At 44.9% G+C, this 56,036-nt stretch carries 61 protein-coding genes and 1 pseudogene; 21 read left to right on the top strand and 41 right to left on the bottom strand.

The window, feature by feature from the left end; translation table 11 throughout:
* Positions 1 to 300: 300 nt before the first annotated feature.
* Positions 301 to 525: a hypothetical protein gene (locus QUA99_RS07385; RefSeq protein WP_333235152.1), complete on the bottom strand. Its 225-nt coding sequence runs from the start codon at positions 523 to 525 to the stop codon at positions 301 to 303.
* A 575-nt stretch (positions 526 to 1,100) separates the two neighbouring features.
* On the opposite strand from QUA99_RS07385, the gene QUA99_RS07380 reads away from it, so the two are divergent.
* From QUA99_RS07380 to QUA99_RS07360, 5 genes are all read left to right on the top strand, one after another.
* Positions 1,101 to 1,586, top strand: coding sequence for a GIY-YIG nuclease family protein (locus tag QUA99_RS07380; protein ID WP_333235151.1), 486 nt, complete (start codon positions 1,101 to 1,103; stop codon positions 1,584 to 1,586).
* 68 nt (positions 1,587 to 1,654) lie between these two features.
* A complete protein-coding gene (locus tag QUA99_RS07375; RefSeq protein WP_333235149.1) occupies positions 1,655 to 2,128 on the top strand; it encodes a hypothetical protein in 474 nt (157 codons plus the stop codon).
* A gap of 82 nt (positions 2,129 to 2,210) precedes the next feature.
* On the top strand, positions 2,211 to 2,573 hold the full coding sequence (locus QUA99_RS07370; RefSeq protein WP_333235148.1) for a hypothetical protein: 363 nt from the start codon (positions 2,211 to 2,213) through the stop codon (positions 2,571 to 2,573).
* A gap of 166 nt (positions 2,574 to 2,739) precedes the next feature.
* The gene (locus QUA99_RS07365; protein ID WP_333235146.1) at positions 2,740 to 3,135 is read left to right on the top strand and encodes a nuclease A inhibitor family protein; all 396 of its coding nucleotides are present in this window, start codon (positions 2,740 to 2,742) and stop codon (positions 3,133 to 3,135) included.
* A gap of 411 nt (positions 3,136 to 3,546) precedes the next feature.
* Positions 3,547 to 3,876 (top strand): hypothetical protein, encoded by a 330-nt coding sequence (locus QUA99_RS07360; RefSeq protein WP_333235145.1) that lies wholly within the window; start codon positions 3,547 to 3,549, stop codon positions 3,874 to 3,876.
* Between the two features lie 51 nt (positions 3,877 to 3,927).
* On the opposite strand, the gene QUA99_RS07355 is transcribed toward QUA99_RS07360, so the two are convergent.
* Positions 3,928 to 4,833 (bottom strand): DNA/RNA non-specific endonuclease, encoded by a 906-nt coding sequence (locus QUA99_RS07355; RefSeq protein ID WP_333235143.1) that lies wholly within the window; start codon positions 4,831 to 4,833, stop codon positions 3,928 to 3,930.
* On the opposite strand from QUA99_RS07355, the gene QUA99_RS33060 reads away from it, so the two are divergent.
* The 3 genes from QUA99_RS33060 to QUA99_RS07345 all read left to right on the top strand — a co-directional run bounded on the left by QUA99_RS33060 (position 4,824) and on the right by QUA99_RS07345 (position 7,094).
* The gene (locus QUA99_RS33060; RefSeq protein ID WP_445250989.1) at positions 4,824 to 5,021 is read left to right on the top strand and encodes a TnsD family Tn7-like transposition protein; all 198 of its coding nucleotides are present in this window, start codon (positions 4,824 to 4,826) and stop codon (positions 5,019 to 5,021) included. The two genes, QUA99_RS07355 and QUA99_RS33060, sit on opposite strands and share 10 nt — an antisense overlap.
* Before the next feature lie 163 nt (positions 5,022 to 5,184).
* Complete coding sequence (locus QUA99_RS07350) at positions 5,185 to 5,985, top strand: ParA family protein (RefSeq protein WP_333235142.1); 801 nt, start codon at positions 5,185 to 5,187, stop codon at positions 5,983 to 5,985.
* Positions 5,985 to 7,094 carry a ParB/RepB/Spo0J family partition protein gene (locus QUA99_RS07345; protein WP_333235141.1) on the top strand — a complete coding sequence of 370 codons (1,110 nt, stop codon included), beginning with the start codon at positions 5,985 to 5,987 and terminating at the stop codon, positions 7,092 to 7,094. The genes QUA99_RS07350 and QUA99_RS07345 overlap by 1 nt, the downstream gene beginning before the upstream one ends.
* A 276-nt stretch (positions 7,095 to 7,370) precedes the next feature.
* On the opposite strand, the gene QUA99_RS07340 is transcribed toward QUA99_RS07345, so the two are convergent.
* Complete coding sequence (locus tag QUA99_RS07340; RefSeq protein WP_333235140.1) at positions 7,371 to 8,300, bottom strand: hypothetical protein; 930 nt, start codon at positions 8,298 to 8,300, stop codon at positions 7,371 to 7,373.
* Positions 8,301 to 9,378: 1,078 nt separating this feature from the next.
* Between QUA99_RS07340 and QUA99_RS07335 the strand changes: the two genes are divergently transcribed.
* A complete protein-coding gene (locus tag QUA99_RS07335; RefSeq protein WP_333235139.1) occupies positions 9,379 to 9,630 on the top strand; it encodes a hypothetical protein in 252 nt (83 codons plus the stop codon).
* A 498-nt stretch (positions 9,631 to 10,128) separates the two neighbouring features.
* Positions 10,129 to 10,830 (top strand): thermonuclease family protein, encoded by a 702-nt coding sequence (locus QUA99_RS07330; RefSeq protein WP_333235138.1) that lies wholly within the window; start codon positions 10,129 to 10,131, stop codon positions 10,828 to 10,830.
* A gap of 94 nt (positions 10,831 to 10,924) precedes the next feature.
* Here the strand turns inward: QUA99_RS07330 and gvpU are convergent, their stop codons facing one another.
* Entirely contained in the window at positions 10,925 to 11,389 is a 465-nt protein-coding gene (gvpU, locus tag QUA99_RS07325; RefSeq protein ID WP_333235137.1) for a gas vesicle accessory protein GvpU, read from the bottom strand.
* Positions 11,390 to 11,538: 149 nt separating this feature from the next.
* Here gvpU and QUA99_RS07320 point away from each other — a divergent pair, with 149 nt between their 5' ends.
* Complete coding sequence (locus QUA99_RS07320) at positions 11,539 to 11,772, top strand: hypothetical protein (protein ID WP_333235136.1); 234 nt, start codon at positions 11,539 to 11,541, stop codon at positions 11,770 to 11,772.
* A gap of 169 nt (positions 11,773 to 11,941) precedes the next feature.
* Here the strand turns inward: QUA99_RS07320 and QUA99_RS07315 are convergent, their stop codons facing one another.
* Positions 11,942 to 12,577 (bottom strand): hypothetical protein, encoded by a 636-nt coding sequence (locus tag QUA99_RS07315; protein ID WP_333235135.1) that lies wholly within the window; start codon positions 12,575 to 12,577, stop codon positions 11,942 to 11,944.
* Positions 12,578 to 13,881: 1,304 nt separating this feature from the next.
* Here QUA99_RS07315 and QUA99_RS07310 point away from each other — a divergent pair.
* The 3 genes from QUA99_RS07310 to QUA99_RS07300 all read left to right on the top strand — a co-directional run bounded on the left by QUA99_RS07310 (position 13,882) and on the right by QUA99_RS07300 (position 18,813).
* Entirely contained in the window at positions 13,882 to 15,111 is a 1,230-nt protein-coding gene (locus QUA99_RS07310) for a DNA cytosine methyltransferase (protein ID WP_333235134.1), read from the top strand.
* 389 nt (positions 15,112 to 15,500) lie between these two features.
* Positions 15,501 to 17,639, top strand: a complete 2,139-nt coding sequence (locus QUA99_RS07305; RefSeq protein WP_333235133.1) for an ATP-binding protein — start codon at positions 15,501 to 15,503, stop codon at positions 17,637 to 17,639.
* A 1-nt stretch (position 17,640) separates the two neighbouring features.
* Positions 17,641 to 18,813 carry a response regulator gene (locus QUA99_RS07300; protein WP_333235132.1) on the top strand — a complete coding sequence of 391 codons (1,173 nt, stop codon included), beginning with the start codon at positions 17,641 to 17,643 and terminating at the stop codon, positions 18,811 to 18,813.
* Between the two features lie 476 nt (positions 18,814 to 19,289).
* Here the strand turns inward: QUA99_RS07300 and QUA99_RS07295 are convergent, their stop codons facing one another.
* The 3 genes from QUA99_RS07295 to QUA99_RS07285 all read right to left on the bottom strand — a co-directional run bounded on the left by QUA99_RS07295 (position 19,290) and on the right by QUA99_RS07285 (position 21,656).
* Positions 19,290 to 19,469, bottom strand: a complete 180-nt coding sequence (locus tag QUA99_RS07295; RefSeq protein ID WP_333343163.1) for a hypothetical protein — start codon at positions 19,467 to 19,469, stop codon at positions 19,290 to 19,292.
* Positions 19,470 to 19,942: 473 nt separating this feature from the next.
* Positions 19,943 to 20,563 (bottom strand): hypothetical protein, encoded by a 621-nt coding sequence (locus QUA99_RS07290; RefSeq protein ID WP_333235131.1) that lies wholly within the window; start codon positions 20,561 to 20,563, stop codon positions 19,943 to 19,945.
* Complete coding sequence (locus QUA99_RS07285; protein WP_333235130.1) at positions 20,529 to 21,656, bottom strand: competence protein CoiA family protein; 1,128 nt, start codon at positions 21,654 to 21,656, stop codon at positions 20,529 to 20,531. The genes QUA99_RS07290 and QUA99_RS07285 overlap by 35 nt, the downstream gene beginning before the upstream one ends.
* Positions 21,657 to 21,828: 172 nt before the next feature.
* On the opposite strand from QUA99_RS07285, the gene QUA99_RS07280 reads away from it, so the two are divergent.
* The 3 genes from QUA99_RS07280 (at position 21,829) to QUA99_RS07270 (ending at position 24,310) form a co-directional block, all read left to right on the top strand.
* A complete protein-coding gene (locus tag QUA99_RS07280) occupies positions 21,829 to 22,533 on the top strand; it encodes a site-specific integrase (RefSeq protein ID WP_333235129.1) in 705 nt (234 codons plus the stop codon).
* Positions 22,534 to 22,630: 97 nt separating this feature from the next.
* Positions 22,631 to 23,668, top strand: a complete 1,038-nt coding sequence (locus QUA99_RS07275; protein WP_333235128.1) for a GIY-YIG nuclease family protein — start codon at positions 22,631 to 22,633, stop codon at positions 23,666 to 23,668.
* Positions 23,669 to 24,079: 411 nt separating this feature from the next.
* Positions 24,080 to 24,310, top strand: a complete 231-nt coding sequence (locus QUA99_RS07270; protein ID WP_333132173.1) for a hypothetical protein — start codon at positions 24,080 to 24,082, stop codon at positions 24,308 to 24,310.
* 317 nt (positions 24,311 to 24,627) lie between these two features.
* On the opposite strand, the gene QUA99_RS07265 is transcribed toward QUA99_RS07270, so the two are convergent.
* The 5 genes from QUA99_RS07265 to QUA99_RS07245 form a co-directional block, all read right to left on the bottom strand.
* The gene (locus QUA99_RS07265; protein ID WP_333235127.1) at positions 24,628 to 26,223 is read right to left on the bottom strand and encodes a DUF2357 domain-containing protein; all 1,596 of its coding nucleotides are present in this window, start codon (positions 26,221 to 26,223) and stop codon (positions 24,628 to 24,630) included.
* Positions 26,195 to 27,985: an AAA family ATPase gene (locus QUA99_RS07260; RefSeq protein WP_333235126.1), complete on the bottom strand. Its 1,791-nt coding sequence runs from the start codon at positions 27,983 to 27,985 to the stop codon at positions 26,195 to 26,197. The genes QUA99_RS07265 and QUA99_RS07260 overlap by 29 nt, the downstream gene beginning before the upstream one ends.
* A 10-nt stretch (positions 27,986 to 27,995) precedes the next feature.
* Positions 27,996 to 28,334, bottom strand: a complete 339-nt coding sequence (locus QUA99_RS07255; protein WP_333235125.1) for a hypothetical protein — start codon at positions 28,332 to 28,334, stop codon at positions 27,996 to 27,998.
* Positions 28,335 to 28,771: 437 nt separating this feature from the next.
* Positions 28,772 to 29,113 carry a HepT-like ribonuclease domain-containing protein gene (locus tag QUA99_RS07250; RefSeq protein ID WP_333235124.1) on the bottom strand — a complete coding sequence of 114 codons (342 nt, stop codon included), beginning with the start codon at positions 29,111 to 29,113 and terminating at the stop codon, positions 28,772 to 28,774.
* On the bottom strand, positions 29,110 to 29,418 hold the full coding sequence (locus QUA99_RS07245; protein WP_333235123.1) for a nucleotidyltransferase domain-containing protein: 309 nt from the start codon (positions 29,416 to 29,418) through the stop codon (positions 29,110 to 29,112). The genes QUA99_RS07250 and QUA99_RS07245 overlap by 4 nt, the downstream gene beginning before the upstream one ends.
* A gap of 167 nt (positions 29,419 to 29,585) precedes the next feature.
* Between QUA99_RS07245 and QUA99_RS07240 the strand changes: the two genes are divergently transcribed.
* A complete protein-coding gene (locus tag QUA99_RS07240; protein ID WP_333235122.1) occupies positions 29,586 to 29,936 on the top strand; it encodes a hypothetical protein in 351 nt (116 codons plus the stop codon).
* A gap of 605 nt (positions 29,937 to 30,541) precedes the next feature.
* Positions 30,542 to 30,859, top strand: coding sequence for a PEP-CTERM sorting domain-containing protein (locus tag QUA99_RS07235; protein WP_333235121.1), 318 nt, complete (start codon positions 30,542 to 30,544; stop codon positions 30,857 to 30,859).
* Between the two features lie 76 nt (positions 30,860 to 30,935).
* Here the strand turns inward: QUA99_RS07235 and QUA99_RS07230 are convergent, their stop codons facing one another.
* The 4 genes from QUA99_RS07230 to QUA99_RS07215 form a co-directional block, all read right to left on the bottom strand.
* Positions 30,936 to 34,283, bottom strand: a complete 3,348-nt coding sequence (locus tag QUA99_RS07230) for a Swt1 family HEPN domain-containing protein (RefSeq protein ID WP_333235120.1) — start codon at positions 34,281 to 34,283, stop codon at positions 30,936 to 30,938.
* Between the two features lie 75 nt (positions 34,284 to 34,358).
* Complete coding sequence (locus tag QUA99_RS07225; RefSeq protein ID WP_333235119.1) at positions 34,359 to 37,229, bottom strand: DUF1156 domain-containing protein; 2,871 nt, start codon at positions 37,227 to 37,229, stop codon at positions 34,359 to 34,361.
* A 101-nt stretch (positions 37,230 to 37,330) separates the two neighbouring features.
* Complete coding sequence (locus QUA99_RS07220; protein ID WP_333235118.1) at positions 37,331 to 40,909, bottom strand: helicase-related protein; 3,579 nt, start codon at positions 40,907 to 40,909, stop codon at positions 37,331 to 37,333.
* 499 nt (positions 40,910 to 41,408) lie between these two features.
* Positions 41,409 to 42,131, bottom strand: a complete 723-nt coding sequence (locus QUA99_RS07215; protein ID WP_333235117.1) for a 3'-5' exonuclease — start codon at positions 42,129 to 42,131, stop codon at positions 41,409 to 41,411.
* A gap of 164 nt (positions 42,132 to 42,295) precedes the next feature.
* Here QUA99_RS07215 and tnpC point away from each other — a divergent pair, with 164 nt between their 5' ends.
* Positions 42,296 to 43,765: an IS66 family transposase gene (tnpC, locus tag QUA99_RS07210; RefSeq protein WP_333235116.1), complete on the top strand. Its 1,470-nt coding sequence runs from the start codon at positions 42,296 to 42,298 to the stop codon at positions 43,763 to 43,765.
* A 153-nt stretch (positions 43,766 to 43,918) separates the two neighbouring features.
* Here tnpC and QUA99_RS33055 read toward each other — a convergent pair.
* The 15 genes and pseudogenes from QUA99_RS33055 to QUA99_RS07150 all read right to left on the bottom strand — a co-directional run.
* Positions 43,919 to 44,032 (bottom strand): annotated as a pseudogene (locus QUA99_RS33055) (HNH endonuclease); the annotation flags it as partial.
* A 564-nt stretch (positions 44,033 to 44,596) separates the two neighbouring features.
* A complete protein-coding gene (locus QUA99_RS07205) occupies positions 44,597 to 44,836 on the bottom strand; it encodes a hypothetical protein (protein ID WP_333235115.1) in 240 nt (79 codons plus the stop codon).
* 44 nt (positions 44,837 to 44,880) lie between these two features.
* Entirely contained in the window at positions 44,881 to 45,087 is a 207-nt protein-coding gene (locus QUA99_RS07200; protein ID WP_333235114.1) for a hypothetical protein, read from the bottom strand.
* 87 nt (positions 45,088 to 45,174) lie between these two features.
* Complete coding sequence (locus QUA99_RS07195) at positions 45,175 to 45,375, bottom strand: hypothetical protein (protein WP_333235113.1); 201 nt, start codon at positions 45,373 to 45,375, stop codon at positions 45,175 to 45,177.
* A 100-nt stretch (positions 45,376 to 45,475) separates the two neighbouring features.
* Positions 45,476 to 45,709, bottom strand: a complete 234-nt coding sequence (locus tag QUA99_RS33050) for an HNH endonuclease signature motif containing protein (RefSeq protein ID WP_445250987.1) — start codon at positions 45,707 to 45,709, stop codon at positions 45,476 to 45,478.
* Positions 45,706 to 46,005 (bottom strand): helix-turn-helix transcriptional regulator, encoded by a 300-nt coding sequence (locus tag QUA99_RS07190; protein ID WP_333343161.1) that lies wholly within the window; start codon positions 46,003 to 46,005, stop codon positions 45,706 to 45,708. Before QUA99_RS07190 ends, QUA99_RS33050 begins: the two co-directional genes overlap by 4 nt.
* Before the next feature lie 341 nt (positions 46,006 to 46,346).
* Positions 46,347 to 46,715 (bottom strand): DUF7694 domain-containing protein, encoded by a 369-nt coding sequence (locus QUA99_RS07185; RefSeq protein WP_333235111.1) that lies wholly within the window; start codon positions 46,713 to 46,715, stop codon positions 46,347 to 46,349.
* 37 nt (positions 46,716 to 46,752) lie between these two features.
* Entirely contained in the window at positions 46,753 to 47,001 is a 249-nt protein-coding gene (locus QUA99_RS07180; RefSeq protein WP_333235110.1) for a hypothetical protein, read from the bottom strand.
* Positions 47,002 to 47,045: 44 nt separating this feature from the next.
* On the bottom strand, positions 47,046 to 47,288 hold the full coding sequence (locus tag QUA99_RS07175) for a hypothetical protein (protein ID WP_333235109.1): 243 nt from the start codon (positions 47,286 to 47,288) through the stop codon (positions 47,046 to 47,048).
* 32 nt (positions 47,289 to 47,320) lie between these two features.
* Positions 47,321 to 47,710 (bottom strand): hypothetical protein, encoded by a 390-nt coding sequence (locus QUA99_RS07170; RefSeq protein ID WP_333235108.1) that lies wholly within the window; start codon positions 47,708 to 47,710, stop codon positions 47,321 to 47,323.
* 16 nt (positions 47,711 to 47,726) lie between these two features.
* A complete protein-coding gene (locus QUA99_RS07165) occupies positions 47,727 to 47,951 on the bottom strand; it encodes a hypothetical protein (RefSeq protein WP_333235107.1) in 225 nt (74 codons plus the stop codon).
* A gap of 272 nt (positions 47,952 to 48,223) precedes the next feature.
* Positions 48,224 to 48,841 carry a polynucleotide kinase gene (locus QUA99_RS07160; protein ID WP_333235106.1) on the bottom strand — a complete coding sequence of 206 codons (618 nt, stop codon included), beginning with the start codon at positions 48,839 to 48,841 and terminating at the stop codon, positions 48,224 to 48,226.
* 139 nt (positions 48,842 to 48,980) lie between these two features.
* Entirely contained in the window at positions 48,981 to 49,172 is a 192-nt protein-coding gene (locus QUA99_RS33045; RefSeq protein ID WP_333343159.1) for an HNH endonuclease, read from the bottom strand.
* Positions 49,162 to 49,497, bottom strand: a complete 336-nt coding sequence (locus tag QUA99_RS07155) for a hypothetical protein (RefSeq protein WP_333235104.1) — start codon at positions 49,495 to 49,497, stop codon at positions 49,162 to 49,164. Before QUA99_RS07155 ends, QUA99_RS33045 begins: the two co-directional genes overlap by 11 nt.
* Before the next feature lie 35 nt (positions 49,498 to 49,532).
* Complete coding sequence (locus QUA99_RS07150) at positions 49,533 to 49,856, bottom strand: hypothetical protein (RefSeq protein ID WP_333235103.1); 324 nt, start codon at positions 49,854 to 49,856, stop codon at positions 49,533 to 49,535.
* 199 nt (positions 49,857 to 50,055) lie between these two features.
* Here QUA99_RS07150 and QUA99_RS07145 point away from each other — a divergent pair, with 199 nt between their 5' ends.
* Positions 50,056 to 50,793, top strand: coding sequence for a hypothetical protein (locus QUA99_RS07145; RefSeq protein ID WP_333235102.1), 738 nt, complete (start codon positions 50,056 to 50,058; stop codon positions 50,791 to 50,793).
* A 233-nt stretch (positions 50,794 to 51,026) separates the two neighbouring features.
* Here QUA99_RS07145 and QUA99_RS07140 read toward each other — a convergent pair whose 3' ends face one another.
* From QUA99_RS07140 to QUA99_RS07100, 9 genes are all read right to left on the bottom strand, one after another.
* A complete protein-coding gene (locus tag QUA99_RS07140; RefSeq protein ID WP_333235101.1) occupies positions 51,027 to 51,593 on the bottom strand; it encodes a hypothetical protein in 567 nt (188 codons plus the stop codon).
* Positions 51,594 to 51,619: 26 nt separating this feature from the next.
* Complete coding sequence (locus QUA99_RS07135; protein WP_333235100.1) at positions 51,620 to 52,102, bottom strand: DUF1822 family protein; 483 nt, start codon at positions 52,100 to 52,102, stop codon at positions 51,620 to 51,622.
* A 39-nt stretch (positions 52,103 to 52,141) separates the two neighbouring features.
* Positions 52,142 to 52,891, bottom strand: coding sequence for a hypothetical protein (locus QUA99_RS07130; RefSeq protein WP_333235099.1), 750 nt, complete (start codon positions 52,889 to 52,891; stop codon positions 52,142 to 52,144).
* 126 nt (positions 52,892 to 53,017) lie between these two features.
* Positions 53,018 to 53,365 (bottom strand): hypothetical protein, encoded by a 348-nt coding sequence (locus tag QUA99_RS07125; RefSeq protein ID WP_333235098.1) that lies wholly within the window; start codon positions 53,363 to 53,365, stop codon positions 53,018 to 53,020.
* Positions 53,366 to 53,460: 95 nt separating this feature from the next.
* Positions 53,461 to 54,120, bottom strand: coding sequence for an MT-A70 family methyltransferase (locus QUA99_RS07120; protein ID WP_333235097.1), 660 nt, complete (start codon positions 54,118 to 54,120; stop codon positions 53,461 to 53,463).
* Positions 54,107 to 54,448 carry a hypothetical protein gene (locus QUA99_RS07115; protein ID WP_333235096.1) on the bottom strand — a complete coding sequence of 114 codons (342 nt, stop codon included), beginning with the start codon at positions 54,446 to 54,448 and terminating at the stop codon, positions 54,107 to 54,109. The genes QUA99_RS07120 and QUA99_RS07115 overlap by 14 nt, the downstream gene beginning before the upstream one ends.
* Positions 54,449 to 54,534: 86 nt before the next feature.
* Positions 54,535 to 54,867, bottom strand: a complete 333-nt coding sequence (locus QUA99_RS07110) for a hypothetical protein (protein ID WP_333235095.1) — start codon at positions 54,865 to 54,867, stop codon at positions 54,535 to 54,537.
* Complete coding sequence (locus QUA99_RS07105) at positions 54,864 to 55,115, bottom strand: hypothetical protein (RefSeq protein ID WP_333235094.1); 252 nt, start codon at positions 55,113 to 55,115, stop codon at positions 54,864 to 54,866. Before QUA99_RS07105 ends, QUA99_RS07110 begins: the two co-directional genes overlap by 4 nt.
* 140 nt (positions 55,116 to 55,255) lie before the next feature.
* Positions 55,256 to 55,672, bottom strand: a complete 417-nt coding sequence (locus tag QUA99_RS07100; RefSeq protein WP_333235093.1) for a DUF1257 domain-containing protein — start codon at positions 55,670 to 55,672, stop codon at positions 55,256 to 55,258.
* Between the last annotated feature and the right edge of the window lie 364 nt (positions 55,673 to 56,036).

Genomic DNA, 56,036 nt, shown 5'->3' with positions numbered 1-56,036 from the left:
GGAGTTGGATAGTGCGCCCGCCTCGGCATATAGTTTTGTTGTTGCTATGGCATAAGTGCTGAGAGCCGCCATTCAGCAGTTGCTCATAGTAATAAGCTAGCCGATCAAGGGGTAGTTCGATCGGTTTTTTCCCACCAAACGGGCAGGAATAGCAGCAGTTTACTGGTACATTGTAAGCACTTAAATCTCTTGCCATGTGTTTTAGGGTTAGTATGAGTTCTTCGGGAAGTGTTCAGGAGATAAAAATTTAGGAGGGAAGAGTTCTTTCCTTCTCTCCTGACTCTTTTCTGAGGTGGTCAGTTAAACAGATTCTGCAATTTTATATGCTGCCAGATAGATTGCGTCGTTACTTTGCGGCCGCTTGCCTTCTATCTGGTCGCTTATTGCTAGAACTATTTTTATCCTTTGAGCTTCGGTTTGGGACGGAAGCACTTGGTTCTGAAAATAGTACCCAGCCGTTGAATCAAAGAACCTGTTGAGGTTAGTTTCATACTTCAGAAATTTTACTAATTCTTCTAGATTCATGAGTATTACGGAAGTCTGGGACAAGTCGAACGTCGCGACAGGGGCAGAAATGTCTTTGGGGAGTTGATGTCTGATTCAACTTTTTCTTGGAGGGAGAAAGAATGAGGATAGATTCTCATATTTGGGGAGCCAAAACATCGTCACCCCAAAGCGAAGCATGATGATTTTCCTTTTCCCTGGATTGTCATCAGCTCGTAAGAAGTGCAAAAGCTGACGTGGTAGCATTTCTTTATAAATTGCTATGATTTGGTTTGATTGTTATGAATAGCTAAGAATCGATCGAATAGAGAGCAAGGTGAATCCGAGAGTTTCCGAACCAGCAATAAATCTGTGACAGAATCTCAAGATTGTGCTGATGTTTTCAACAACCGCTGTCATTAGTTTGGTATAATGTGACAGTATTAGTTCCATATTTGGAGACATTACTACCGGGAGCCTGCTGTTTGACAGAATTCCATTGAGCTTACACTTTACAGCAGCGATCGTCCAATTAACCCTTTGAATCCGTGTCGCAACTCGAACTTTTCCCTGAATTTCAACCCAAACCCAGAGTCCTGAAATCTCCTCAGCTAATTATGAGTTCCCAGGCTCTCCAGTCCTGGAAACAGCGCATTTTTGAACACCAACAATCTGAAAGTGCTGACCAATCGCGGCGACAGGGAACGTTATTCGAGTTAGCACCAAATCCCTGTGACCTGGATAATATAGACCCATTTACTCTGCAACTGCACAACCTTTCATTCTCAGATCGCCCGGATTTGGGCGATCGCACTTGCCTTTACTTCGTTATAGACACGTTTCCATTGCTGCTGTATGTAGGAGAAACGCACCGCACTCCAAAACAGCGGTGGACGAGCCACTACTGCCATAACTACATTGCCAACTACATCGAACTGCACCGCCGCTATTCCTTGGATGTCGCTGTGGGTATCGCATTTTGGTACGGAGCGCCCAGCAACCGAAAACAACGGCTCCAGTTAGAATCCGAGCTTATCTACAAGTGGCGATCGCCCTTTAATAAAGAATGCTGGCAGTGGTGGGGGCAACCTTTTGGGAAGTGAAGCTGCTGGAATTTGGTATTTTAAAGTCATAAACCGTATAGGAACAATCAGCCATCCCCGAATCAAACATGGAGCGATTTGAATTTCAGCTAGCCATGCTGCAAAAAGGAGCAGAGGAACTAGAGAAAAAAATAGCTAATTTCACAACAATTCTGATGCAATTAAAAACTGCTGCAATTACCATTTGGGTAGCGTTAATCGGTTGGGTATTTGCTAGCAAAATAAATGCGTTAGTTCCGCTGGGATACGTTATTATTTTTGGTTTTTGGTTTTTAGAAGCTACCTATTGGAGGGTGCAATTTTATTATATGCAAAGAGCCGCTGCCGTTACGGAATTCTTGAATGATGAAAGGGCTTTAGATGAAAGTTTTAATACCTGTTCTATACCGAAAGGTCTAGTTCACCCGCTCGGTTCTTTGAAAATATTTAAAATGCCTTCTTTATGGAGAGCTATGTGCGCTCCATCAATCTATATTTTTTATACCTTTTTGTTTGTTGTTAATTCGATCGTTTGGTTGATAAGTCTTAAAACAGCTCTCTAACTGGGCACGATCCGAACGTGCGATCGATCGAACAATATCTTTCATCCCAACTAACTAGAAGTAGACGCATCTCCACCGACCAATGAAAAAGTACCTCAACCTCGTCACCGCCCTCATCGCATCACTCAAGCCCAAATCCAAAATACCCGTAATTGACACTTACGGTCAATCCACGCTTAACCAAGACGAGCAGCAAGCTCTCATGGAATGGCTCTTTGCTAGTTTGATGGGCGCTGGGTACTTCGGCAAAGCTCACCTTATTTGGGACGATGGTCACGACAGAGAACGAGAGATATTCACCGCATTGATGAGAAACGAGCCGATATTCCTGTACCGCCTAGGAGCGCGACCTTCACCAACGGTTGAAGGATATGGCTGGCGACTGATTGGCGAACATCCGAGTTTGAGGGTGTATGAGTTCCAGGTGGAGGTTGAAGGAGATTGAGGGTGATCGATGATTTTGAAGTGATCGATTAAGAATTACTGAGATTCGGGGTGGCAAACCCTTACCGCTCTTAACCTGCCGCGAAGCTCCGAATCGGTCAAAAAGTCCTTAGTTTCAGCCAACACCAACTGTACAATCACAGTAAAGCTGATGAACCACCGCAACCATGACCGACTCAATCGCCACCCAACTCCAACAAGCTTCCAAAGGCTTGCTCTTCCTCAGCGAATCCGACGCTCCCTTTGAGGTCATTCATTGGCCGGCACAGGGAGAACTCACCCCGCCGAAACTCTTGCAACTAACCGGACACCCACCCGATGCTCCCGTAGAACTGCGGACGGTTGACGACTTCTTTGCGATCGCCACCGTTGAAGAGGATTGGCACGACCAGGATGAACGGGAAACAGTGCAGCGGTTCCATAACTTGGTGAGCATCCTAAAGCAGAATTTATCCCAGTTGCAGGTTTACCGAGTGGGTAGCATCGACATCGATGCGTACATCGTCGGGGTGACGGACGGTGGCGAATGGGCGGGGTTGTCAACGAAACTGGTGGAGACTTAGGCTGTTTTCCTTACTTTTCAGTTAGTATGCAGGTAAAGACCTTGAGTTTCACTGGACAGCCGCTACTTAGAAGAACTGTGTTCTATCGAAAGTTATCGCAGACTGTATTTTCAGGTATTGTGTCCTATCGAAGAGATACTCAACAGCTACGTGAAGCGGGTTTTTAACTTCTGCAATTCATATTCTGGAACCTTGTCCTTGTAAGTTTTCTTAAGAGCAGTAGGTTTATGTTTCGACCATCAGAGACAATTTTACTCATTGTACATATAAGGTATAAGGTATAGGGATATGACTAAAAAGTGAAAATTGGAAAAGGAAAAGAAATTTTTTTTATTTTTTAGTCCTTTGGAAAAAACATACAGATACTTGAAAAGCACGCTCTGTCCTTAAAAAATAAGTAACCAACCAATCATGCACTCAGATCATCAAACATTTGTTACAGCAATTCACTCTAAGAAAAAGCTAAAACTTACATTTTTCAGCAAACAGGATAGAGGACAGTTAATTAGAATGTGCGCCCCGATGGACTTTGGACCAAGCCGTCGCGCTAAAAACAAATTAGACCGCTACCATTTTTGGGATTATGAAAGCGACACGCAGAACCATGTGCTCAGCTTACCTCCAGAGCAGATTGTCCAGATGCAATCTACCGAAGAGTCTTTCGACCCCATCGAATTTATTACCTGGGATTTAAAGGAAGCGCCCTGGTTTCTACAACGTAATTGGGGAGTGCTTAGCTGAGACACTTTGACGGCTAAAAAATTCAATAAGCATTCGCTTATCGAGCAATCCTTATTGACTGTCCACTTTGCTTTCAATGACTTGCTGAACCTGTGGCGGCACATTGGATAAGAAATTCAGCCCCGTCTCCCGTTCCACTCTTGCCACGGAAACTCGAAAACTTTTCCATCCCTTGCCCTTGACGCTGCCCGAGTTGGGCATTATCACGGCGATCGTCCTGGTATTTGCGTTAACTCCCTGCATCCCCAATCCTTGCCTATCCAGCACCACGATAACTTTCCAATTCATTGCGGGTACTGCAATTTTCTCCTTCCTGCCAATGCTGCCATTTCTTCCTACGGGCCCCGCAATGATGTAAAGTTCCTTGCCCTGCTGCACCAACTCGCGACAATACTCTTCCAAGTCACCCCAGACCCCTCTGTTAACTTCTGGCACTTGGGGCATCATATTGGACATCAAAAAGGTAGCGCTGTTATCCGCTTCGTTGCGGGTGCGATCGGCACTGGGTGCAATGTGTCCCCTGTCGTAACCGCTTCCAGTGTAATCGTTGGGGCGGACTTTGTACCAAGCAGCGGGGAGGGCATCGTCGGGTCGGAAGTTGTCTTGGCGATCGGCTGTTCCAATCCAAGAGCGGTTCAGTTGCCATGAAACCCAGTTGGCGGTCTTAGTTTTGCTGTTGTAGCTCATCACGTACTGCGGCTTTACCATCAGGTAGTTGTCGGTGCTGGCCATGCTAGAAACTGCATTACTTGGATTGCCCAGGAGTAAGTTGCGGTTATTGATGGCTGACCTGACTGGTTCTCTGGTTCCTGGTTTGAGCGTGGGTGGCTGCACCCTTGGCTTCTCACGACCAATTTGAGGAAGGCGAGACGGCGGTGATGGCGCAATCAGGTTGCAGCCGCTAACAATCCCTACCAAGATCAGAGCGATCGCCCCCGGTTGCCACAATTTCCTCACTCTTAGCCACTCCCATTCTCGTCGTCCATGCCAAGCTTATCAGCAACCTGCAACTTAACAGAAAGAATGCCGACCATTATCTCAAACCAGTTGTGACCAACTTGGCTATCAGTCGATGCTGTGATACCAAAAAACCTGTAGGTACTTTTCGGTGTTTGTGTGGAATGATTGCGAGTCAAGTGCTGTAACAAGCGGACTATCGTGTGAGTAACTTCTCTTTCCAACCGGCGAAAGGCATTGACCGCTCGTCGTATCTTAAAATACGACGAAGCAAACGTTCTGTCGTATCTTAAAATACGACGAGGCAAACTTTCTGTCGTATCTTAAAATACGACTTTTCAGAGTGGAGTTATGGCAAAGCACAAAATTATTATTGGGATTTTAGCCAATGCTGGTGGCGTTGGGAAAACAACGTTAGCAGTACATCTAGCCTACGAGATATGCAAGCGGGGACTCAAAGTAGCTTTAATCGACCTCGATCCTCAACGAGCTTTAGATGTATTCTGTGGCTTACCGAGCGCAGAAGTTGAAAACACAGTTGTCCGAGTGTTTGACAAAGACTTCGACGGGAATTGGCCCTTGGTTTCGGCTTGGAACAATCCCGAGATCGAAATCTGTCAAGGTCATCCCGCTACCGCACAGGTGGCAAGCGATTTGGTCATTCGGAGGCGCGGTGAGTACGTGCTGGCCGACCGCTTCAAGAGCCATCCCCTGCGCCACGATGTGGTCATCTTAGACTGTCCTGCCACCATTGGAATCATTTGCGAAAATGCAGTGGCGGCCGCCACCGGCATACTAATCCCCCTTCAGTTAGAGATGAAATCTGTCTCCGGCGTAGCTGACTTGACGCAGTGGTTGATTGGAATTTCCGACGACTTAATGCTAGAACCACGCCCTCCAGTCTTAGGCTTAGTTCCCAGCTTATATGACAGCAGTCGCGCCATTCACCGCCAGTACCTCCAGCAGTTACCTGAAGTTGCCGAACAACTGCGAGTAAAACTATACCCGCAGATTCGAGATTCCTCAGAATTCAAGAATGCGAGCGCCAACGGCCTGCCCTTACAAAAATACCGCCCAGCCCATCCCGCTTGCAAGGACTTCAAAGCGATCGCTGACGACCTCGTTACCTTAGTGAAGAAAGGAAAACTTTAATGGGTAAACTGCCTAAAATAAACGAACGCTTTGCGGGTGCTTATCAAGCGACTGACCAGGCCCAACGGATTGCCGAATTACAAGCTGAGGTAGAGAGACTGCGAGCCACACCATCTCCAGAGCTTGAGCAACAAATGGCAGCTTTGCGAGATCAACTGAAAGCGCAGTCGGGTGAATTAGAAGTAGCTGTAGATTTAATTGACCCCAATCACTACCAACCTCGCCAAACAATTACACCGGAAAGCATTCAAACTTTGGCTCGGAGTTTGGCTCACGACGGGCAAATTACTCCACTGATCGTCATTCCTCAAGGTGAAAGATACTTGTTGTGGGACGGACAGCGCCGTTGGGAAGCGGCTAAACGGTTGGGCTGGAAAACAATGCAGGCTGTCACTGCCCCCATGCCTCAAGATTTACATCGCAAAGCGCTGTTGACGTTTATCCATCATGAAGACCTAAACCCCTTGGATAAGGCTGAGGCGATTATTCAGGAAATAGCTACCACTACCGGTCTTGAGGCTGAAGAAATTTCTACTGTACTGTCAACGGTGTTGCGGCGTTTGGAGCGTTCTTCCCAGGCTCATCAACTGACTGCCCTTGTGACGGCTGCGACAGAGGAACAGCAGCAGGGAGTGAAATCTTTGGGAGTGAGCGAAACGGAGGAAAAGTTGCTGTTAGCTTTGTTGGATTTGGCTTTAAATCCAGCTTCGGTGAAGGCTAACTTGATTCCTATGTTGTCTCTGCCAAAGGATTTGAAGGCAGCAATTCGAGAGCAAGGGCTGAAAGGAGCGCACGCTTTAGCTTTGACGGTTTTATCTGCTAAGACTTTAAAGACTTCTGAGCGTCAGGCCGCGAAGGAGAGGATTGAAGCGACTAACCAAGTGATTGAGCTTGATTTGACGGTAGCGAAGACTCGCGAGTTGGTGGGACAGATCAAAGCTAAATACCTAAAATCAGTCACTTCTGAGTCGAAAGAAGTCACAACATTGGTGCGGGGGGTTAAGAAGTTATCGAAAGTAGTGATGGTTTCGACTAGCGCCGAACAACTTACGGAGTTGCGCGAAGTTTTACAACAGAAGCTTTCGGAAATTGATGAAATTTTGAGCTAAACATCATAAATTTAAAAATGGCTTAGGCTTTCTGGTTGACAGAAAAAATGGCGACACCCCCTGCTCGATTCATTCGGTGATATTTCTCAGTCGGGCAGTGAAGGGGACAAAACTCAAAACCGAGGCAATGGAGTTGTTGGTAAAACTTACACCTACCATCAAAGTCCTCAAATCGGTGATTCACCAAAAACAAGTCATCGCCGATTCTTCGGGGCAAGCAGCGACTGTGTGGGACTTAGGCGGTCAACCCGCGAAGGAAGCTGCACGGGAATATGATCAGTTGTACTTATCTCGTGCATTTTCTGCCGCCATTTGCTCCGCTTCTGATTTTGTCCACTGATTCACAGGCTGCAAGTCTGGCACGTCCGTGAAGCAACTCGGAATCTTTTCGCACGTTATTTCACTGATGATACTGGCTACTACCTTACAGCAACTTGACGGACATTTAACAACTTGCTCCTCAGCGAAGCGGATGATAACCCAGTACCGAGCAGCGAAAAATTTATTGCGCTTCTCATCTTTCCATGCTCCTCTATAGTGGGTCGGTTCTCCACTTTTGTAGCCATAAGGCTCGTCAATTTCGATGTCAATGTAAAGGTTAATAGTTGCGTCAATGTAAGCAAAATCGGCAGTGTAAGGATAATCAAAATTAGGAATGCTCAAGCTCAGGCCTGTGTTAATTTTACCGGGAAAATATTTTTTGAGATAGCGTTCAAACGATGCTTCAGACTGCCCTCGCTGTGCGCTGCTATTATTCCCGTCGTTAGGAACTGTTCTACTAAAAATTTGTTTGAGAAGTTGCTGCCGATATTCCGCCATCATCTCTGGCGTTCTGGTAGCTTGCACTGCTAACTCGTGCTGCTGTTGGAGCTTGTGATACAATCCTTTTTTGTATTCATAATCTCTGATTCGGACTTGCCATTTCTGGTGGCGTTGCGGGTATGACTTCCTTTCTTCAATAACTTGGAACGCAATTGCTCCAGCACCTAGAAGGAAAATGAAAAAAGCTAGTCCGGCATTAGCAACACCAAATACACAGGTAAAGACTACTAGCCCTAATACTTCCCAGCCAATTGATTCCACACTCAACGGCTGTGGTTCTGAAGTAGGAGCGAGAGGCTGGGCTTCATTAAACGGGGGAGCGGGCGGTATGGCAGATTGAGCTTGATCAACTTCCGAAGGGATAATAATGATAGGATATGTCATAACCTGTTTAAGTTAACTGTTATTGGTTATTGGTTATTGGTTGACTGTTATTAGTTTATTGGTTAATGGTTTATTGTCGGCGATCACTCTATTACTGCATTAATTCTTTCTACTGGATTGCGACTGAAGCTGCGTCGATGGTTTTAACTATTGGCAGCGATAAGCCGGAAGCTCCTCCAAAGTATTATGTACTATAGGGTTCAGGTATAGCGATAGTATTTTGTGTCAGAATCGTCGCATCTGGGGATTTGTTGACTGGCGATAACTGCCTATGGTGCGTCGATCACCCGTCAGTCAAATTCAGTTTCGCATCAAATCCATCAAAGCCTTGTCTTGTAAGGGTTTTTGATGAGAGATACAGTTTGGCTGGCTTTGTCGATGCACCTATTTATCCTTAATTAATCTGTTAGCGGTGAGGGTGCGTCGGTGGGGGAATAGATTGTGTCTTGGGTTTGATAAAAATATTGAAAGCCTTGTGATATATAGGTTTAAGGTGATGCAAGGAGTTGTCAATTTGCGATCGACACACCTCGGCCGATCTCCAAAAACCAGATTTTCTGGTTGAAATGTGTCGATGCTTTGTGGGGTATGGGTTTGACGCTGGTTATTTTACTGTTTTTGGTGTCGATCTGTGCTATATGTTAGCGGTGCGTCGATTTGATGGCTGAATCCCGCTCTGGGTATAGCCTCTGTGGCCAACTCTCCCCACTCGCTGGGGAAACTAATTGAATGGAAACTCGTGAACAGGTATCACTTTCTTTGGAGGAGGCTCCGGTTCCTATCTCCACAAGTGGGGGAAACTAATTGAATGGAAACTCATGATAACCATCTGTGTTCAGTTACTCTAGCTGTTGTGATCGCCACTCATGGGGAAACTAATTGAATGGAAAAGCCCGGATAGCCTATGGTGGGAGTCCGGGTTTTTCTGTCTTCACTCGTTGACGGCAGTTAAACAATGAGGCTAGAGAGTTTGCGATCCTTGTAACTAGGTTAGGAAAATCTGAAGAGTTGGGGTTGACAACTCCCCAGGAGCGCGACAGATTTATGAAGTAGATGAGGTGGCGGAGTCGGGGTCAGCTTGAACGTACAGCTTTTTAGATTGCACTACGGTGGCTCGGTGCGATCGCAATTACCGGCAACGAGCAAAGGACTATTTTCGTGGCGTTACGACAACACCCTAAAAGTCTGGGATTTAGAAGTGGAGAGGCGATCGCTACTTTCAGCCTTATTTTGCTGCACCGTTGCACCCAATGGAGTAACTGTGGTAGCAGGTGATGAATCCGGTCGCGTATATTTCCTACGGCTAGAAGGGATAGAGCCACTAACATAAATTTCTTACGTGGTTGTCGGCAAGGTGGAATTTGCAGAGTTTCAGCGGCTAAAAGTTGATGGGCGATCGCATAAAAAGACATAATTAGACATCCGAAGCTTATGAAAATTCATGAGAACTCATGAAAACTCATGAGGACTCATGAAACTCATGGAAACTCATGAGAACTCATGAGGACTCATGGAACTCATGGAAACTCATGAGAACTCATGAGAACTCATGGAAACTCATGAAAACTCATAGCAGCTCGTCCCTGATTAATCCCCGGTAGTCGGTAGGGAATCGCGCTTATTTTTACTTTTCAGTCCAATTGCCCGCAACTCCCCAGCAAATCTGGGACTGGGTTCGATCGAGATTATTCTCAATCCAAAATCTAAAATCTAAAATCTAAAATCTAAAATCCGTGACTTTGCCTGCAAAGCGGTCGAGCGAAGTCCCAAGCACCGCAGCAAATACACCAATTAATCACCTAGCAAACACTAACGGACTCTAACATTAATGTTTATCGTTCCGATCGTCCCAGCAATTACGGCTCAAGTTTCTCAATCGCCAAATCAAGTTATTAATGCCCAGGTGGTCAGCGTCGGAGACGGCGACACGCTCACGATCCGCAACACCAGCGGGCAAAACATAACCGTGAGGTTGGCTTGCATTGATACGCCTGAAAGAAATCAACAAGGAGGACAAGAGGCAGCCGATCGTCTTAGTGCGCTTCTTCCCAGAGGTACATCAGTTAAAGTTCTCCCTGTGGACAAAGACCAGTACGGGCGCACGGTTGGAGTGGTGTTCAGTGACAGAAATATTAATCTGCAATTGCTGAAAGAGGGGCAAGCGTGGGTCTATGAGCAGTACATCAGCAACTGCCGCACCAGCGCTAAACAATTGCGCCAAGCCCAGGCTGCTGCTCAACAGCAACGGCTTGGGCTATGGAGCCAGAATAGTCCTTGCCCTCCGTGGGATTATAGAAAAAATCAGTGTGCAGTAAAGCCCGCTGCTGCCCCCCAAAAATCTGCACCAACTCCACAAAGACCTGTACCAGCTCAACAAACTAATTGCGACCCAAGTTACCCCGACGTGTGTATCCCGCCAGCGCCACCGGATTTGAATTGTGGCGACATTTCTCACCGTCGCTTTCGCGTACTACAGCCAGACCCACATGGGTTTGATAGAGATAACGACGGCATAGGTTGCGAAAGGTAAAGGAAACTCGCCATTTCGAGTACAGTGAGGCTAAGTTAAAAAAGGGACATATCCTGATTCAAAGCATGAAACCTCTACAACGGCGTGTCTGTACCTAACTATCAGAGGATAAATTTCCTAGAAAAAATCCATCAATACGACTTAAAAGCCCTCTCCAATAAACTCCTTTGTTCTGCGGTGTTAAAGAACTGCCATTGCAAAACTTTGCATTTTTTAGATGTATGAATTCTATGTCTTTTAATTGACTTTGTTCTTCCTGATTGTCCGATGAATTTTTAGACAGGGTATGAAACGGAGCTAAAAATGCTTTAAAAGCTTCTTTACCCTCAGCAGACCCTGAAGTAGTAGCATTCAGCTCATCATTTAAAGCCTCTAAGTAGGGTTTCTCACCAATCAATAAACCAGTGATAATAGAACCTTGAACAAAAAGAGTAACACTTAGTTTTTCTGAAAATTCCTCCGCAAGTTCTACCAAAGACATTAACAATAAGTCTGAGTTAGCTGGTGTTTTATCTTTTTCTTGAGTCGTAACTGGTGTGTTGTCTTTTTCTTGAGTCATAAATTTTATTTGATGAGACGGTTAAATATATTTTACTATAAAATTTTTCAACGAATGATACATCATACAAGAGTCGCTAGAGTCTGACTCTGGCGAGTTTTCGGTCAATTACCAGTTCTTAAAAAAGTGTAAGGTTTGAACTCACACCTGTGAAGCAAAAAGCTAGACCGACACAACCGCTCCAACCTTGCCAACACTCCGACCGTGGCAACAGCGTTAGACCTGCGAGCCGTGGCAGCCGTAGCGGCGCTTCGACCTTGCCAACCATCCAATCACCACAACAGCCACCACAACGCGCTAGATTGGGCATTTTGGGAGCCATGCCAGCCGTGCCAGATACGCAAGGCATCGGGGCAATCGACACGGGGCGATCGACGTTTTAGTTTGGTTTAGGTTGATTTTTCTTGACTTATTTTGCCTTTTCTTGACTTATTCTGATTTTCTTGGTTTAAGTTGATTTTCTTAACTTATTCTGATTTTCTTGGTTTAGGTTGATTTTTCTTCAGTTTCCTGACAGCCAAAGGATCTCGCCGTCCTTGTCCGGGTGATATGTCAAGTCAAGTTCCTTCTCATCTGCTTCATAGCTTGATTCAAGCCCTCGCTGTGAATCCAGCCCACGAAGCCACCGTAAATCATTTTGCCATCGGGATCGGCTAAAAAAATGTGATCGACGCCGAGGGGGTTTTTCCAAGCCCTAACCGCTGTTCCATCCCTAAGTCTCATAATCGGATTGGAGCTGTTAAAATCCCTGTGGTGTGCTGGTGTCATTCCTGGGACAGCTTCTAAAATGGCGCGAGCCTCCCTAGTAACATCTGAAATGTTTGCAGCGCTGGCTGCTGAACAGCCACATCCATCTGTCACAGTTTGCTTGAGCCTTTCTTTGATATCGCCATCAAACAGGGATAATTGCTCAATCTCATCTAAAAGTTTCCCGTGTGGCTCAGATAAGCGCCTTTGGCAATAAATTGCTGTCAGCAAGTCCTCTAATCCTACTTTTGTCAGAGCATCTGCAATCAATCCCGTCAAACCTAGTACGGCAATGCCTCCGAGCATTCCTGCCGGGCCACCTAGAAATGCTAGAGCTGCTGTGATTGCAGCCGCTCCTGTAAAACCTGTCGCAGCCATCGTTACTACCAGGATGATACCTGGTAAACCCAAGGCAGCTACTTTCTTGACGACTTCATCCATTTTACAAACCTTCGCTGTTGCTTTCTTTCCTTTATCAACCAGTTACCAGCACGAAAAACCTGCTAGCACAACAAGTTATTTATTATATATTCTGACCTTGCCGTAGCAGTTTCGAGTCGTAGATGGGAAATAGGATTATCCTGATGGATCTGTAGCGGTTCCAAGTCATAGATGGGAAAATGAATATTTCTGATTCAGAGCGTCAAACCTCTACAACTGCGTGTCTATACCTGTGACGGGTTTTCTACGTGCCAGCTTTTTAAAAACATCAACCATTTACATCTAGACCTGTGACACAAAAAAGCTAGCCACACCCCGCAACCGCTCCGACCGTGCCAACCGCGCTAGACCTGCGAGCGCTCCGACCGTGGCAGCGATACGATCGCGGCGATCGGCTACAAATCTCCCGCCGTAGCTTCGGCTGTTCAAAGCGATTTGAACACTGCAATCGACGCTGGTAAGCTTACCTCAGCGGATGTTGAGACGGTTGTCGGCAAGGTGCAATTTGCCCACTTCAGGCAGCTTATGGTAAGTTTGCCCGCCTAGTATTAAGTCGGCTTAAGGTCGGAGAAATTAAAGGGTGATCGCATGAAAAAGCATGAAATTGCATACAAATACATCTCGCAAAGCACATAAAAAACTCATGAAAAGTCATGAAAACTCATAGCCGATCACGTCCTAGCTGATTCCCCGGTAGTTGATAGGGAATCGCGCTCAGTTTGATTTATTTTGACTTTTCTTGACTTTTCTTGACTTTTAGAGCCGATTGCCTGCAACTACCTCGTACAGATTGGACACGGTTGAGAAGAGTTGACGGGCGATCATCCGCTAAAATCCATAATCTCGAATCTTTGTCTGATAGCTGGTGGCTACTGAGTATGAGTGAGTACAACCCGAGGGTTACAGGGAATGTTACCGCTTCCTGGGGTGGGGGTGGAGTTGGAACCTCCAAGGTTGTGTGGGGCGTGTTATGCCCACTCGCCTTGTCATAAGATTGAGTGGTAGTTTAAAAGGATACAGGGATATGGAAAGCATGGATTACGGTTGCTATCAGAGTGTGCTAACTGTGGGGCAAGGTTTAAAGTTCCGGCGCTGTGGGTAGATGGGTGGTGTCAGAGGTGTTTTCTGAGTTTTGTAGAGATGACGAATTGACATAAAATAATTGTATAGTTTTATTAGTGTTTTCTAAATATATTAAAAACATATTTTCTAAGATGTATCAATATTAAAACTGAAATATATTATAATATTAAATATTAATGTCAATGAAGATAAAGCTATTAAAAATACCCAGCTTGTGAATTATGCTAGAATCTCAGTCAACAATAAAAGATAGAAAATTACCCACGGTACTCGATATTTTTTGCGGTGCAGGTGGGATGAGTTTAGGCTTTCAGAATGCGGGCTGTGAAATTTTAGGAGGAATTGATAAAAATCCTCATGCTATAAGAACTCATCATAGAAATTTTCCTAACTGTAAACTGATGCGTGATGCTCAGTCTATTGAATCTATTACTGATTTCAGTCAACTAAAACTTGAGCCGGGAGAAATTGATATTTTAATTGGGGGACCACCCTGTCAAGTATTTTCAGTAGTAGGTATTGGTAAAATGAAGTCTTTAGGCAAACATATTGAGAGTGATGTGAGAAACTTTTTATATGAAGAATTTATTAAGTTTATTTGCTATTATAAACCTTTATTTTTTGTCGTTGAAAATGTTAATTATCTCCTCAATCACTGGGTATTCCCTACTTTAAAAAAAGATTTGGAAAATGGATTAACTGGAAAAAGCTATGATTACCCTGGCTATGATCTTAGCTGTCAAATTTTAACCGCTTCTGATTATGGTGTTCCTCAAATACGAAAACGCTTATTTATTGTTGGTAGGCGTAAAGATGCGAATCTAGCTTTCGAGTTTCCCGAGCGGAATACAGATCCTCCTGTCTCTGTAGGGGAAGCAATTGAAGATTTACCCCCATTAAAGCCTCTATGTTTACCTTTGAAGAAAAAAAGCACTGCGCCAAAGCAAATTGACTCTCCTAAAGCTTACAATTTTTCTCCTAAATCCGAGTATCAAAAGCGAATGAGAATTAAATCTGATGATATGGTAATGAATCATATTTGTCGCTCCCATAATGATAAAGACTTGCATATATTTAGCATCATGCCTCAAGGAGGTAAGTATAAAAATATACCTGATGAGTTAAAACGATATAGCGATCAGATTTTTGAGGATAAGTATAAACGCTTACACTGGGATAAACCCTCATGGACACTAACGGCACATATGCAGAAAGATTGTTTAGCCTATATCCATCCAACACAAACCAGAAGTATCTCTGTAAGAGAGGCTGCTAGACTTCAGAGTTTCCCCGATCACTTCGTTTTTGATGCGCCGATGACGAGAATGTTTGAGTTAGTGGGAAACTCTGTTCCACCTCTTTTAGCAGAAGCTATCGCTAAGGTTATTGTTAAACAAGTGCAAACTTACTATGAAACACACCCAAACCTTATTCAAATGAGGTTATGTTAGTGGGATCTAGCTTTGGTCAGGCATTTAGATAGCTGGTAAGTATGGTTGGTAAGCAAGCTGATGAGGAAAAGGATATTACTGAATCCGATAAGTCGGAAATTCTGGAGCTATTGTAAGCTTTTGGATAGAATGTCTAGACGGAGAACGCTGAGCTTATTGAAAATGAATCAATAAAGTTTCAAATTGACATGGATCTTTTTATGTCAATCAGACTTGGCAGTAACGAGCACTCCCTTCAAAGTGCAATTATTGTACATTCTTAGGTTATGATAGGTATGCAGCCAACCAGATAACAGAGCATACTGCTGATTAGAGTTAAGAAGTTCATGCCCCAATCAATCTCTCAGCCCAATAGCCGACCTCTTCGTCTTCGGCCAAGAGCACGCATTTTGCGTACTTTGGGTGATGAATTAATCAGTAGTGAGACTGTTGCTGTTATTGAGCTAGTCAAAAACGCTTATGATGCTGATGCAACAAGGGTATTAGTGCGTTTTCACGAACCGCTCCAGATTGGCAAGGGCAAGATTGAGATTATTGATAATGGCAATGGTATGTCATTAAACACAATTGAGAATACTTGGATGGAACCTGCTACCTTAGCTAAAAAGCGTCAACAGCGAAGCACGAGGCGGGGACGCCGTGTATTGGGAGAAAAAGGAATTGGTCGTTTTGCGTCGTCTCGGCTGGGAAATTTTCTTGAAGTCGTGTCACGTAGCATAGAAACAGATCGTGAGGTTCGAGTAATCTTTGATTGGAGTCAGTTTGATAATGAGCAGAAGTACCTTGATGAAATAGATGTTTTGTGCGAAGAAACGGCTCCGCAAGAGATATGTCTTAGAGGGACAATACAACAATTATGGAATGACGAACGGCAGCCAAATTCCGATGAGTTAAATCACGGCACAATTTTGCGTATGGAAGGCTTACGAGCGGCTTGGGATATAAATCAGTTGCAAGACCTGCGTCAAGGTTTGTCCCGCTTGGTTTCACCTTTTTTTGATAGTGATGAATTTCAAATTCATTTGGATTTACCGAAATCGTTTGAATCACTATCTGGTATTGTGAGAGCGCCAGAATCACTGAGTAATCCGCATTACAGCATCAGTGGAACAGTTAACAATGAAGGGTCTTACGCTCTGAACATCAAGCTAAAGGGACAAAATGATATAGCTAAAATAGAAAACAAATTTACGCTTCCTAATAATTCTCACCCACAATGTGGAGCATTTTCTATTGAATTACGAATTTGGGATCTGGATGACTTAGTTAATGAATCCGGCTCATCAACAATCAAAGAAATACGTCGTGATTTATCTGATGCTGCTGGGATCAACATTTATAGAGATAAGTTTAGAGTTCTTCCGTATGGCGAAGCTCGAAATGATTGGCTAAGACTAGATCTCCGTCGAGTTAATAATCCTACTCTGCGTATATCTAATAACCAGGTTGTAGGTTATATTCACATATCCGCTGATGATAATCCCCAGTTAAGAGATCAAAGTAACCGGGAAGGATTAATGGAAAGTCAAGCATTTGAGGATCTGCGGCAATTAGTTACAATGGTTCTGGCTGAACTGGAAACTCGACGCTACAAAGTTCGTCGTCCAAATAAGGCTGAAAATGATATTTCTGAGGGTGAACAGGGCGAGACATCAGGAAACCAACCCGCAGGCGTTTTTTCTAACCTGAACCTGAAGCGTGTTCGTAAGTTAATAGAACAGCGATATCCTAAGGACGCTCAGTTGCTAGCTCAGGTAGAAGAGCAAGAAAAAGAGTTTGATCGACAGATTGAAGCAGTTCAGGAAACTTTATCCCGATATCGACGGCTTTCTGTACTAGGACAGTTGATTGATGCTGTACTTCACAATAGTCGTGCACCCCTGGCAAAAGTTCGGAATGAAGCTGATTTAGGGTTACGAGATATTGAGCGTTCCAACAATGCCTCTACTAATAATGGAACAATAATTGAAAAACTTAAAAAGCGTATTGAAAGTATTTTATCACAAGTAGATGTTTTGGCAGGAATTTTTAGAAGGATTGAGCCTTTTGGAGGTCGAAAAAGAGGGCGACCTGCTAAAAGCCAACTGGAAACTATAATTGCAGATGCCTTTTCTGTTCTGGGTGAAGAGATTGCTAGAGCTGGAGTCAAAGTTAGTTTACCTGAAACTAATACAGAAGTAACAGTAGAACCAACTGAAATTCAAGAAATAATTATTAACTTGCTACAGAATAGCCTGTATTGGTTAGATAAAGTCCCAAAAGATGAACGACAAATCATTGTCCAAATACAGCGTCCAGAATTTAACCGTGTGGAAATTTGTTTTTCTGATAGTGGACCTGGAGTTAAGCCTGAGATTAGAGAACAAATTTTTGATCCTTATTTTTCTAGTAAACCTAATGGTATTGGATTAGGATTAACAATTGTTGGTGAAATTATCAGAGAGTATTACAATGGCGATTTGGAATTACGAAGTAATGGACCTTTGTCGGGTGCTACTTTCCTTGTAAAATTACGCAAACGGGTGTGATATGGCTAACGAAAAAACCTGGCGACTGTTGTTTGTAGATGATGAGGAAGACTTTTGCGAACAAGCAAGGGACTTTTTTGATAATGAGGAAGCTATTACTGATGGCGAAGCCTCTGTACAGGTTACAACTCTCACTTCTTTTGAAGAAGCGCTTAACATTCTAGAAAATGGTCGCTTCGATCTGATCATTCTAGATGTCAGGCTGCAATCAAATGAGCCGCAGGCAGAAGAAGAAGCTGGAATTTCTACTCTAGAAGCTATCAAACGAAAACGCTTTATCCCGATTATATTTTATACAGGGGTACCACATTTGGTAAGTTCCTTTGAAACTCCTCTAATTAAAGTTGTAGAGAAGACAGAGGGGTTTAAGGGTTTACAAAAAGTAATGAAGGAAATCTTTACAACTCAACTTCCTGCTGTCAACCGAGCTTTAATCCGACATTTAGAGACAGTTCAGCGAGATTATATGTGGGATTTTGTAGCAAAACATTGGGAGGAGCTTAGTGACACGCATGATCATGCTGGGTTGGCTTATCTCTTAGCACGCAGGCTTGGGGTTTCTTTGTCTGGTTCTGGAATTTATCAACTTACTAAAGACTTGGGCGGATCTATTAATACTGTCATAAGGGAGGGTTGCGTACACCCAATGCATTATTATGTGATGCCACCGCTCCACTTGGCACATCCCTTAGCAGGAGACATTTACAAGGAAAATATTGAAGAACAGGTTAAATACTGGATAATACTCACTCCATCCTGTGACTTTGCTCAAAAGAAAGTTGAGGAAGTGTTGTTTGCTCGATGCGAATTACTGAGTGAACAAGCAGAGTATAAAGCATGGCAATCCAATTTGCCAAACCCCTCTAAATCTAATGAAGAGAAACTAAAAGCACTTTTAAAAAATAATCGACAGAAATCTCAGCAAGAGCGGTTCTATTTTCTACCTGGTACTTTGGCTTTGCCCGATTTGTTGGTAGACTTTCAACAACTGAAAACTCTACAGTGTAAGGAACTGGAAAAGCCAATTCAGGAAATCTGGGAACGAGTTGCCTCGCTTGACAGCCCATTTACCGAAGCACTATTAGCTCGTTTTACCCGCTATCTAGGACGCTTAGGGACACCCGATTTAGACATTGATGTAGTTATGAATAAATTCCGCAATAAAGCTAATTAATATTACAGAATGATTATAAGTCTAATAATCCTATTATTCAATACTTGAACTACGGTACATTCAGTGTTACTTGAAATGAGAGTAATAAACACTCCGCCCCCTTCTCTCGGCAATACTGCAACTGGCGAAGGGTACAGCCTGTAATATCAGCCGCCTACTTGCTGGTGAAAAACGTTTCTTGCCTAAAACGATTCTACCCCTAGCTTGTTATCAAACGTTTATGTTTGTATAAAAGATATATATTTAGTAATAACATGAGCCAAATCCCGAGCCAGTGTCGTTTAGTCGTCAGCCTTCTGAGCCGCTACCAACTCTGGGACTTGATGGCAGGCCGGAACAAGCCCTAATCAACAAATTACTGATACAAGCCAGTAAAAACATTCAAAACATAGAGTCAAGCATTTCGGTAACGTCTTGTTGGTCGCGCCCCTGGTTGTCGTCATATATCAGGAGCGTGTTTAAATTCCTGTGCCTGTTTAAAACTTCTGCACCTTCCGCACATCCCCGTCTGTTACGTCCAGCGCCGCCGTGATAGCTGAATGCCTGATGCGGTGAGGCGACATCTGTTTTTTAATACCAGCATTCTCGCTATGGCGGACAATAATCTTGCAGATACCATCGCCACTTGCGTCTGTGTCCGCTGTGAGCCGAGTCAAGTGCTATAAAAAGCGGGCTATCGTGCGCGCAACTTCCCCTTCTACCCAATCGGCGATCGCCACAACAGTCGCCCCGCCCAAGTCCACTACTTCCGACGCTCGTGCCGCGTCTTTTACCCCATATCCGCTTGCGTCTTACTCATCGGGTCAAAGTCACGGGCACTCAATTGACTAACTTCGTTAACACCCTAAAAGTCTGGGATGAGAGAGAGTGGGGAGGCGTGAGCTACTTTCATCGGAGAGGGTGCCTTATTTTGCTGCGCCGTTGCGCCCGATGGAGTAACAATTGTAGCTGGTGAAGCATCGGAACGACTGCATTTCTTACGCTTGGAAAATATAGAAGAACTCTAAAGTGTGACTCGGGCGATATTTAATTTAATGGCAAGTTTGACAATCTTAGGAGTTGCAGGCTTAACAAACCTTCAATCTGCATCTGAAAATTCTCACGGGTTGGGTCGAACGCAGCGATCGCCTCAATCGGGAAATTTCTCGTTCAAACTCTGATCGAAATAATACTGACACCAAAATTCTGCTACCTCCAACAACATGGGTACAGATTCAGCCACGATACCTGAACCAGACTGCAATCCATAACCTTCTACATATTCTGCCGCTAGTTTATAAGCCCAATAGGGAAAATCTGGCTCTACGAAACACCGCAGTGCATAGTCTAGCTTGAGTAAATTTCCACTGCGGACAAAGCGCACCGTTGTCCACCTAAAATTACGGTAGTCATCCCCTTGCAAGCCATCAATGTCTCTCAATAAGTTTCTAAGAGATTGCCTGCTTTCGTAACTAGGACTTTCTAAGTAACTTTGCATCAGTGTGATTGCCTCATCCACTAATTGTTGTTGCTGTGCCCATTCTTCACTGGTGAAGTGTTCGGGACAAATTGCCTGATTTATCTGCTGCTGCACCCGTTGGGCAATGTAGAGCGCAAACTTTTCGGCAGCAACTTCATCAGGGCACAGACTTTTGATACTCGTCAGCCTGGTTATCGGTATGGCAAATTGAGCTTTTTCAACTTCTTGGGTGGTTTGAATCCATTTTTTGATTTTCTTAGCAATAGCAAGCTGTTGTTTGTTTTGTTTCATGCTCAATGATAGCGCAAAAGCTACCTGTGGGTGAATAGCACCAATGAGGTCGTGAATTCAGATTAAGGGGAGGATTTAAGCTTATTTGCAGCTCATGTTCGATGGTAGGAATATAACCATACCAAGCTTTGGACATAGCCTCAAAATAGAAATGGTCGCCCCAAATGGCATCGCATTTTTGGCATCCAAACGACATATAATAGCGCCTGACTGTCTTGCTGTACCGTTTCTTAATCTCTCCCATGCGGATTGTTCGACCTGCCTCTGTTTTTAAATAGTTTTTGACTGCTTGGATAAGTTCGGGTCTAAATATATAATCTTTTTCGCCCTGGGGATACCCAAAAACTCCATCATAATATATTTTTTCACCGCACTTTGAATAATAAAACAAGTTGGGAAGATAATAAAGGTAGTGCTGTTGTTGGCATCTCCAACAAATCACAGGAAAGAAAATTACCTTAACTTGCTGAGTTTGACAGACTTGGTAATGAGAAGCAAATTTAAAATGCCTTGACAGCAGAGCTGCCATAAATTCAGAAAGCGTCAGGGTTCTGCTAGAAGCATCAACCATTAGAGCATCCTTTGAGTCCAGCCACAACTTAAACATAGGTAAGTCTTGGCAACTAAAATCAGGAGATGTAGGAAGTTTACTCCACAGCCAGCAGCAGCGGATGCCGTCCCGCTGATATTTGGCTTGCCTTGCAGCAGTTTCTTCTAAAGTTTGCGGACTCCACTGCACCTCAAAAGCTAGCTTGATTAACTGTCCCCGGTCTGTTTTGGTGGCTAAAACATCCGCTCTCCAATCAGAGCCTGAAACTTCTGTTTTTGCGTCGTAGCCGAATTGCTGGCAGACTCGAACAATTTCAGTCTTTGCTAATAGGTGCTGCCACATTTCCGGTGCCCAATTACAAATCCTGTCCTTGCCGTGAACAAAATGCTTGGTGCCGAGTTTAGACGTGCGTAAGTATCCAGTTGCGTCACAACAGCACAGTCTAACTTTTGGGCGCTGAGCTTTTAAATTCAGCCATTCTTCATCGGACATCAGAGGGGCTAATAGCTCTCTGCCTGCAAAAAATGCTCTCAATGGCATCATTTCACCTCAAACGCAGCGCTTGTATCATTAACCAAACATATCAAACCTCCGGAGCGATCGCCCGAACCAAAACCTTAACCCCATCACTGCCACGTTAAGAAATCCCCCCGACGGATGCAGCAATGCAGTAAGTGCGGCAAACTTTCTGGTATCGGGTCAAGTTTACACAAAGATGAAGATAGAACGGCACGGCCAGGCCAAAATACTCACGCAACAGGAAATCGAGCTTTTGTTCAACAAAGGTTTGCAAACTTCACGCGATCGCACGCTCTTCGGAGTTTGTCTCTACACCGCCTGTCGGATTGCCGAAGCTTGTTCCCTGATGGTCAAGGATATCTACACGAACTCTGGAGCTGTCCGTTCTACAATTAACTTCCGCAAAGCCAACACCAAAGGAAAACTTCAAACTAGGACGATTCCGGTGATTGAAGATTTGCGAAGTCTCTTGACATCTTGGCGTTCCCACGCGGGTCAGATTTACTTATTCCCCGGCCGCCACCCTTCGCACCATTGGAAGCACCTGCACACCAACTCAGCGGATCAGATTTTGAGAGAAGCGTTCTCGCGGATCGGCATTGAGGGAGCCTCCACCCACAGTTTTAGGAGAACGGCCCTAACTCAGATGAGCAACGCGGGCATTCCACTGCGGATTATTCAAGAAATCAGCGGTCACAGTAACCTTGAACAGTTGCAGCGCTACTTAGATGTGAAGCCAGATCAAGTCAAAGGAGCGATCGCCTCACTTTCCATGCTTTCCTACACGGGGAAACCTGCATTTTCCCCTGTAGAGGATGAATTGTCTGCTGTGCCGTTACCGAGAGAGCAACTGTCACAAGGCCTATCAGACTCGGAGGCTGAAGAAATTCCCGATTGGTGACGAGCAATTTTAGATTTTAGATTTTAGATTTTAGATTTTAGATTTGGGATGCAAGGATGCAAGGATGCAAGGATGAAAGTCACGCATCCCAAATGGAATGCCGATCGCTTTCTTTCTCAAGGCAGAAGCCCTAACCCCTGAATTTGTTAGAATCTTTGGTCATGTGGAGCGGGTGCACCTACAAAACCGGCTCAAAGGAGAATTGTTGACAATGTGGCTAAAATTTGGTGTTGCTCCCGACGGTAACTTGGTGAGCATAGATGAAGTGGCGCGCGGAAAAACTCAGCTAACTTGTCTCTACTGCGGTGGCGGATTGACAGCAAAAAAGGGTTCGGTAAAAGAACATCACTTCGCACACAGTGAAAAAACTTGCAAGTTCGTCAGCCAGCGGATTAAAACCAAAGCTTTCCCATCGCTGCCCCTCTACGATAATTTCACCATCCAGCTTAAGGGTGAGGAATTAGAACAGTTGAAAGTGCTGTGGAAAGAGTACGGTGCTCAAAACCGACCGATTCCCAAAGACTTGGTAAGTTTTCGGTGGGAGCTCAAGGGATTGCTAGAATCAGTTGGCGATCGCTCTTATCACTTTACCGACTTGGGTAAAATCCCCGTCGGCGCGCTTCCCCTGGTGTTGTTCAACCAAGTCCAAGAACCTTTGCTGGTGTCGGAGCTGGCTTCGTTGGAAGGCTCTGTAGAGATTGCCGAAGCTGCGGGGTTATCCTGCTTAGAAGAACGGCGGGCTGATTTGCTGATTTATCGAGCACAGCTTCGTCGGATTCTGGTGAACTCGCTCTATTTTCTTGAGGTAAAGGCGAACGGCAACTGCTTCTATAAAATAGGGGTGACAACTCGATCGATCGAGGAAAGAATCGCCGAAGTGCAGCGGGATGTGAGAGCGCATTATTCGGATGTCGCTGTCAACTTGCTGGGACTTTGGGAACACCGGGGGAATGTCGAGCTGTACTTCAAACACCGCTATAAAGCGTTTAATTACCGCATTGGCAAGCTGACGGAGTATTTCGCGTTTCCTAATGTCAAAGTCGTGCTGCAAGATTTGTGTGAGATGAAACCCAAAATGTTGAGTGATGTTGAGGTCGATATTCTCAGCTTGCGCTACTTCCCCAAAATCAAATAACCCGTCTTGTGCTGGTAAGATTTGTTAGGCAACTTGATGCCATTTTCTTTCTTCGTGGATACTGGCGCGTAATTGGCGAGAATCTGGATGGGATTTGTCAAGTTTGACGCTCGTTAATGACTTCAGTTCCTGTGGGTCAAACATAGCTTGCATAATCGAGTGGCGCAGGATTTCTGGGTTGTTGAAAACTTTTCCTACATTTCGCCCTTTGGTATCGGTGTAAGCGGCAGCGAAAACGGGTATTTTGAGTTTTTCTTGGGTGGCAATTGTGGCGGCTATGAGTTGATGTCTCCTAATATTTGAAGTGTGAGAGTAGGAATTGTTGAAAAGGTATGGCGGGACTATCTAAGCGCTAACAGATTGAAACTTGGTTAAGTGTGTACCATTGGAAGTGTTTTTGAGGTGATAGAAATGGAACTAAAGGTTGATACAATTGTTAATCCGGCTCTGTTTGAAGATGAAGATACTGAGCTGGTGGAATTGGCGATCGCTCCTGAAGATGAGGATAAATACCCATTCGTGCGTCCCAGCAGTGCTCCTGCGGATTTGATGGACAGACCGGGGAGGGTTATTGAAGAATGGGAGAATATGGACTTCGACGAGCGAATTCAGGCTGACCCTACATATATCGATAGGGTCTAGGCGTAGGGGGACACATAGCAGAGGCATGGGGTGTTTGGTTCGATGGGGCGGCGGTAGCCGCCTTTATACGATCTTTGAGCTTGGCTTATTCAATGGAAAATTTTCCATTGAATAAGCAGTTGCGGTGGGACAGTTTGCGACCAAACCTTTTTTGGAGAGTTTTCATGCAGGTTTGATTGTTTAGGTTCCTGCTCATCGTAAATTTTTACAACAAATTCGCTTGTAGGCGTAGGAAATATGAAGCAGTTTGATTAGGTAGGTATTGGCTTAATAGGGTAGGAGTTTTTACTTTCCTAATTACAGCACTATTTCCTTAATTAGGAATTCATCGCTGATTCAAAGACTCGGCGGAGATGTTTGTGCAGTTCCCCAACTAACAAAGGGTCTGTGGGTAGTGCTTGTAACCCCTCATCATATGGCACATAATTCCCAGGGTACAAGATAGCTGCATATTGAACTACTTGCACCCCACCGACTCCACGAATGGCATCTCGATAGCTGTGCATCTTGTCAATGTCCTGTTTGAGAGGAACTTTACAACCTCCTCGCGAATCTACCTTGTACTTCGGATCGAATAGATAAATTCTAGGAACCTGGCTAGACGGATGCCTTACCTCTACGACAATATCTGGACGCTGGTTAAAGCTAATGCTGTAGGTGGCTGCACTTGGGTCGTTTGCAAAGGTGCGCTCCGGGGTAAGCGTCACCGATACTTCGGTCTGTGGATGCACCAGTTCTACGGCTATTTCTCCGTTTGGTAGCACCACCACCAACTCGTTTTCAATCGGGTGTGTCAACCGATTGTGCTTTAACCGATATCCTTGCTCTGCTGCAACTTTCAGCAATACCTGGATTACTTGAAGTGTTCCCCATAGTTGATACAGGTATGGTAGATTTTGCAACGGCACATCCAGCGCCGATTGCTCCAATCGGACTTCCATCTGTCTGCAAAACTCCAAAAAGCCCTCTAGGGCTGCCCGGTAAGCAGGACGCTTTAGGAACACCATTGTCAACTGGTTGCTCAAAGACTGCGGTAAGCTGACTTCCGAGAGAAAATGTGCCTGTCTCTTAGCATCGCTTAGACTCTTTACCAACCTCTGTAGCTCTTGGATACAGTCGCTGTAATCATTGCGGGATGGCAGCAACATTAGCTCATTCAGCCACCGCTCTAGTCGCAGCAATCGCCGCTCAACTTGATGCACGTACAACTTCACCAGACGGTTTTCATACACATCCAACGTATGCTCCACCCGACAGTCGAGGACACGCACTGGTTTACCAAATTTGTCCAGATTGTGACCCCGCATTGCCTGCGGTAATCCGCTAATAGAAAGCCGCCGTGCCTGAGCCTGCGGAACCCATACCTCCTGCGATCGCAGGACTTGATGCGGGTCAAGTGCTAACTTTGGTAAAAGACTTTGCAATCCGGGTCGTTCCTTTGTACCCAAAATCGTTCGTCGTAGGCGGTTAAGTTCCTCTGCTACCGTCGTTTCCTGTGGCATTCGGAACACTAAATTGCCAAATGCTCCAACCCGTTGTAGTGCCACTGCCACTGCTGCTGGCAACTCCATTGATAAATCGGCTAGCAATTGAGTAAAGGCATCCACTGTAATCTTCTCCGGTAGAACTGTGACGCGCAGTTCTTCAACTGTACTTCCACACTCTAAGCGCAATTGATAATAGCCAGGGTCTGACCGTTCCCACTCTGCAACTATGCAATCCTGACCGTGGATAATGCGCCGTTGCACATCTAGCTGACGACCTTGCCGAAACAACTTTACCTGTGACCACTGGTCAAGTGGCAAACGCACCTCGATCAGCGCTCGTTGCCACTCCTTTTGCCTATCCAAACTCTCGCCTTTATCGGTGCAAAACCCTAACTTACTAGAAGTATGAGGTGAATTTATGTTCATTAAATTTATTCAGCATATCTTTGGCTTTTTTACGGCTCAGTTCCAAGGTATTGTTCTCTGCAATCTTTAAAAACTTTTCTAATGCTTCTCCCACACGGCTATCTACTCCTTTAAACTTAGGCAATACCTTCTGGAGCAACTGTTCATCTAAGGCATCCTTCCACGGCACGCCCAGTTCTTCAGCTTGTTTCACGTAAGTCACTATCTCACCCACGACCCGGAATGCAAACGGCGCAACAGAGTGAACATCATCCCAGACCTCCATCAGTACCTTATTACAGTCGTCCTTATCACAAGCTTTTTCTTTTAGATAATCCACCAACTTCTGCCGATCGAGAGTCAATTCAATTAGTTGGGCGCGGTCGTAAACCTTATCAGCAAATCCATGAGTTGTCTCATCCACGTTGACCGTACCAATAAAATAAAGGTTTGGTGTCAATAATAGCTCGCTCTGTGGTATTTCTTCGCCTGACCCTAACTCAATCCGTGCGGTTCCCTCTCGCATTCGCACTTCCATTGCAGACAGAAACTTTGCAAAGTAGTACTCGACCCTCGCTAAATTCATTTCATCCAAAACAAAGTGATAAGGCTTTGCCTGTTGCTTTTTCGATTCTGCCTGGTTGTATTCTGCCGCTGCTTTTCTCAAAAAGCTGGTGAACTCCGTATCATGATACTTCTGATCTATCGGGTTGAAATATCCTAATAAGTCTTCATTAGTTGTCCAGTTTGGAGCTACTGGCATTAACAGGTACTCTGCACTTATGGCTTCTGCATATGCCCGGGTCAACCAGGTTTTTCCTATCCCGCTAACCCCGGACAAGATGACGAACTTTCGAGTCTGTAGTGCCAGGTGATAACGTCGTAGCGAACGCTCATCTATTCGCAATCCCTGTTTAACAACTTGCTGTAGTGCCAGGTGATAACGTCGTAGCGAACGATCGTCTATTCGCAATCCCTGTTTAACAACTTGCTGTTGAATGTCCTTCAAAGATGGAGTAGTTAAATCTAGCCCAGACGGTTTTTGGTTCACTAACGCCAGCACCTGGGCTGCTGGCTTATCCTCATCCTCATCCTCTGTCCACCCTGGCAACTTTTTACATAACAGGTCTTCTAGTTTCTGCGAGTCAAATACCGCTTCTGCAAGCGTTTTGTGATAAGGACTCGGTTCCATCGGCGAACGATTCTCCTCTGAATTTCTGTATATCTCCAGCGCCTTTTCATACGTTTCTTTTGTAGCTCCAGTCCAAGCAAACTTCATTAAGTATGTAGCCAACACTCGATAATTAGATCCTTTTAGTAGCTCGGGTATTCTTTGATGCTCTGGTGCTTTTTGCTTAGTTATCTTCGGCTCTCCAACGAATGGAACAATGAGTTTCCATTCAGGCGGACGTGAAAATGTACATACTCGCCACCCCTTGAAGTCAAGAGTCAAAATCCACTTACTGAAACAAAAGTAGTTGACTAATCTCACAGGATCTACTAATGCCACTATCTCTTGATAGCGAAAATCTTCAAAGCTCTCGATCCCTATTACCTTCAATAGTTCCAGAAGATGATCTGGGTGAGAGAGACCCAGTTTTATGCTCAAATGGAACTCTGGGTCTCCAGCATTATTAACACCTAAGAGATTTAGAGTGTGTTTTAAGAATTCAAATGCTTTCTCTGCCTCTTTCCTATCTGAGAAAATTTCTGAAAACGGCTTTACCAACATAAATAAATCATAAATAGGAACTAGCTCTAGTATTCCCTCTGTCTTTTCCAAAGTCTTGATATCAAGCTTTAGATTTCAATGCCACAGTGACCGACTGCTGGGTAATATAGACCGATCGCGCCGTCCCATTCTCCAAATCAAAATAAGTAGCAAACCGTTTAAGGCTTCCCGCAGCCATCCGATACAAATAATCCGCCGCCTCAGCCGCCCCCCGGACATTCACGCTCTCGCTCTGCAAGTTCAGCACTGTCATCTGACCATAAGATAGGTTATTTGTCAACTCTTCTGGTTTTGGTTTCAAAAGGTCAGGAGCTTGGAGCATCGGAGATGGCAGCCTAGCACATCGCAGCCCCCCAAAATTACAGAACTTCGAGTGAGTTTCCAAAGAACTGGCCAGCACAATTTATCCGGCTGCTGCATAATTTCCGCAATCCAGATACCACACGCGGGGAATTTCAGAACGGCTGTAAAATTGGTTTAACTCAAGAACCTGGTTAATAGTCGCTCTCCCCGCTGCCGTATCCACGCACCTACCAAGATAGTCAGCTTGTCTCGGTATTCTTTATTTTGGAAAGCCCAGCGAAAAATCACTTGAACCCGCAGTGAATTCAGTAACGCTTACAAGGCAGGCTTGCAGTAAATGCAGTCGCTGTGCACTTCGCGAGCAGAACACCCAATCGATCGTCCAGGGGCTTTGAAGTCCCTGGCTCATGCGTTCCACCTCCTTCTGTGGCGAATAAAGACGCTTGGAGTGAACCACGGGGCGCTTTTACGGTCATCAGAAATTGTTGGGAAAAACGCTGCTGCCAGGAACGCGAGGGTTTGATAGTGCTGAACTCACGCCTCTGGTAACTCCTGTAAAATCTGTTCTACTGTTACCTTCAGCGGAGGTAAATTATTCTGTACGATCGCCCAAACAAGGTTCAGCGAAACTCGGAAATATTCATGGACTACCAGATTCCTAAACGCTACAATTTGCGCCCACGGCACTTGGGAATATCTACCTGTTAACTCGGACGATAACGCATTTGTTGCTTCTCCAATAATTTGCAGGTGATGAACAACCCAAATCTGAATCAATTCTTGGTTGTCAAATTCCTGCTTACCCAGGCTTGCATATCGTTCAATTGCGGCTATTGCATCTAATATATCTTGCAGCCGTTCCGCTTCCCGCCTCATAGTGGTACAGCTTCCTGCAAAACGCGCTCGCGAATCCGTTCTTTGAGCATATCCACTGTGGCGATATCGACTTTGCGATTGAGCAGTTGTTCTAGATCGAGCAATAGTCCACCGGGAAACCAAGGCGTAATTTTCTCTAAATCGTAATCCACCAACAAATCAATATCGCTTTCTGGGGTCGCTTCATTCCGTGCTACCGAACCGAATACGCGCACGTTGTAGGCTCCGTGCTTTTGGGCAATGGCTAGAATTTGCGATCGCTCATAATACAGTAATTCTTGAATGCCTAATCCTGTTTTGCTCATCAAACCCTCCTCAACGCCTTAAGATGGTGCCCTCATCGCTATTTCTAGTCTGGCACTTTCAGCAACAAGTTACGCCCACGCTCGCTACACAACGCTATTTGCGATCGCCACCAACACCTCAATTTTTGGGAAACTAAAACTGAACCCAAAACCTCAACACCCCCGCCATGCCCAAACTCCCTGAATGCGATCGCTGTCTCCTCTACGCCCGCAACCCATACGTCGTCTGTGCCGTCCACCCCACAGGCTCAGACACCGACACTTGCCCCGACTTTCAAGAAAACCCTAACGCTGAACCCGATGAACTGTGGGAACCCGAGGGTGCGAGTTATTACAACGGCGAATTGATTCTGCAACCACAGCAACGGTGGACACCAGAGCAGCAGTTAGAACTTTTGGACACGCACCCACTATTTACTGGTCGGTGTCCCCGGTGTGAAATGACTTATCCCCAGTATGAAACGCCGCCTGTTCATTGGGATTGCCCGGCGTGCGGGTGGATGGACGATTCGGTTTGAGGCGATGGTCGCGACGGTTCTGTTTTGATAATGGCGATCGTTACTTGCCCTCAAGAGCATCTATGCACCTAACTTTCTGGTTAAGATTGAATAAGTTAAATAAAGAATTATGGTTTTTTAAGTAAGCGAGCTGGTATTTAAGTAATTTGATTACTGAATAAGCTTTCCAGTCAAGTTGTTTACGATAAAAAGCAATTTAGCTTTCATGAAAAATCTCTATCATAAAGTCGCAGTTGCCTCTGTTTGCACGGCTCTAGGTTTTGTTCTGGGAGCAAGCGAAGAAGTTAAAGCAGCTACATTTACCTTGACACCTACTATCCAATTTGGAGCCACCGCAAGTTTGTATCAGATGGGCTTGTATTATGACATTAGGCTTACCCTTGGGATGAGGAGGTGTTATACGGACCGGGTAGTGTAACAACCAGGTTAGCTGAATTTAATATTAGCATAGCAGCTTTTTTCTTGCTCCTAACACAATTATTCGTAGTGCTATCTTTCAGGATAAGATCTCCAGTTTCCAAGGAGAGCGTCCTGGTACTCTGGGTATCTTCGGCTATTTAGGAAACGGAACAGCCGAAGCATCAGATCTTTTGGGGTATGAAGTATTGTTAACTTCTGTAGATACCTCATCCTCATCTCCGGGTGATACTCTTAACTTTGACGTAACTCCGTTTGTTAATCAGCGAGTTAGCAATGGCGATACTTTTGCTGGGTTTGCCATCAGTCTCTTGAACGTTGGTTGGGTCACTCTGGGAGGTACTGATGCTCTTGGTCGTTCCAGTCTAGTAATTGAAACCGCCGACGTTGCCGAGCCTGTGCCTGAACCAACCGCAATCTTTGGTTCAGCTAGAGGTCTATGCTTGGGAGGATGGCTGAAACGAAAAAAATCAAATCAGCAGCATAAAATAACGCCACAACGTTAAGCTATCATTTGACAAAATAGTTTAAATAAACTTAGTTCTATGGGACGAAAGAGAGCCGCTCTGATGGTAGTAGATACTAATCCTCTTCAAATTCAGAGCTAGTGAACTTTAGTGTCCGGCAATTTTCAGTGATTGTCCGAACTACGCTATCGGGGACTCCATCAGGAATTTTTACCTGAATTTCTACCGTTACTTCTATATCGGCATTGAGACTATTTAAGTGCTGCAACACTTCATCAGCAATCTGCCCCACATCTTTGATCAACCGAGTTGGGTTAACTTTGACTGCACCGTAGAAACGGTTCACTTTCTTAGTGGGAGGTGGAGTAACAGGTTGTGTGCTTCCAGCGGGAGCAGTGCCATCGTGGCTGCCTTCAATCGGCTTAGAACCTGGCTCGTTCTTCTTCTCATTCTCTGCCCGCTTTCTAGCAGTTTCGTCTGCATCAAGTTGTCGTTGAGCAACTTCTGGCTTGACTAACAAATTCTGATTACTCAAAGTTACGGTAAAAGTTTCGTTTGGTCCGGCTTTCAATCCCAGATACCGTTTTTTTGCTTCATCCCAGCCCGTTGCATAGGCAAAGTTTTCAGACCACAGGAGTGCTGCAACACCCTGCTGAATGGCTTGAATAAGGACTTGCTCATTGCTGAGGCGGGGGAGGTACAAGTATTTAATCAGATACGACCACAGCAGTTTGGTGTCAATATGGTCAGATTCTCGCCACAGGTACGGATCGAGAGCTTCCATCCGCAAGCGGTTTGCGGCGTAAGTAACAATTAGATATTCCTCATGCACTGCCTTGCGACTAGCTCTGAGTATAGGGGAGTCTTGTCCCTGGAGGCGCACTTCTGTCCAGTCTGTTTGCTGTTTGGGATCACCGGCATTGGCTTTATGGGTTGGAACTAGAAGCCACTGGTAAGCTTCCTTCAGTAAGTTATCTACCAGATCGTTAGTCTGCTCTCGTTTTGTGTTCGCCTGCTTGCTTTGAAATGGGTCAAGGTTCAGCAGGTCCTTGTCTCGAACAATCAAGTCCCAGGCGAGGAACTGGCAAACGTTTTGCTCCAGTGACGTTAGTTTAGACTTGTCAGGAACCAGGAACAGTAGGAGATTTTTGCAGTAGCGGGGACTGGCTCCTTTGGTGGCAAGGATTTGCTCGCTCTGTTGACGTGCAGGGCTATTGGTTGATTTGCTGATATGAGGATGTTGTGCTCCCAAAACGACTAGGCGCACTCCCATTGATTCATCATCTGGAACATCAGCCGATGAGCTAGGCGCAATATGGACTCCAGCGAACTCTCCTCGTTGTTTGTCCAGCTTTAAGCGGCGAACAATTTCTTCCCCAATCTTTTGCGGATCTTCCGCAATCTGGGTGGCTCGGTCTTGAGCCATGCGAGTCACGTTGGGTTGGGTAGAAATCCAGTAGCGATCGCCATCAATATAGATATAGCTTGCTTGATCGGTTAGTCGCCGCAGGGCATCTCCAAACGTGGCGGCGGATTCTCCAGGTTGCACACAGCCCAGTTTTATGCGACGGTCTTGTAAGCCGCGATTGGCTGCCCGCAAGGTGGGAGCTGAGCCGAGATAGATAGTGCGAGTAACGCGACGGCAGGCTGAGTACCGTCCTAGGTTAGGGTTCTGGTTATCGAGGGAAACAGGGAGAGAATTTGTCCCATCCACATCTTTTTCAATGACAGGCACCCAGTTGTCATCCAGATAACGGGTTAACTCAGACTGCACCTGTGCGTCATCCATTGAGACGCTGGCCGGCATAATCAGCAGGTTCTTGTCTCCCCGATCCCAAAGGCAATGGATGACCTTTGCCATCAACCGCAACACGCCACGAGTCCGCTGGAATTTGTCGAGGGTTGACCAGTCGGAATATAGGCGATCAAACAGTTCAGGGTGGATGGGGTAGGCTTCTTCTAACCGGCGTTTGTAGCTGACTTCCTTGCATTCAGACGGAAACTCAACCGCTTGAGATTGGTACATCTCATAGAAGGCACGAATCACCGCATCACGGGCAACGTAGGAGTTGGAATCAATTGGCTGGAATAGACGGCGACGGACGATCTCAAAGCTTTCTTCAGCACTAGCAGGTCGCCAGGGAGACTCCACGCGACCAATCGCATTCTTGAGCCGATCTAAGGCATCCTGACCGCGATTGCCGCCAATCTCGATATCAGAAGAGGGGATACTAACTACCAATAGGGTGCGATTGGCATTTTTAGCAGACTCGCTGAGGGTTTGGGCAAAGGTGAAGTGGGTATCAAAGCTTCCAGCCGGCAAGTCATTCTCGAAATGAAGCTGGCGGGCATAGGACACCCATTCATCAATCAAGATTAGGCAGGGCGAATACTTATTGAATAGCAGTTTCAGCGTATCGCCAGGGTTGGTGGAGGTTTCATCGGCTTGCCGCATCATTTCGTAGCCTTCTTTTCCGCCAAGCTGCCACGCAATCTCACCCCAGAGAGTCCCAACGACAGTGCCGTCCTTCTTCGTGTGCGTTTGGCCGGGGGAAATTTTGTTACCCACCAGTACAACTGTTCTGACATCTTGGGGAGGTTCAAGCACTTTCGCTGCTCCAAAGACAGGTTCCAACCCCGGTAATTGATTGGCGGAAACCCCAAAAAACAGATGGTAGAGGGCAAGCATGGCGTGGGTTTTGCCCCCCCCAAAGTTGGTCTGAAGCTCAATCACGGGGTCGCCTTTGTTGCCACTTAACCGCAGTAATGCCCCGGTAAGAAGTTGCTTAAGTCCTTCAGTCAGGTAGGTGCGCCGGAAGAATTCGGTGGGATCGCGGTATTCGTCCGATCCTTCATCCAGAAATACCTGCCATAAATCAGCAGCAAACTCTGCCTGTTGATAGCGTCCGGAAGCAACATCCTGGTGAGGCATGACCAGCTCGCGCCAAGGCTTAAGCCCGACCGTGGGGGTGCCTTCCATTGAGGCAACGGTAGCACGACGAACTTCACGACGCGCCTGTTCTTCATAGCGTTGTCGCATTAGCTCATTGCGCTGCTTCTCAACAATGTCTGATTGTTCTGCTGCACCGACAGCATTAAGAAGGCGAGCAATGCTATCGAGAGCGCGGTAAGCATCGTCTGAGGAGATGGAGGTAGAATCGTGCGCCCAGGAATTTCGAGTATTGCGAAGCTCGCTAACTAGGGTACGTTCTGCTTGTCCTAATATTTGCTTGAAGACTTCTTCCCATTTGGCCCAAATCAATTTCAGTTGGGCAGAGAGGTCATTTCGTAAGATATCTTCGGGTTTGCGACGGAGGGTGTTATCTGGGTCGATGCAAGGAATTGCTGCCAGCAACCACTTGTCTTTATAGAGAACTTTCATCTCACGCTCAATGTAAGGATATAAGCCTTCCTTGAGTAGGTTCAAGGCTCTGCCGACTCGTTCGTGGTTGCTGATAGACATAAGTAAAAGGTGGAATAGAGAGGGTTTAAGGGTTTACCACAAAGTCACAAAGGTTACAAAGAGGTTTGTGGTTGATCAAAATAGCTCTAGCTGAGAATGAGATGGTTTTTCCTCTAGGGCTAATCGGCTGATTTCTGGCCAAGAGATGACCAGGCTGTTGTAGGCGATCGCTTCCTGCGTCCAACCTTTTCGATCGCAAATGCTGTAGAGACGGTAGGCGAGATCTCGCGCCACATCTCCTAAATCGCCCAATTGCGATCTGAGGTGAGCCGCACCCATTTCCCCTTTCTGGTCTAATGCTTGGATGAGCTGCTGAGTCGCTTCCCAAACTGGAATTCGACTATCTTTGGCAGGATTCCAATCAGGGGGGAGGGCATCGCGGGGAATCAGTTGAACTTTTCCAGCCCTAGCAATAAGAATTCCTGCGTCTACCATGCCTTTAATGCTGGTGTTTTTAGCTTTGGAAAGGGTTTCGGCATCACCAAATAGCCCTTCATTGAACTGGTGTTGCTCGAACCATGCCAATGCCCAGCGGGTGTCAGTGTCGAATTCACCCTCCTGCTCAGTCAGGAATTCATCGAGGCTCTGGTTAATTAGTTGTAAGGCCGTGCGGACTCGCATGGAGGAACCATCTGATTCCAGCACTTTGGCATAGCGAGAATAAATTGCCATGCCGGGTCCAATGCTGGCCTGAGCCAAGTCTACCGGCGCGATGTTGCCTTGCTGAAGCTTTTTGAGCGCATCGGGGAGTTCGGATTTGAGTTCGTCTACGAAACGGCGACGGGTGGTGGGGGGAGCGTTTTTAGCACGAAGTCGGCAGACAAGGACGATCGAGGAAGCAAGAGCATTAGAACCAACACTTCGGGTACGAGCACTACGCTCTGTCCGTACAGGCAAAGTTCCATTAACTACAAACCCTGCGTGGATTAATCCCTCAAGCATAGTTTCCCAACCTGTTGAAGCTACCGCCTGAATTTCACTCTCCCCTTCTTCTTCGGTATCTACTTCAGCCTGCTTAAAGGCATAGTAGATTGTTAGGGGGTATTTACTATGGGCAGATTTATACATCTGGGCAAATGCTTGCCCAAGTCCTTGTTGAAAAAACTGCTGAGCCTTTTCTCGTCCACCGTGACGGAACGGATCTGCTACTAACTCTTGTTCTTTTGGCACTAATAAAGTGTCAAAAAGAGAGGAATACAATGAGCTTAGAGTACGACGTAACCAAATGTAGAAAAAGTCTGATAAATCTGCATAAGGAACTGCATCGTAGTATGGTGGGTCAGTTGAAAAGATTATTTCTTGTTCTGAAAATGCCTCAGTAGCGCTCTTTTTTGTTACAAACCCTGTTTGGTTTGGTGTCTTGACCGCACCAATCTCTAAAGTCTTCGATGCTCTTGCTGCCTGTTCATAATAATCCCCTGAAGAACCAGCAAAGGGATTTGACTCAGCATAATCCCATGTCATAGGTAAAGCTTGACGAGAAAATGTACCACGCACTACTTCATATTTAATACCTGACATCCAAGAACACAAAGTCGAATGATTTTCGGTCATTTTACTTGTTGATAAGGCGAGATAAACGGCTAAGGCATCTGCATATTCTTGTTCCGCACCATCCTTCAATATTTGTCTTTGGGCTTCACTAACTAAGTTGCTAAATGTTGTAAGACAAAGTAACTGACGAGCTGTGAATAAATGTGCATGTTTAGTCATGCCATACCCTTGCACTCGAAAACCTAATGCTTGTTCTGGCAAATTAGTTTCAGGTATCCATTGTGGTTGTGCTGAAGTGATAATTTTTTCATGCTCTTTATTAGGCGGCAAATAAATACGCTCACTTCTGCCTTCCGCTACAATTGCCATCATTTGTGCCTTCATCCGTCCGGCTTTTCCTTCTGAACGCACATAATCTAAAGGCACAGGTGTTGCACAGGCAATGCAAAGTGATCCCTTTCGGCTGACTGTTTCTTTGAGAGGTTTTCCATTACCTTCTCTGATTTCAAACTGAATAGCTGGAGGTACTTGATTGCGATCAACTACAGGCTCTACCCATGCTTCTTTTCCTTTCTTTGTAGCAAGTTGGAATGATCGCACCAATGGCATTTCAGACCCACAAGCCGGATTCGGACATTTCACTGTTCTTGCCCACAACCAAGCAATCACCGTCGCCTCACCACCCCCTTTTTCCGATGGTAGCGTTACTTTAGGATATAGATGCCCAATTTGCTTCTCTGCCTCATCCCGCATCCACTTCCCGTAATAACGCACATCTTCCGCTAACCCCTGCGCTCCATACCACTTGGCAGTTTTCAGCCGCTTCTGAGCCTCTGGGTTCACCGGTGGCATATCCTTAAACTTAGGCGGAATCTCAATCAAAGCTTTATTAATCAGCACCGCTACTGGATTCAAATCGCTGGCATGGGCTTCTAGCCCTAACCGTTGTGCCTCTAATGGAATTGAACCACCTCCACAAAACGGGTCATAAACCGGCGGTGCATTCTCCGCTAAATAACGCCGCACCGCTTCCGGCTCCCTTGGTGGCTGATCTCCTCGGTTCCAGGCAATGCTACGGGCAATCTCTCGCTGTGCCGCAACCAGCACGCCAGAATTAGGGTCATTGATATCGTTCCAGGACACTAAACCCCGAATGACTTGTTTTGTGTTGCCCTTTTTATCAGTTTCGATTGTGATTCGGCCCAAAATATCAAACAATCGTTGTCGCTCGGCAATTTGTGCCTCCTCAGTCGGAAACTTATCCGGCCAACTCGATGGATCATCCACCAATGACGCAAATAGCACTGCCCGACAAGCCGCCAACGGTCGCCGCGCCCACCAGAGATGCAACGTACTGGGATGACCGTGCCGAATCGACTTCTCCCGCGCCGATTCTATGTTGATTGCTTCTAGTGGCAGGGCAACTTCAATTAGCTTTTTGCGATAGGTCATGTAAATAACAAATTGAGATGAGAATTATTTGGAACGTTTGAACATGGGGGTAGTTCATGATCTCTTGAATTGCTGTCAGCAACAGGCAACAGCGTGATTCATCATTCTGGCTCCCTCCCTTGCTGCCATAACTTCTCCCAGTTATAGTTCACACTGTCTGACTTAAAGTCAGGCTCTTTCTCGAATGGGTTCAGAACATACCTTGCCACGCAGCCGTTATCACCCACGTTATAGTTGCCCTTGGTTGTCGAAACCTTAAACGCATCTCCTTCAGGAAAATTCTCTGCCTCCGGTACTTGCACCAATGCCAGCACAAAGTTTTCGGGCTTATTCAGTGCAGTTAAAATCTCATTCTTAGTAACTGTAACCGTTTCAGCTCCCTTAATCCGTCCCTTGACTTCAATAAACCGTACCCGTCTAGGTTGAGCCGCCGTCCCCGGAACGCGAGACTCAATATCGTATCCGCACTTATGCCGGCTTACATCGCGTGGTTCATGCCCTAACGCTTGCTCGGCTGTCATCACTGCTTGCATTGCTAGCATTTCAACCCGCTTTGTTTCTCTGGCAAATAAAGCCGCTTCCGACTGCCGTTTCCCTTGTAACCGTTGCAAAAGTCCAATCGGGATCACCAACGCTCCACCCACAACCACCGGCGGCAGGGGAGACAGCTTGCGCTCTTGCTCCAATTCTGTCATGCGCTTTTGAAGGCGAGAGTCCAACTCATCGGCTCTCGTCCTGGCTTTAGCCGAGTTGATCTTAGCGTTGACCTTCCCTGCTGCTTCCTGCTGTTTTAAATGTTCTGCTTGCTGATCCCAGTAATAAATCTCTTTATTTAGCCGTTCTTTTACTGCCTTGATTGTTTTGATGATTAGTTCTTCTTTAGGCCCTTTGACCTCCTGGAAATGCTCCGGTATTAGATGAGTAATCGCGTATCGAGTTGCTTGGGGTTCTAGATTTTTTCTCAGCCAGTCTTGCTCTAAAACTGAAGTAATAAAACCTTTCTCTTCCTCCAGCAATGGTCGGTAGTTAAGGTAGGGCGCATATCCAGCATTCTGAGTATTCCCCTCTGAGTCAATTTCCACATATTGCATCCGGCGCGATACCACCCGGCGCTTGCCACTACTGTCGGTACTGGCATCTTGAATAGAATGTTCTAGATAAACCAATGCCCGAACCTTCTCCCCAAAATCATTCTCATCCACCAACACTGCCCCCTGCTTAAGTAAATCCCGGTGACGCTCCAGCGTAATTTCAGTAACCGCTTCCAGTAAAGGATGACCAGGGCACACAAAAGCAGCCGATGGCTTACCGGGAACATTAATTAGTCCTTTTTCAAAACAGATTCGCTCATAGCTGCGGAGAATTGGCTCTCTCACCCCAATCTGTCGTTCCTGACTGCGAATGATTGCCGGAACGTGGGTAATTTCATGCCGCTTTGGCTCTCGTTGTTTGGCAGTCCCACTCAGGTTTGCAAATGCTTCTAGGAAAAAGGCAGCAATAAAGTGGGGCTGGAGCCGCCGTGCCTCTGCCCGATCCATGTCCTCCCGAATCTGCTGGACTCTAGAGGCATCCATCGTGTCTCGCACCAGTGCTCGTTCTTCCAACAGTTCTAGCAACCGTTGCTGATCCAGCCGGTCTGACACCACCTGATTTAGTTTGGCTCGAATATCGGGGCGATCTCCATAGCGAATGGCTTCAATTAAGAGATCGCGTAAATCTTTGCCGGCAATCGCTTTACCTAGCACATCAAACACCTTGCCACCCAGTGCCTTTTGCTCTAGATCCAACTTTCTTAACAGGGTTAGGTACACTTCTCCCTCACGGGTTTCCTCCGCCACCAGATTCCAGAGATGGCACACCTCTGTCTGCCCAATCCGGTGAATCCGTCCAAACCGCTGCTCTAACCGATTCGGGTTCCAAGGCAGGTCATAGTTAACCATTAAATGTGCTCGTTGCAGGTTAATCCCCTCCCCTGCCGCATCCGTTGCTAGGAGAACCTCAACGGTCACATCTTGCTTGAAGGAATTTTCCGCTCTCTTGCGCTGTTCACGCCCCAGCCCACCGTGAATCATCACAACGGCTTCAGACCGACCTATTAAAGTGCGGATGCGATCGGCAAGGTAGTTTAGCGTATCGCGGTGTTCGGTAAAGATGACCAACTTCCGGCGATGTCCATGAGCGTCGAATAACTCCGCCTCATTTTGCAGGAGGTTAGAAAGTTCTTCCCACTTCTTATCCTTACCACTCCGCTTGACCTTCAGTGCCAACTGCTCAATCTGGTTCAGTTGCTCAATTTCGGCTTGCAGTTCAGCCACTGTCCGTGCTGCCGTCGCCTGATCCACTACCTCCTCTTCGGTGGATTCCCGCTCTTCTTCTGGCACGTCATCAAAGTCATCTTCCCAGTCTTCCGAATTGATCATGCGCCCAAAATCAACAGAGGCACCCAGTCCTTGTGTGAAGGCTTCCTCCTGTTGGAGCCGGTTTTGCAACCGCTCTCGGCGACGATGGATCGACTGATAAATCGCTTCTGGGGATGATGCTAACCGCCGCTGTAAAATGGTTAACGCAAAGCCAACCGTCCCTTTGCGCCCATTGTTTTCCAAGGCATCTGCCCGGTTGAATTCTTCCCGCACATACTCTGTGACTTTATGGTAAAGTTGCTGCTCCAAATCTGAAAGGCGATAGCCAACGGTGTATGCCTTGCGCTCTGGGAAGAGGGGCTTGCCATCAAACTTAAGCAAATCTTCTTTGACCAGTCGCCGCATCAAGTCTGAAGTATCCGTGGGGTTAGCTCCACCCCGAAACCTACCCTCGAAGCGATCACTATCCAACAGCGCCATGAACAGTTGAAAATCTTCTTCTTTCCCGTTGTGGGGTGTTGCCGTCATCAGCAGGAGGTGGCGAGTGATGTCTCCCAGCAGCTTGCCCAGCTTGTACCGCTTCGTCTCTTTGACCTCACCTCCAAAGAAAGAGGCAGACATCTTATGCGCTTCATCACAAATCACCAGATCCCAATCCGTCTGTGCCAGCTTCGCTTGCAGGTCATCGTTACGACTCAATTTGTCTAGACGGACGATGAGCAACGGAATTTCAGTGAAGGCATTGCCGGTTCGAGCTGCTTCAATGCGCTCATTCGTCAGAATCTCAAACGGCAAATGAAACTTCTGAAAAAGCTCATCCTGCCACTGAGCTGCCAGACTACCAGGACAGACTACCAGGCAGCGGTGCAAGTCTCCCCGAATCAGCAACTCCCGCATCAACAAGCCCGCCATAATTGTTTTTCCGGCTCCAGGGTCATCCGCCAGCAAGAACCTTAAGGGCTGCCGGGGAATCATCTCCCCATAGACCGCTGTGATCTGGTGCGGCAGGGGTTCAACCAGGGACGTGTGAACTGCTAAAAGTGGATCAAACAGGTGTGCTAGACGAATGCGATGTGCTTCCGATACCAGACGCAGCATTGCCCCATCGCCATCAAAGCTCCAGGGCCGTCCAGTGGTGACAATCTCTAGGTCAGCTTCGCGATCTCGCAAAACCAGTTCATTCCCCAAATTACCACTAGCATCTTTGTAGACCAGTTCGACCACATCATCGCTGTGCCGAGTTACATCCACGATGACAACGTGCTGATTCGGTAGAATTCCTTTAACAGTGATCCCGCGAGTCAAGTCCTCAAGTCGCATAAGACGGCACGCCTGGATTTAATGAATCATATCTATACTGTACTGTTTTAACAAAGCCTTACCCGCATCCCCCAGTTCCTAAACAAACCTCGGTTACTGGCCTTTCAAGTTTATTGGTGCAGGCTATAGCAAGCAGTAGCGATCCAGTAATCAGCCTATATTTCATCCAAGTCCTCTTTCTAACGCCGCCATACCAAGCATTCCCAATTCAATCGGACTATGAACAGGCTCTATAGAACCCATTTAAGATCTTTTGGGCGATCGAGTTAAATTGACAAAAAGAGGTAAATTTAATCAGATTGGGGTTGAAAATGGGTTATTCCAGCGATGTCACGGACAAGGAGCGGGAAATTATTGAGCCATTACTGCCCTAGAAGAAGAAAACCAGACTTTCGGTGTGGACTTGCACGGCAAATCCTCTCCTACCACAACCGCAGGCAGTCCAACGTATCGCCGGGGCAATTATCCCTGTTCCCTGATGATGCGATCGATTGGGATATCATGAATTTTTCTGAGGAATTGGCACGGGGCAATTGATTTGATCCGAATCCGCTGCCATCTTCTTAATTAATTGGAGCGCTGCTATGCAATCTCCTAATGCTCGGTGTCCGCCGTTGAGAGGGAAATACCTATAATTTTTATAATAATTGCTCCAATCACTCTTCCACTGTGCCGCCCATTCCATAAGGCAATCGGAGCGTTGCTGTAAATTTAAAATTGGCAAGCCGTGCAATTTGCAGCAGTAATTTAAAATTTTGATATCAAAGGCAGAATTGTAGATTAACACTTGTTTATCTTCCAAAACTTTTGCAATAGAAGGGTAAATCTCTGGAAAAGTGGGTGCATCCTTTACACCTTCATCCGTTATCCCATGAATTTCCGTTGCTTCTGCGGGAATAGAAATCGCAGGTCTGACGAGTGTATTGAGCAGCGGTTCTTCCAACGGATTAATAACTGCAATTTCCACAATCTCTGCATTATCGAGGTCGATAGTCTCAGTATCCAAAATCAACCATTCATCAGGGGCAAGAAGCTGTTCTCTTGCCCACTTCACCGCTCTTACCCTATCTCTTTCGATAAAACCACATTCTCGATACCACTCTTGATAATCACGCTTAATTTGAGCTTTGAGGCGGTTGGCGGTCAGGGTTTCTAATTGTTTGGGAGATAGCTTTCTTTTGGGTCTGCAAGATTCAGGATTAGTCGAATCGTAGAGGAACACGTCGTATTTTCGCGTTTCGATAACGCCTGAAGGTTTCAGAGGCGATAAACCAAGTTCATCCAGTTGCTTTTTAGTTTTCAGGTGCGGTGGCGGTTCGTTGGGTTGTAAGGATTCAGGTCAGAGGGTATTGACAAGTGTGACATTCTAGGCGGAATATTACAATTATGGAAAAAAACCTGCCTCTTGAACTAGACCGTGAAATCCTGATACAGTTGGCTCCGGAACAACTGGTGGAAATCATTGTCTTTCAGGCGAGCGCCACAATTAAACTAAACTCCCGAATTTTAGAGCTAGAACAAGAAATAGGAAAACTCAAGGCGAGTAGAGATTTAGACAGTAAAACATCATCAAAACCACCATCTGGGGACATCCTCAAAAAATCAGAAAAAAAACCTGAGAGCTCCGATGATGAAAGCCAAGCTCCAAAACGGAAACCGGGAGGACAACCAGGGCATCCGGGAAAAACTCGTAAAGGGTTTGGTAGAGTAGAGCGCTGGGAAATTTTACGTCCAGAGTGTTGTGGTTGTTGTGGTACGGGATTTTTCAAAGAGCCAATAAAAATTGAAACACAGCAAGTAGCACAGTTAGTAGAGCGGCCCATAGAAATAGTTGAGTATCAGCGCCATACTTGTGTGTGTGAGCATTGTGGAAATGTACAAGCATCCGATTGGTCACCCGATCTAGTTCCCGGACAAGATATAGGAGTAAGGCTACAAGCTTTTTTAGGATGGATAAATAATTACGGGCATCTATCCTATGAAAAACAACAAGAGCTTTTGTGGGAACTCGGTCAGATAGAAATCGGGGTGGGAACCTTAGTAACCACTAATGAAAGAATAGATGTCGCAGTTAACAAAAGCGTGAGCTCTCTCAAAAATTGGATACAGCAAACACAGCCAAATATTCACTGCGATGAGACACCTTGGGTTGTCAAGGGTGTGAAAGAATGGTTGTGGATTTTTGCTCAGACAAACTTCGCTTTATTCCATGCTGCCGATACAAGAGCTCGTGCCGAACTAGAAAACATTCTCGGTTTGAACTACAGTGGTGTACTTAGCTCGGACGATTATTCAGTTTATAACGGTTATGATGTGAAAGCTCAACAGAAATGTTTAGCCCATCTACGCCGTCACTTTAAAAAACTCATCCAGCTTCCTGGTTTGAACAATCAAAAAATTGGGGAAAAGTTTGTTAAGCTGATTGACGAAGCATTTAAAAATTACAGCTTATTCCAACAGAACCAAAATATAAGTGAGTTGTTCGCTTGGGCGGACGAGTTTAAACTAAAAGTTAAGTTCTCTCTTGATAAGTGGATGGCACTGGCAGGGGGAGAAGCCAGTAAGCTTTTGCGCTCGCTACGAAATAAAACAGATCAATGGTGGTATTTTTTAGACCATCCAGAGGTACCTCCAGACAATAACTTAGCAGAGCGAACACTCCGGCTCGCAGTAACAAAAAGAAAGGTTAGTGGCGGTTCCCGTTCAATGGAACGGTTTAAACATACTGCCAATTTATTAACGGTTGTACAAACTTGTCGTCGTCAAGGACGTTCCGTAATTGATTTTTTTGAGCAAGCTATAAAAGCGATGGTTAATCCCGATCTGCAAGAACCATCTTTAATTCCTCAAATTTAGACCTGAATCCTTACGTTGGGTTCGCCCCACCAACTGTACTTTGTTAGTTCCACCATTGCAGTTTCCCTATCTCTGCCATTCTATTATTGCATCATTGAGGAGAATAAAAGCAACTATGAATACCATATTTGTTGGTAACTAAGCGCCTGACTTTTACTCAAATTTCTGATGCAGTGACCGGATGTGATATTGCCGCTGCACTGATGCGCTTGAACAAACCACCAAGTTTTCTGGTGAGTTATTAGATTTATCTTCGTCAAGGTGGTGGACAACTTCACCAGGTCAGAGTGATCGACCGATGGTTTTTTGGCGATGATTCGGTGTAACTAAACAGTTTTGTAGCTCCTAAATTAGCTAGATGAATTATGAAGATTGCTTGAGATGGTCTAAAGTTTGTCTATGAGTTTGTTTGCGAACTTCCTCAGGTCTTCTTCTCCTTCCAAATAATGGTGAATGAATATTGGCGAAAAACTGCTGAAGATGTACTGGATTGTAAGGATTGTAATGGCGTTCCACCCGCGAGCTACGGTATCCAGAACAAAAACTGCATTTTTGTTCGACATTTGAAAGCTCTTATTGCTAGGGTAAAGGTCAACTGGTCAGTGTTATCTAGGCTGGTTAGGTCAGCCACACTGCCTAAACCCAATTCGGACATTTAATGACTGACAGCAGAACACAGAACTGTTGAACCCTTCTTTGGTGCTATAACCTGACCTACATAACCTAGTTTTCAAGGAACTGAGATGGATCAACTACAAACTTTTTCAAGCCACCACTAGAATCTAGGATTTAGTGGTGGGTTATTGACGCCAGTGGAGGACAGTGATTGGATTAAATGGATTGAGCTATTTGATAAGCGCTCAAATAAAGTTGGTCAGAACTTTGTGGGTTTTGACCTTCAAGAAAATCACTTACTGCTAAGGCAACTTTAATTCTTAGAACTTCATTTGGAGAAGGAAGCTTTTGGTAATAAAAATAGTAGTTAGCAGCAGTGTCGAAGAAAACTTTTAGATCACTTTCATATTTTAGAAAGTGAACTACCTGATTCAAATCCATCTGATTTAAATCCATTGCTTTGAGATAGTAACCAACACTACCTCAAAGCGAAGGATTACTTAGATAACATCTTGAAGATTTGGTTTAGATTCAATCTGAATCCCGCTTGGTAGAGGTTCTTCCTCCGAAATTCCAAGATCCGTTTCTAATTGTTGTATTTTTTTATTCTGATAATATTCAACAGTAGTTACGGCAGCACTAACAGCTAGGGTAGCAATAGTTAGACCTGTTAAAATGGATTGTCCTTTCAGTGTTTGTGCTTTCATGATATTTTTTGATTTTGTAATGAAGTGAACTATTTGTAATATCCATTGCTTGGGAATGAAATTTATCACTCCAAAGCGAAGTATTTATCATTCGGAAGCGGCACTGTCATTAGCACCTTCAACTTTTTCAATTTGTACCCCGATGGGATAGGCTTCCTCTTGATATACGCCAAGACTTTCTTCTACTTCCTGGGTTTCTTGGGTTAGCAGATAGTCAGCCCCAGCGACAGCAGCAGTAACACCCAAGGTTAACACTATACCTGTTGTGAGAATTTGTTTTCTATTCATGATTTAGCCTCATAGATTGTATAAGTTTAACTTGCCGATAACTCGGCAGACCCGCGCAACCGGACTGTGAGGGTTGCACGGATTACGGTTTGAACGGATATCAGAACCAGAGATCACCAACTCGAATCAAGGGTCGATCGGGTTCCATTCTCTGCCTCCCAGACCGAAGGTGATACTTGGCATGAACTGTGGCACTCGAACAAACTACCAGATTTTCTGGTGAGTTATTGGTTTTGTCATGGTCTAAGTGATGAACAACTTCGCCGGGTCTGAGCTTGCGTCCGATTGTCTGTTCAGCAACAACCCTGTGCAAATAAACAACTTGATAGGTCATGGTAGATAAACAGGGAAAATGGCTTGAGATGTATCTAAAGTTTGGAGCGGGGTTGAGTCATGAATTTTCTGAAACCAGGCTATGTCAGCTTCAAAAATTGCTGCCAGTGCCGGGATTAACCATAGCCACTGTTCTTGCGGAATATCAGCGCAATCGTTTTCTATTCGAGTGACCTCAGAGAAACTTCCATTTTTTTCTGTGCGAGCGGTCAATCTACGAGCCAGTTCTATTTGACTCATAGATTGATACAATCGGGCATTTTTGATTAATCTGCCAAAAGTAATTTCGCAGTTCATAAAGCTTGAATTAATTGCTAAGATTTAGTCATGGGTCGTTGACGTTGCTGACTCCTTATTATTCAATGCCCAGTTTACTGCTTCGTTGAAAGCTTCATCAGTCGGCTCACCTAAGAAACCGATCGAACATAGCCATTTTAGTTGTATGTCTCTGCCACCCCTACATATTTTCGTGTTATTCGTACTATGACAAATGTGTTGCCCGTTTCCCATCAGATTCTGGTAGTACATTACCAAGTCTGACGGAGAGAGAGGTAACGGTTTTTCTCCACTAAACGGACAAGTTTTGCACGGTTTCTCTTGGACTGGGTAGGTTCTCATGTCGTTGCGATCGAGTGTCATCAAATTGTTCCTAGTTTACGAAAGTCAGGAATTGGTCGTTGGTCGAGGCATTGATAAAGGTGGAGACAGAACTCATGAACATTTACCCATTCCGATCGAGCAGGCAAAATCTGAATTGCCAAAGCGTCTGCACCCAAGAAAATCTCCTTGACTTTGACCAAATCTATCCAAGTTGGAACTGATTTTTTCCGAGACAGTGAGAGATGAACCCACGAATTGCCGTCTTTTTCGATCGAACAAGAAATTATTACAATCAAACCGTCACGACTTTTATAAGCTCCGCCATCATCACCGATCGCCTGAACTGACCAATTACACGGCAACTCTTCAGCAGTGGGTGGATTCCATTTAACAGTTGTAGATTTCATGAGACTGCCGGGAGCGACCCGGCTATGCGCTGATTAATTAGTTAGAAATTCCGCTCGGGGGTAGTTGTGAACTAACGACAGCACTGACTAAATCGCATTCAGATTCAGTAATTGCCTGATAAACTTCACTCAGTGCCTGAATAGCATCCGCCAAACCTAATTCATTTTGTGTGACAAAATTCTCGCTCTGTTCGAGCGCCTGATACTCTGGCTGCTTCTGCAAAAGTCGCAGATTTTCTTCAGTGCCAGCAAGGATTGATTTGATTTGTTCGACTGTAATTGTCATGACTGATTCTCCTTAAAGTTAAAATCTCAGAGCGAAGCATTAACTTAATCACGGTACAATTCAATCTCAACAATGGAAATATGAGGATTTTCAGAAGCACGATTCTCCTCAGCTAAGCGTAATTGAGCATCCGATCGAGTATTAAAGAAATAAGCTGCTTCAAAATCTTCAGTCCATTGCCCTTTATTTTCGAGGAGCCAGTAAACGCAGCCATATTCAGTAGCATGACCAACCCAGTAACTCGCCTTAAGAATCGCAAACTTGATTTCAGAATTAGGCTTAGGCATAATTTAAGACCGGGAGCGACCCGGCAATCGCGCTATTCACTACACAATTGATAGGCAAATACTAAGCACAGGATGAAATTACTTTCCAATCCGTAGCCTTCCCAACGACTATTTCTTACTCCAACAATGTGACGGCATCGCTTAAGCCATTCAACACCGCCTCGCTGCGTAATTGCTTCAGATAACCGAGGATGCTGCTGTAATTTGCACACGATGATTTCCGTCATGATTTCGATCGATTCCTGCATATCACGACTTTTGTACTCTTGATAGGCAGATTCAGCATCGCGGAAATTGACGCCCCTGAATGTTACCGGGTAATGATTTTTGATTTTGTTCTTTCGGAAAGCTAGCTCAGTCGGATTTGTTAATGCAACACCAATTCCAATATCAGAGCCAGACCAAATATTAATGCCTTCCATCTACTTATTGCTCCTATTAAATAGACTGAGCGATTTGATAAGCTTGCTGATAAAGTGGATCATTACTCTTTGGCTGCTGACCTTCTTTTTGATCGCTGACCGCTAAAACTACTTTGATTTTCTGAACTTCAGCCTCTGAAGGTAGTTGATTAGAGTGATAGTAATAGTTGGCAGAAGTCTGGAAAAAGTTAGGGAGATCGGCTTCATATTTCAGAAACAGAACTAATTCTTCTAAGTTCATAGCATTGAGAAAAGCAACACTACCTCAAAGCGAAGCATTACTCTGACTTGTGACGGTTGCATTCAAATTCTTCGATTTGAATGCCGATCTGATAAGCTTCCTGATATTCACCAAAATATTTCTCAATTTCTTGGGTTTCTTTCTGTGTCTCTATCTATAGCAAATAGATAGTAGCAGTAGCAGTCAAAGTGATGGCAGTTAGACCTGTGAGTAAAAGTTTTTGCATTCTCAGGGAAATAAAGCCGGGAGCGATCCGGCAAAACGCTCTTGAATTAGTGTTGAATCAGTCGATCAAACTTTTTAACTATTTCGTTGGGGGTTTCTTGGCAATCAGCCCCGCCAAACCGTTTGAGCATGAGATTTGCCCAAATAAAATTGACAATCCCTGATGCTGCACAGACTTCATCTTCGTTGCGATCGCCACTCATCCATGAATCCCCCCACTCAACCGGGTCAGCATCAGAATGAATGCCAGCAACAGCCTGTAACAGCATTCCGTGTCCTGGTTTCCGACATGAGATTGAGCCACCGCTGTTACCGATGGGCGCCTGAAAAGAATTGATTTCACCAGAGCGAGAAACTTGAAAACAGTTTTCACCCCAGCTTGGACAAAAATAAATCTCCGACAACTTGGGAAAAAGCTCTAGGGTAATCTTCTGTTCCTCGATCGCATCCTCTAAACTTTTCCGTGGTTTGTTGGTAGCAGGGTCAATTGCAGCACATCCACCTTGATTGGTGATGCCAATGAGAATGAATCCGATCGAACTCAAATATTCGGCTGCTGCTAAAGCTCCGGGAATGGCTTGTTGATCGTCTGGTCGGTTGATGAATGTTTCTCCGCTTTTCGTTTGGCGGAGTGTACCGTCTAGGTCAAGGAAAAATATTTTCATAGGTGAAAGGTCAAAGTAGATTGAACTTGAATTTTGCCGAAAATCGGCAGACTTACACATTCCGACGCTGAAACGATGTGTAAGTATTTCTAACTTTTATAACCACAAATCCTCAACTTGAATCAGAGTTCGCTCGACTTCAAGTTTTTGTCACCGAGAGCGGACATTCAGGGCGTCTGTGAACAGAAGCACTAGAACAAATTACCAGGTTTTCTGGCGAGTTGTTAGATTTGTTCTCGTCCAGGTGATGAACAACTTCACCGGGTCTGAGCTTACGATTGATGCTGTGTTCGGCCACCACCCGATGCAGATACACTCTTTTATAGGTCATAGGTTTTGCGATTGAAGTAAATGGGAAATACTGCTACGGCGTTTTCTAAGTCCAGAGGCTCAACTTCGGTTTGTTGACGGATTGCTTCAAGCCAAACAACATCAAGAGCAAATATTGCAGCAATTCTGGGTATCAGCCAGTCATACTCATTCGATCGCACATTAACTCGGTTGTTTTCGATTTTTGCTAGCAGGCAGCGGTCGATCGTCTGAAAACTGTCTGACGGTAAAATTAGCAATTTACACAAGTCTTTCTGGCTAAAACCATGCTGTTGTCGAGCATTTTTAATGGTTTTGCCTAACGTTATCTTGCTTTGGTCGTACATGATAAGAGTTCTGGGAGCGACCCAGATATGCGCTTTTAAAATGTTAGATGCCCAAATTGTTCATTTGCTAATTTGAGGATTTTCTCAATTAGTTGCTCTCTTTGTGCCTCAAATTCTGCATGAGGCAGTTTGGTTAGCCGATGTACTTCGGAACGTGACCATCGGCTCTCAGAGTCATATCCTTGATCGCCACTCATCACTACAATCTCAATTGACGTAGTTTGTGGCCATCGGGTAATTTGCAGATGATATTCATTCCAATCATCGTAGCTATTAAGCAGGCAACTTTCTTTCGTATATTTTATCAGTTTGCCATCTTTGCTTTCCCAAGTGCCATGTTTAATCTCAAAATCTGCCATTATTTTAATCCTCTATCTCAAACCCTCACAAGCGAAGCATTAGAAACATTGCGAGAAACATTACTAAAAACATTGGGAGAAACATTACTGGAAACATTCTTAAAAACATAGTAAAGAAGGCTTTACACAACTAAAATAGTTGCTCCCTAAACAAAGAAAACGTTAAACTAGAAAAAATTGATTCTTGAGTAGAGGGAATATGGGAGAAGCTAAACGTAGAAGAGAGGCGGGATTAGGATTCGATCCAAATCAAAAGCTAATAACTGGTTGCTATATCGCTCCTGCGGTTATAAGCGATAGACACACAGTTTACTTAGGAATCAGAAGAAGGAAGGCTGATTTAGTGTGCAGCCAACCGTTGTCTATCCATACAAACATAACAGATGCTTGGAAAGTTCTGACAGGCTGTAAAGAAATCTTGAAGGCTTGCTCTTTTTCTATGAACCAATCAGATGAAGAGGTTTTTAAGTTATTCAAGGAAATGCTACTGTCTACCTATGGAAACCAGAGTGAGGAAGGCGATCGATATCAAGTATCGGGCAACATAGATGCTTTCAATGCCTGGATGAACCAAGGCAACTACCGTGACAAAAATAATCCACCGCCGGGGGTGAAAATTACCCATTTAACATCGGTTGTCAGGAAACGTTACAGAGTTTTCAGCAGTCCCATTAAAAAGGAATCACCTAAATTCTATGGAAATCCTGAAGATAATTCGATTTTTCATGTAGGTGAAAGTTTTGACCGCCCCATTGCCGGAACCAAAAATGAACTGTTTATCTGGCAAACTTATGTAATTGCAGGATTCTTCGCTGATTACCTGAATCTTCATGATAAAGATTCCCTGAGCGCTCAGGAAGCCCAAAGACTAACTCACGAAGTACAGGATTTGATGAATCAGGAGCGATCGCCAGGAGTTACCATAGGACGAAGATAGAAACTACCTTCATCAGTTGCGACTTTTTGGTATCTACAACGGCTTCAGTTTCGCCATAATCTCCTACGAAAGTCCGAGGGTCGTAGAAAACTCATGAAGCGACTTTGGCGCTCGGCAGCCGACAGATTGGCAATAACATCTTTGAGTTTCATGGGGTGCTCCAGTAGGTGTAGGCGATGGCGCTTTCGCGCCCCGCAAGCTACGCACCCTGCTCAGAATGCGATCGTAATTATCTACTCGCTGCGTTTGCAGACTTTGCCATCGCGGAAACCGAGTCCATGTCCGGGACATATCCTCTGGCATCCGTCTAGGAGACTTGGAAAAGTTTTGTAGCCCTGGTGCGGGCAAATGTCGTTGACCAGGGTGTAGTCTTTGTAAGCTTCCTCCAAAGCAAGGATGAATTTGTAGGAGTGATCCAAGAACGGCATCTCTCGAACGCACACCATCTTTTTTAGAAACGGTTCACCAATTACATCCTCATGGCGTTGGATATAAGATGGCCAATCAGCAGAAGTTTCGTATATCGAATCATTGAATACTTCTTTAACCACTTGGTCAGACCAGAAACGATAGTCATAGTGAAGATGTAGGTCAGGAAAACCAATAATTTTTGCATCCGAATGTGGCTCATAAGGCAGTATCGGTAAAGCTGTAAAGATTTGATAACTGCGACTTACAGAGGTGTACATTCTACTTGTGACACAAAGAACTGATGCCACTTGTCCGATCAAGACTTCCTCAAGTTGGGTTTTCATGTTATTCAAGAGTGCTGTCTGGAGTGGTAGGAAAGCAGCCAGCATTTAACTACCTTCCCATTGCTTTTATATTACACAGTTTCTAATTCAATGCCTTCCAAATAGTTCTCCAAATTATCAAATGGCTGAAGGTCGGCAACGGAAATTTCTACAGTATCGCCGTGGATGTCGGCAGCCGGGAAAAAGCCCAAAAGTTTGACTTTATCTAATGAGTCAGGGATTTGGACAAAGATATAGGCAATGCAATCGCCTCGAACTGATAGAGAAATAGCTGTTTCTTCTTCACAAATTCGACAGCATTGAATCTTTCCGATTCCAGGCAACATCAAGTCAGCAAGGTCTAAAACTGCTTCAATTGCCAGAGTCCAGTCATCATCCTTATCTAGAATAGTTTCAAACTCCATCCACCCTAAAAGATGATTCACTGCCCACACTGTCATTGTATTGTAGAAAACTTTTTGACCATTTTCTAAGTTTGCTTGTTCTGAGGCATAAGCTAAAGCTAAATTGTAGATTTGCGGGTCGATCGAGAATTCAATCAAATTATCTTTCATTTTGTGTGATTGAGAAATCACACTCTCAAAGCGAAGCATTTATTCAATCACTAAATCTTCAAATGAAGAAGAAATTAGTCTTGAAAAATCCTCTTCAAACCAAGGAAGTAAACTGTGATAAATGCCTTGACTTAACAATCTCGGTTCAATATTGTCAGGAAACTTATTTCTAGGTACTTCCTTCTGATAGGCTACGCCAATATCATAATACGTTTGGCAGTAGTAAACAAAATTCAAAATTATTACTCTTCTTAGCTTTTCGGCTGAAAGAATTTGTACTAAGTGGTTGATTGAATCACTCAAGGTTTTTCTGTTGCCTTTAGCCCATTCCCAATCTTGAACTTGAAGAAACCTAATATAGCTGTAGCCTCCGCCGAAATACCATTTCCTCTTCCCGTACAGCGTGTGTATGTAAGCAAGAAGTTTTTCACAAGCTAATCGCAAAGTATCTACTTTGCTGTCAGGATATAGCTGCCCATGCCCAACAAGATACCATCCCAAATCATCAGTCACTAAAGTAGCGTTTAACATTGAAGAAACACAAATTTTCCCAGCCTTTTTTACTGCTGGGTCGATCGATTTATCTTTCAAAAACTGAACCATCAAATCAAAACCAGGCTCACCATATTTGCAAGCTTCAGACATGGCACCAATTTTGGATGCCAGATGACTTGATGCTAAACGGCTCTTAACACCGAATAGACCTCCGAGTATCGCAGCACCGACGGGAACCGAGACTTGACCGCCGAGTACCGCGTCATATTCTGTAGGGTGTGTGGCATCTAGCATTGTTGTTTCCTGATTAAAAATCGTTACCGACCAAGCGAAGCATTGCTTGCTGTGATGTGGGGCGCTACTCCCACGTAATGCGCTGAAATTAGTGTTAGTTACTGACTATCGATCGATCCTTCAGTGCTAACGTGAATTTGCTTGATAAAGTTTGGTTTCTCGTTTCACCAACTCTACCTGCTGCTGAGTCAACAGACAGAAATCTTCAATTTGTGGATCGATCGCCACCACAAGAACTTGTCCCTGAAGGATGACACGCTTTGGAGTAAGCATAGTTGGCTGATGAGCCTTCCGCAAGAAGTCATCGTCACACAAAACAGCGAGTGACGGGTCAGAATAACAGCCATAGACCGCCTCGAAAAAAGCTTCTTCCCCTGGAATTCCTACAAGCTTTTGAATTTCTAGGATTTGGGGCAGTTCAGTTGCTGCTACTTCTTCGATTCCTGTTGAATTAATTAAAACGTAAAATCGCATTTTGGACAGCTCCTAAATGGTAAAAACGGTGGTAGAAGAAATCAACATTTTGCAGCGAAGCACTAATGGGAGATAACCCTCTCCCATTAGTTTTATTAGTCAGCTTCAGCCCCCCAGCAATCCCAGTTCGAGCGCTGTTGCCTCGCAAATAGCTCAATCCTCGACGGTTCTGAAAGTTTTCCTAATTCCTCACAATTCTCCAGTTTTTCTGCGAGTTGATTTGCGATCGTCCAAAACTCTTCCGGCTTCTGAGAATGTTTGCCTCTCCGCGCTCTGATGATATTCGGGATGTTGGTTAAGCCGTGGGTACTAAAACTCCCTGGTTCGCCTTTTGTAGCTACCAGGAAGTGTTCAGTGCAATTTCTCCCGTAGTGACCCATTCCGATGTGGGGTCTGCCATCCTTGGTAACTTTCTCCCATGTGAAAGTCGATCGATGCGTGAATCCCCATTTCTCTAAGCACCGAAAACCCAGATATTGATGGTTGTTCGTCACCCACAACAGCACATAAGCGTGTTCGTGGGCGATATCAAAAATCGGCATCTTCAGAATTTCTTCATCTTTCATGGATGGATAGCTGCACCTGCCCCGGTGAGTTTTATCGGCTTCTCTGAGAGAGAAAAGCCAGGGCGGATCGAGCACAATCAGTCGGTAATCCTTTTGCGGAATTGGAGGGAGATCGGGAAGAAACTGAAGTGCGATCGATAACTTTAGTTGCCCTACCCGATCGTCTGCTTTGTATTTAGTTGCTGTCACGGACTTTCCTCATTATTGATTCTTGGTTTATGATTTCCAAGCCTTTGATAATTAACTGAAATGCGCGTCTAATGGCTTCTTCCTTTCCTAACAGTGAATCAAAAGCCAAATCAGAAATCATTCGATAGCTTTCCTCTGGTGTAACCTGAGCTGCTTTTTCAAACAGTATCGACACTAAAGTTTTTTCTGGAATAATGCCAAGAATTGCTCCTTTCCAGATTTTGACTGCAAAATCTACATCAGAAAAGTTATTTTCTTCTGCTTCTCTGAATAGTTTTTGAATGTAAAATATAAGCTCTGAAAGGATTGGCTCATGATGGTTAGACATTGGTTTTGGTGATAAATTATGGTAGTTGATTCCTAGGCGTAAGCCGGGGCAAAGCCATCAGTCAATGGGCGGAAATAACCGCTTGTTTAGTTTCGCTCTGCGACAGTTTGTTGATAATAGATAATCAACCCATCAGCGATAAGCTTTAGGGCTGTTTGTATCAGAGAAATATCGCTGTCTTTTTTTCGACCTTCTTCGAGAAACCTTTCTAAAACCAGCATTTTTTCTTCACCTCTTAGGGGAGTCGAATGCTCAAACATTATTGATGCGATCGCCACATACGTCTTTTGATTCAGGATGGCACCCGTCATTATCTCAATTGCAAAATCTCGAAGTGAAATGTTTTCAGCTTTCTTGAATATTTCCAACATTTCTTGGCGGAACTTTTGATATTCTGCTTGGTCTTCAGGTTCTATCATTCTGTCTCCTTAGTTTCATCTGGCTCAGTCTCAACAACAATTTCCGGTGTAGAAATTGAAGCTAAAGAACAGCCATTTACTTCGTTGTAAATGTATTTTGTGCAGTAGACTTCGGGTAAATACGTTTCTTTCCGATTGAATTGAAAATACATTCCCCGCCAAGTCAATATCAGGGGCGGTTCTTCAATGACGATCGACTTATGAGGTGTTGGTTCGTCAATGATGTTCAGGACAACAATGTGTTTCATCTTTGAATTGTCGGATTTCTGCGTCTGTTTTTTGTTCAGTAGTTTGTTGAGTAGTTTGTTGGCATATTTCGGTTCGCTCAGAGTTTCAAGACTCAATAGCCCAAAGCGAAGCATTATTAGCTTCACTTTGGCTTTAACCATTAACACCACTTGCCAGCAACTATCACGATTTCGCCATTTTCTTCAGTCTGGGATTCAATGTTAAATCCTTGAATTCTCAGTGCTGCCAGAGTGTTTTCCCGGGCATACCAAGGCATTAGTTCTTGCATAAACTTCTTAGCAGCTTGTTTGGAACCATCACGAGTTAAAAACTCAAATTCCTTTGTGCTTTCTATCAATTTAAAACCAAAGTCGTAACCACCCTGATAGCTTTGTTTGCGCCGAATAACAAACTCCGCTAGTTTACTGTTGCCAAAAGGGTCATGAATATGGGTGTCGGTTTCCAGATAGGCTCCTGTGAGAATTCCATCAAGTCCTGATTCAAGCATCTCCTCAAGAACTTGTTGTAGGACAATCGGGTTCTTGATTTGAGTTCGGATGTGAGTTAAGTGTGACATATTCTAAATTTCCTAAAAGTTCTGAAAATGGGCGAGAAAAGTATTGGGCAGCAGCAAGAATTTCTGAACTGCATTTAGAGCATTCATAAGTTCTGCCCTTGGATAAGAGATTGACGCAGCCAGGAATTTTACATTTGAAATAAAGTTAGGAACGGTTGTTAATGACTAAACCGTTATAAATTAACTGTACCGCCCATTGACTTTTTGCGAGATTTTGGGCAAGTGTTTCTTTAGCCAGGAACCGGAGAAATGCCAGGTTTTCATCTTCAATCAAACCTGTGGCGAGATTAACCCTGTTGTGTCACTTTCGCGGTAGTATAATGAGGCACAAAGCCTAGAACGTAAATACAGAGCATGGTAGAGC

It is taken from the genome of Microcoleus sp. F10-B2 (assembly GCF_036704965.1).
Taxonomy (GTDB): domain Bacteria; phylum Cyanobacteriota; class Cyanobacteriia; order Cyanobacteriales; family Microcoleaceae; genus Microcoleus.
Note: the sequence above shows the minus strand (reverse complement) of the source record. Positions and strands in the feature narration are given on the sequence as shown.

Excerpts from the sequence above, each read along its gene's own strand:
- QUA99_RS07110 (WP_333235095.1), bottom strand. The coding sequence starts at position 54,867 with ATGATAGAACCTGAAGACCAAGCAGAATATCAAAAGTTCCGCCAAGAA.
- QUA99_RS07115 (WP_333235096.1), bottom strand. The coding sequence starts at position 54,448 with ATGTCTAACCATCATGAGCCAATCCTTTCAGAGCTTATATTTTACATT.
- QUA99_RS07135 (WP_333235100.1), bottom strand. The coding sequence starts at position 52,102 with ATGAAAGATAATTTGATTGAATTCTCGATCGACCCGCAAATCTACAAT.
- QUA99_RS07225 (WP_333235119.1), bottom strand. The coding sequence starts at position 37,229 with ATGACCTATCGCAAAAAGCTAATTGAAGTTGCCCTGCCACTAGAAGCA.
- QUA99_RS07330 (WP_333235138.1), top strand. The coding sequence starts at position 10,129 with ATGTTTATCGTTCCGATCGTCCCAGCAATTACGGCTCAAGTTTCTCAA.
- QUA99_RS07275 (WP_333235128.1), top strand. The coding sequence starts at position 22,631 with ATGCCGATCGCTTTCTTTCTCAAGGCAGAAGCCCTAACCCCTGAATTT.
- QUA99_RS07250 (WP_333235124.1), bottom strand. The coding sequence starts at position 29,113 with ATGAGGCGGGAAGCGGAACGGCTGCAAGATATATTAGATGCAATAGCC.
- QUA99_RS07160 (WP_333235106.1), bottom strand. The coding sequence starts at position 48,841 with ATGAAAATATTTTTCCTTGACCTAGACGGTACACTCCGCCAAACGAAA.
- QUA99_RS07290 (WP_333235131.1), bottom strand. The coding sequence starts at position 20,563 with ATGAAACAAAACAAACAACAGCTTGCTATTGCTAAGAAAATCAAAAAA.
- QUA99_RS07285 (WP_333235130.1), bottom strand. The coding sequence starts at position 21,656 with ATGATGCCATTGAGAGCATTTTTTGCAGGCAGAGAGCTATTAGCCCCT.
- QUA99_RS07100 (WP_333235093.1), bottom strand. The coding sequence starts at position 55,672 with ATGTCACACTTAACTCACATCCGAACTCAAATCAAGAACCCGATTGTC.
- QUA99_RS33050 (WP_445250987.1), bottom strand. The coding sequence starts at position 45,709 with ATGACCTATCAAGTTGTTTATTTGCACAGGGTTGTTGCTGAACAGACA.
- QUA99_RS07175 (WP_333235109.1), bottom strand. The coding sequence starts at position 47,288 with ATGCCTAAGCCTAATTCTGAAATCAAGTTTGCGATTCTTAAGGCGAGT.
- QUA99_RS07180 (WP_333235110.1), bottom strand. The coding sequence starts at position 47,001 with ATGACAATTACAGTCGAACAAATCAAATCAATCCTTGCTGGCACTGAA.
- QUA99_RS07130 (WP_333235099.1), bottom strand. The coding sequence starts at position 52,891 with ATGCTAGATGCCACACACCCTACAGAATATGACGCGGTACTCGGCGGT.
- QUA99_RS07185 (WP_333235111.1), bottom strand. The coding sequence starts at position 46,715 with ATGAAATCTACAACTGTTAAATGGAATCCACCCACTGCTGAAGAGTTG.
- QUA99_RS07280 (WP_333235129.1), top strand. The coding sequence starts at position 21,829 with ATGAAGATAGAACGGCACGGCCAGGCCAAAATACTCACGCAACAGGAA.
- QUA99_RS07195 (WP_333235113.1), bottom strand. The coding sequence starts at position 45,375 with ATGAATAGAAAACAAATTCTCACAACAGGTATAGTGTTAACCTTGGGT.
- QUA99_RS07155 (WP_333235104.1), bottom strand. The coding sequence starts at position 49,497 with ATGTACGACCAAAGCAAGATAACGTTAGGCAAAACCATTAAAAATGCT.
- QUA99_RS07265 (WP_333235127.1), bottom strand. The coding sequence starts at position 26,223 with ATGAACATAAATTCACCTCATACTTCTAGTAAGTTAGGGTTTTGCACC.
- QUA99_RS07240 (WP_333235122.1), top strand. The coding sequence starts at position 29,586 with ATGCCCAAACTCCCTGAATGCGATCGCTGTCTCCTCTACGCCCGCAAC.
- QUA99_RS07230 (WP_333235120.1), bottom strand. The coding sequence starts at position 34,283 with ATGTCTATCAGCAACCACGAACGAGTCGGCAGAGCCTTGAACCTACTC.
- QUA99_RS07375 (WP_333235149.1), top strand. The coding sequence starts at position 1,655 with ATGGAGCGATTTGAATTTCAGCTAGCCATGCTGCAAAAAGGAGCAGAG.
- QUA99_RS07190 (WP_333343161.1), bottom strand. The coding sequence starts at position 46,005 with ATGAACTGCGAAATTACTTTTGGCAGATTAATCAAAAATGCCCGATTG.
- QUA99_RS07380 (WP_333235151.1), top strand. The coding sequence starts at position 1,101 with ATGAGTTCCCAGGCTCTCCAGTCCTGGAAACAGCGCATTTTTGAACAC.
- QUA99_RS33045 (WP_333343159.1), bottom strand. The coding sequence starts at position 49,172 with ATGACCTATAAAAGAGTGTATCTGCATCGGGTGGTGGCCGAACACAGC.
- QUA99_RS07350 (WP_333235142.1), top strand. The coding sequence starts at position 5,185 with ATGGCAAAGCACAAAATTATTATTGGGATTTTAGCCAATGCTGGTGGC.
- QUA99_RS07370 (WP_333235148.1), top strand. The coding sequence starts at position 2,211 with ATGAAAAAGTACCTCAACCTCGTCACCGCCCTCATCGCATCACTCAAG.
- QUA99_RS07385 (WP_333235152.1), bottom strand. The coding sequence starts at position 525 with ATGAATCTAGAAGAATTAGTAAAATTTCTGAAGTATGAAACTAACCTC.
- QUA99_RS07205 (WP_333235115.1), bottom strand. The coding sequence starts at position 44,836 with ATGGATTTAAATCAGATGGATTTGAATCAGGTAGTTCACTTTCTAAAA.
- QUA99_RS07360 (WP_333235145.1), top strand. The coding sequence starts at position 3,547 with ATGCACTCAGATCATCAAACATTTGTTACAGCAATTCACTCTAAGAAA.
- QUA99_RS07365 (WP_333235146.1), top strand. The coding sequence starts at position 2,740 with ATGACCGACTCAATCGCCACCCAACTCCAACAAGCTTCCAAAGGCTTG.
- QUA99_RS07165 (WP_333235107.1), bottom strand. The coding sequence starts at position 47,951 with ATGAACTTAGAAGAATTAGTTCTGTTTCTGAAATATGAAGCCGATCTC.
- QUA99_RS07270 (WP_333132173.1), top strand. The coding sequence starts at position 24,080 with ATGGAACTAAAGGTTGATACAATTGTTAATCCGGCTCTGTTTGAAGAT.
- QUA99_RS07300 (WP_333235132.1), top strand. The coding sequence starts at position 17,641 with ATGGCTAACGAAAAAACCTGGCGACTGTTGTTTGTAGATGATGAGGAA.
- QUA99_RS07140 (WP_333235101.1), bottom strand. The coding sequence starts at position 51,593 with ATGCTGGCTGCTTTCCTACCACTCCAGACAGCACTCTTGAATAACATG.
- tnpC (WP_333235116.1), top strand. The coding sequence starts at position 42,296 with ATGGAAAAAAACCTGCCTCTTGAACTAGACCGTGAAATCCTGATACAG.
- QUA99_RS07245 (WP_333235123.1), bottom strand. The coding sequence starts at position 29,418 with ATGAGCAAAACAGGATTAGGCATTCAAGAATTACTGTATTATGAGCGA.
- QUA99_RS07200 (WP_333235114.1), bottom strand. The coding sequence starts at position 45,087 with ATGAAAGCACAAACACTGAAAGGACAATCCATTTTAACAGGTCTAACT.
- QUA99_RS07170 (WP_333235108.1), bottom strand. The coding sequence starts at position 47,710 with ATGGAAGGCATTAATATTTGGTCTGGCTCTGATATTGGAATTGGTGTT.
- QUA99_RS07340 (WP_333235140.1), bottom strand. The coding sequence starts at position 8,300 with ATGACATATCCTATCATTATTATCCCTTCGGAAGTTGATCAAGCTCAA.
- QUA99_RS07125 (WP_333235098.1), bottom strand. The coding sequence starts at position 53,365 with ATGCGATTTTACGTTTTAATTAATTCAACAGGAATCGAAGAAGTAGCA.
- QUA99_RS07345 (WP_333235141.1), top strand. The coding sequence starts at position 5,985 with ATGGGTAAACTGCCTAAAATAAACGAACGCTTTGCGGGTGCTTATCAA.
- QUA99_RS07310 (WP_333235134.1), top strand. The coding sequence starts at position 13,882 with ATGCTAGAATCTCAGTCAACAATAAAAGATAGAAAATTACCCACGGTA.
- QUA99_RS07150 (WP_333235103.1), bottom strand. The coding sequence starts at position 49,856 with ATGGCAGATTTTGAGATTAAACATGGCACTTGGGAAAGCAAAGATGGC.
- QUA99_RS07315 (WP_333235135.1), bottom strand. The coding sequence starts at position 12,577 with ATGGATGAAGTCGTCAAGAAAGTAGCTGCCTTGGGTTTACCAGGTATC.
- QUA99_RS07105 (WP_333235094.1), bottom strand. The coding sequence starts at position 55,115 with ATGAAACACATTGTTGTCCTGAACATCATTGACGAACCAACACCTCAT.
- QUA99_RS07220 (WP_333235118.1), bottom strand. The coding sequence starts at position 40,909 with ATGCGACTTGAGGACTTGACTCGCGGGATCACTGTTAAAGGAATTCTA.
- gvpU (WP_333235137.1), bottom strand. The coding sequence starts at position 11,389 with ATGACTCAAGAAAAAGACAACACACCAGTTACGACTCAAGAAAAAGAT.
- QUA99_RS07145 (WP_333235102.1), top strand. The coding sequence starts at position 50,056 with ATGGGAGAAGCTAAACGTAGAAGAGAGGCGGGATTAGGATTCGATCCA.